This window comes from Agreia sp. PsM10, assembly GCF_030433855.1.
Classification (GTDB): Bacteria; Actinomycetota; Actinomycetes; order Actinomycetales; family Microbacteriaceae; genus Agreia.
This window is the reverse complement of record NZ_JARUXC010000002.1, coordinates 170,512-226,978: the sequence shown is the minus strand read 5'-3', so window position 1 is coordinate 226,978 and position 56,467 is coordinate 170,512. Positions and strand designations below refer to the sequence as shown.

The following is a 56,467-nucleotide window of genomic DNA, read 5'->3' as shown; positions in this document are numbered from 1 at the left end:
ATGTGGTCGTTGGCCGTGAGGGCGCCGAAGCGCTTCGTGATGCCGCGGAGTTCGAGCTTCATAGGGACAATCTACCCATCCGGTCGATGCGTGAAGAGGGGACTTAACGTGGTCGGGGGACCAGCCGTGGCTGGCCCCCCGATCTCACGCGGGTGGAACTGGGTGCGACTACTCGCTCAGGTACGAGGTGACGGTGATGTCGCCCGAGATGATCTTCGCCTTGATGTCGTCGATCTCGCCCTGGAGCGAGGAGTTGACCTTCGACTCGAAGTCGTGGAACGGCGCCATGCCGACTCCGTCGTTCTCGAGCGTTCCCACGTAGGGCTCGTTGCTGAAGCTGCCCGCGGCGGCGTCGGTGACGACCGCGTTGGTGGCCGTCTTGATGCCCTTGAGGATCGACGTCAGGTAGAGGTCCTTGTAGGTGGGGTCGCTCTCGTAGAGGTCGGAGTCGACGCCGACGAGTGCGATGTCCTTGCCGGACTCCTGGATGGCGACGCCGGCGCTCTGGTAGATCGGTCCGCCGACGGGGAGCAGGATGTCTGCGCCCTGGTCGATGAAGTTCTGAGCGGTCGTCTTCGCGACGTCGTTGGCCTCGAAGCCACCGGTGAAGGTCGCGGAGTCAGGGTTGTCGAGGTCGTAACCCAGAACCTTGACGTCTTTCGACTTCTGCTCGTTGTAGTACTTGACGCCCTGGGCGAAGCCGTCCATGAAGATGGTGACGGTGGGGAAGTTCATGCCGCCCCAGGTCGCGACGATGCCCGACTTGGAGTAGTCGGCGGCCGCGTAGCCCGCGAGGAATGCGGCGCCGGCGGTGTCGAACGTGATCGGCTTGACGTTCTCTGCATCGATGCTCGCGTCGTCGATGATGGCGAACTCGACGTCGCTGTTGGCCTCGGCCGCGGCGGAGGTCGCATCGGCGAGCGCGAAGCCGACCGTGACGATGAGGGAGCAGCCCTGGTCGACGAGGCTCGAGATGTTGGGGGCGAAGTCGGTCTCGGAGTTCGACTCGACCGTCACCGGCTCGACACCGAGCGACTTGGCGGCCTCGTTGAGACCCTCGAAGCCTGCCTGGTTGAACGACTTGTCGTCGAATCCACCGGCGTCGGAGACCATGCAGGGCAGGGCCTCGGCGCCCGAGGCGTCGGTCGAGTCGGTTTCGGCCGGCGCGGATGCGCAACCGGCGAGGAGTGCGGCGAAGCCGAGGGTGGCGATGCCACCCATGGCGGCACGGCGAATGGTCTTGCTCAAGGTGTCCTCCAAGGATTGCCCCACTTCAGATGCGGAGCGCAGGGGCTGTGTGGTCTCTCACGTTACCCAATGTGACGCGGGGCTTGCGGCCCGCGGACGGCATCGCGGCCCAGTCGTTACAAAGACGCGTTCGCGCCGAAACAACCCCGAAATGTTCACCGGAGAAAAGCCCCGAGAGACTACGGCGTGCTGGGGCTGGTGACCTCGAGTGCGCCCGACACGATGTCGTTCTCGAGCCCGTCGAGCTCGGCCTGCAGATCGGCCGATACCGCCGCAGCCTTGTCGTGATAGGGAGCCAGGGCCACTCCCCCGTTCTCGAGGGTTCCCACGAACGGGGTGTTGTCGAACGTGCCGTCGAGGTCGTCTCCCACGATCTGCACGACGGCGTCGCCGGTGTTCTTGAGCACGCTCGTCAGGATGATGGGCTTGTACGACGAGGGCAGTGTCTCGTAGCCGTCGTTGTCGACCCAGATGATCGACACGTTCGGGTTCTCGAGGGCGGCGGCCGCCGCACCCTCACCGACCTGGCCTGCGACCGGGAGGATGACGTCGGCACCCTGATCGATGAAGGCCTGCGTCGTGACCTTGCCCTTGTTGATGTCCTCGAAGTCGCCCGTGAACACGCCGTCCTGGGCGTCCTTGTTCCAGCCGAGGGCCTGGACCGCCGTGCCGTGCACCGCGTTGTATTTGGCGACGCCGTCGACGAATCCGTCCATGAACAGGGTCACGGGAGGCTGGTTGCCGCCGCCGAACGTGGCGACCTTGCCCGTCGCGCTCGTTCCCGCGGCCAGGTAGCCGGCGAGGAAGGCCGCCTGCGCCGTGTCGAAGACGATCGGCTTGATGTTCTCACCGTCGACCTGCTCGTCGACGATCGCGAAGTGCACGTCGGGGTTGGCCTTCGCCTCGGCCGAGGTCGCGTCGGCGAGCTCGTAGCCGACCGTGAGCACGAACTGGCATCCGCTGTCGACCGCCTGGGTCACGTTCGGGGCCAGGTCGGTCTCGTTCGTCGACACGATGACCTCGGCGTCGATCGAGAGATCGGTCTTGGCCTTCTCGAGACCCTCCCAGCTGGACTGGTTGAACGAGCGGTCCTCTAGACCGCCGGAGTTGGTGACCATGCGCGCGCAGTAGTGGCTGGCCGTCTCGGTCGTCTCGGGTGCCGGGGCGCATCCGGCCAGAACCAGGGCCGAGGCGGCCAGAACGACGACGGAGCGCAGGACGGTTGAGGTCGACATAGCCAAAAGACTAGTCGGTGGCCCGTTCCCTGAGCTTGTCGAAGGGGCCCTTCGACAAGCTCAGGGAACGATGGAATCAGAGAACGTCGCCCGAGCCGCCGAGGCGCAGGGCGTCGACGACCGACTTGACCCGCTGGGCATGCTCGCTGGTGGTGACGAGCAGCGCATCCGGTGTATCGACGACGACGATGTCCTTCACGCCGATGAGACTGATCACGCGGCCGCTCTGCGAGACCACCACGCCGCTCGACGAATCGGACAGCACGCGCGCGTTCTTGCCGAGGATCGCGAGCTCCGAGCCGCGACCGGTCGAGTGCAGCTTGGCGATGGAGGCGAAGTCGCCCACGTCGTCCCAGCTGAAGTCGCCGGGAACCACGGCGAGCGTGCCGTCGAGGGCTGCCGGCTCGGCCACGGTGTAGTCGATGGCGATCTTCTTGAGCTTGGGCCAGACCTGGTCGACGACGGCCCCGCGGCGCGGGGTGTCCCACGCCTCGGCCAGCTCGAGCAGACCGGCGAGCAGTTCGGGTTCGGCCTTGCCCAGCTGTTCGAGCAGCTTGTCGGCGCGAGCGATGAACATGCCGCCGTTCCAGAGGTACTTCTTGCTCTTCAGATACTTCTTGGCCGTCTCGAGGTCGGGCTTCTCGACGAAGCGCTGGGCGACCATCGCGGTCGGGGCGCCGGGCAGGTCGAGGGCGTCGCCCGTGAGGATGTAGCCGAATCCGACCGAGGGCTCCGTCGGCGTGATGCCGATGGTCACGATGTAGCCGGCGTCGGCCGCGTTCACCGCCTGCACCACGGTGTCGCGGAACGCCTCGGTCTGGGTGATCACGTGGTCGGCGGCGAAGGAGCCGATGATGACCCCCGGTTCGCGCTGCTGAAGGATGGCGGCGGCGAGGCCGATGGCCGCGGACGATTCGCGCGGCTCGCTCTCGAGAACCACATTCACGTCGGCGAGCTCGGGGATCTGCTTCTCGACGGCGGCACGGTGGGCGCGGCCGGTGACGACCATCACCCGCTGCTCGCCCGAGATGGGCGCGAGCCGCTCCCACGTGTCGCGCAGGAGGCTGCGACCCGAGCCGCTGAGGTCGTGCAGGAACTTCGGCGCGTCGGCGCGGGAGAGCGGCCAGAGTCTCGAGCCGATTCCTCCGGCAGGAATGACGCTGTAGAAACGGTCCATCGCAGAGTTCTCAGCCATGGCCCCACCCTACCCATCCCGGCGTCGCTCGCGATTGAACGAATGCTCACCTGGCCGCCACCCGTCATTAACCCGTCCGCCACACTCCGCTCGTAGCGTTCAGAACGTGCCCGGTGCATCCCCGGGCCGACGGGAGCAGTCCATGAGAGTCGCCGTCGTCACGGAGAGCTTTCTGCCCACGGTCAACGGCGTCACCAACAGCGTCTGCAAGGTGCTCGACTTCCTCGCCGACGCCGGGCACGAGGCCATCCTCATCGCCCCGGCCGCCCGGAACACGCCCTCGAGCTACCGGGGGTTCACGATCCACGCGGTGCCGGCGGTGGCCTACCGACAGTTCCCCGTCGGACTCCCCCATCCCCAGGTGCAGAAGGTGCTGAGCGCGTTCGCCCCGGATGTGCTGCATGCGGCGTCGCCGTTCCTCCTCGGCGCGCAGGCGATCGCCGCCGCGAACCGCATCGGCGTGCCGAGCGTCGCCATCTTCCAGACCGACGTCGCGGGCTACGCCAAGCGCAACCACCTCGGCAAGGCCGCCGCCCTGGCCTGGCGGTTCGTGCGGTGGATCCACGAGGCCGCCGACCTCACCCTCGTGCCCTCGTCGAGCTCAGAGCACGACCTCCTCGCCGCCGGCGTCACCCGACTGGCGCGGTGGGGCCGTGGCGTCGACACCGAGCGATACCACCCGCGGTTGCGCACGCATCCGGATGCCGTCGACCTGCACACCCGCCTGTCGCCGAACGGCGAGGTCGTCCTCGGCTACGTCGGCCGCGTGGCCCCCGAGAAGCAGCTCGAGCGCTTCGACCAGCTGCGCGGCATCGACGGCATCTCGCTGGCCATTGTCGGCGACGGCCCCTCGACGCCTTCGGTCGGGCGGCTGCTGCGCGGGATGCCCGTGACCTGGCTCGGCAGGAAAGGCGGGCACGACCTCGCCGTCGCGTACGCGAGTTTCGACGTCTTCGTGCACACAGGCACCGAGGAGACATTCGGCCAGACGATCCAGGAGGCGCACGCCGCCGGCCTGCCCGTGGTGGCGCCGCGCGCCGGCGGACCCGTCGACCTGGTGCACGACGGGAGCGACGGATACCTCTTCGATCCCGACGCGCGGTCGGGAGACACGAGCATGCGCACCCTCGTCGAGGACCTGGTGGTCTCGACCGACCTGCGCCTGCGCATGGGCGAGTCGGGGCGCCGCGCCGTGCGAGCAACGACGTGGAACTCCGTGTGCACCGAGCTGCTCGGCCACTACTCCTCGGTGATCGCTGCCCGACGGCCGGTTCCCGTCGGCGAGGCAGTGTAAGCGCCCGGCCGGCTTAGGGATACCTAACAAGCACGACCGGCGAGAACTTATAAACTGGAGACCATCTTCGCCTTCGCCCGATCCTGAACCACCTGTACGAGTCGACCGGCACGACCGCGACGAGCCATCTCCAGCACGGCTTACTCAACCAAGGAGGGTTGTTCGTGTCCAGAACCGAGACAGGAACCCATGCGCCAGGATCCCTGGCACCCACGGGCAAGAGGCCTCAGGGCACTCTGTACCGCGGGCGAGAGGGAATGTGGTCGTGGGTGCTTCACCGCATCACGGGCATCGCCATCTTCTTCTTCCTCCTCGTGCACATTCTCGACACCGCTCTGGTGCGCGTCGCGCCCGAGGCATACAACGCCGTGATGAGCACGTACAAGAACCCGATCATGGGCCTCGGCGAGACGGCGCTCGTCGGCGCCATCGCGTTCCACGCCTACAACGGCATCCGCATCATCCTCATCGACTTCTGGACCAAGGGCCCGAAGTACCAGAAGGTGATGTTCTACGTCGTCATCGGCCTCTGGGTCGTGACGATGGCCGGCTTCGTGCCGCGCCACCTGATCAACGTCTTCAGCGAGATGGGGCACTGATGGCCACCACGATCGAAGCTCCCCGCAGCCCGTACTCCCGTGCCCCGCGATCGCGCGGCATCAACTGGGAGAAGTGGGGCTGGATGTACATGCGCGCCTCGGGCCTCGTGCTCGTCGTGCTCATCTTCGGCCACCTCATCGTGAACCTCGTTCTCGGCGACGGCATCAAGGCCATCGACTTCGCCTTCGTCGGCGGAAAGTGGTCGAACCCCTTCTGGCAGGTCTGGGACTGCCTCATGCTCTGGCTCGCCATGATCCACGGCGCCAACGGCATGCGCACCCTCGTCAACGACTACGCATCGCACCGCACCACCCGGGGCATCCTCAAGGGCGCCCTGCTCTTCTCTGTCATCGTCCTCATAACGCTCGGAACTCTTGTGATCTTCACGTTCGACCCCTGCCCCGCCGGCGCACCCGCCGATCTCCTCGCCTCGTTCTGCTCGGCGAGCTGACGGCGACCGCTATGACCGAGTACGCAGACGGATCCGTCGTCGACGGAGTTCACTACCACCAGTTCGACATCGTCATCGTGGGTGCCGGCGGCGCCGGAATGCGGGCGGCCATCGAGGCCGGCCCCAAGGCGAAGACGGCAGTCATCTCCAAGCTCTACCCGACCCGCAGCCACACCGGCGCGGCGCAGGGCGGCATGGCCGCCGCCCTCGCGAACGTCGAGGAGGACAGCTGGGAATGGCACACCTTCGACACGGTGAAGGGCGGCGACTATCTCGTCGATCAGGATGCCGCGGAGATCCTCGCGAAGGAGGCCATCGACGCCGTCATCGACCTCGAAAACATGGGCCTGCCGTTCAACCGCACGCCCGAGGGCAAGATCGACCAGCGTCGTTTCGGCGGGCACACCCGCGACCACGGCAAGGCGCCCGTTCGCCGCGCCTGCTACGCGGCCGACCGCACCGGCCACATGATCCTTCAGACGCTGTACCAGAACTGCGTCAAGTTCGGCATCAACTTCTTCAACGAGTACTACGTGCTCGACCTCGTGATGGTCAGCGACGGCTTCGGCGGGCAGAAGCCGGCCGGCGTCGTCGCGTTCGAGCTCGCCACCGGCGAGATCCACGTCTTCCAGTCGAAGGCCGTGATCTTCGCGACCGGCGGTTTCGGCAAGATCTACAAGACGACCTCGAACGCCCACACCCTCACGGGCGACGGCGTCGGAATCATCTGGCGCAAGGGCCTCCCCCTCGAGGACATGGAGTTCTTCCAGTTCCACCCGACCGGCCTCGCCGGACTCGGCATCCTCCTCTCCGAGGCCGCCCGCGGCGAGGGTGCGATCCTGCGCAACAGCGAGGGCGAGCGGTTCATGGAGCGCTACGCCCCCACGATCAAAGACCTCGCGCCCCGCGACATCGTCGCCCGCTGCATGGCTCTCGAGATCCGCGAGGGCCGCGGCGCCGGTCCCCACAAGGACTACGTCTACCTCGACATCACCCACCTCGACCCCGCGGTCATCGACGCCAAGCTGCCCGACATCACCGAGTTCGCACGCACCTACCTGGGTGTCGAGCCGTACACCGAGCCCGTGCCCGTGCTCCCCACCGCGCACTACGCGATGGGCGGCATCCCCACCAATGTCCAGGCCGAGGTGCTCTCCGACAACACCACCGTCGTTCCCGGCCTCTACGCCGCCGGCGAGTGCGCGTGCGTCTCCGTGCACGGCTCGAACCGCCTGGGAACCAACTCGCTGCTCGACATCAACGTGTTCGGCAAGCGCGCCGGAAACGCCGCGGCGGAGTACGTGCAGACGGCCCCCTGGGTCGAGCTGCCCGACGACCCCGCGGCGGGCGTTCGCGAGCTCATCGAGAACGCGCGCAACTCCAACGGAACCGAGCGCATCGCGGTCATCCGCCGCGAGCTGCAGGAGTCGATGGACCGCAACGCCCAGGTCTTCAGAACCGAGGAGAGCCTCACCGAGGTGACCGAGGTCATCCACAACCTGCGCGAGCGCTACAAGAACATCCTCGTTCAGGACAAGGGCAAGCGGTTCAACACCGACCTGCTCGAGGCCGTCGAACTCGGCTTCCTGCTCGACCTGGCCGAGGTCGTCGTCTACTCGGCGCGCAACCGCAAGGAGAGCCGCGGAGCGCACATGCGCGAGGACTACCCGACCCGCGACGACGTGAACCACATGCAGCACACGATGGCCTACCTCTCGGGCGATCCCATGTCGGCCGACGCCGGCGACCACATCAGACTCGACTGGAAGCCGGTCGTCGTGACCCGCTACCAGCCCATGGAGAGGAAGTACTAAATGAGTACAGCAACCCTGGATTCTCCGCCGGCCCCCGCTGACGACGTCATCCCCACCTTCACGGTCACCCTGATCGTGCGTCGGTACAACCCCGACACCGACGACGAGCCCACGTGGCAGGACTTCGACGTCGAGATGTACCCCACCGACCGCGTTCTCGACGCGCTGCACAAGATCAAGTGGGAGCAGGACGGGTCGCTGACGTTCCGCCGCTCGTGCGCCCACGGCATCTGCGGTTCGGATGCGATGCGCATCAACGGCCGCAACCGCCTGGCCTGCAAGACGCTGATCAAAGACCTCGACATCACGAAGCCCATCTACGTGGAGGCCATCAAGGGCCTGCCGCTCGAGAAGGACCTCGTCGTCGACATGGAGCCGTTCTTCGCGTCGTTCCGCGAGGTGCAGCCGTTCCTGATCTCGTCGTCGAAGCCCGAGAAGGAGCGCCTGCAGTCGGCCACCGAGCGCGCACGCTTCGACGACACGACCAAGTGCATCCTCTGCGCCGCGTGCACGTCGAGCTGCCCGGTCTTCTGGACCGACGGGCAGTACTTCGGCCCCGCCGCCATCGTCAACGCCCACCGCTTCATCTTCGACAGCCGCGACGAGGGCGCCAACGTGCGCCTCGACATCCTCAACGACAAAGAGGGCGTGTGGCGCTGCCGCACCACCTTCAACTGCTCCGAGGCGTGCCCCCGCGGCATCCAGGTCACCCAGGCCATCGCCGAGGTCAAGCAGGCCATCATGCGAGGCAAGCCGTAGCGCCTGCCCCCGTTGCACCGATCGAGTGTGCCGGCGTCAAGCGGGAGCGCGGATGTGCTCGGGCTGAATAGGGTGGATTCGTGAGCGACAACAGCACCTCCACCGAGAAACCGGCCACCGGCATCCCTGCACTCGTGCAGAGGGTCATGAAGCTGAAGCCCGTGCGGGTGTTCCAGCACTACGCCTCGAACGGCGGACCGCTCATGGCCGCCGGCATGTCGTACCAGGCGCTGTTCGCTGTCTTCGCCGCGCTCTGGGCGGGGTTCTCGATCGCAGGGCTCGTGCTGGCGTCGAACCGCCCCCTGCTCGAAGAGCTGATAGCGATCATCGGCAACGCGGTGCCCGGCCTCATCGGAGACGGCGGAGCCGTCGATGCCGACGCCCTGCTCAACACCCCCGCGCTCAGCTGGTCGAGTGTCATCGCCCTGGTCGGACTCGTCTTCACGGCCCTCGGCTGGCTCGCGTCCGCGCGAGACGCCATCCGCCGCATCTTCTCGGTCGGCCCCGACACCACCTTCTTCCTCCTGCTCAAACTGAAGGATGCCGGGCTCGCGCTCGGCTTCGGCATCGTGCTGGTCGTGTCGGCCGGCATCAGCATCGGCAGCACGACCCTCATCGGGCTGGCATTCGACCTGATCGGCGTCGACAACACCTCCGGCTTCGCCGTGGTCGTGGCCCGCATCGTGGGCCTGCTGATCGCGTTCGCACTGGACACGCTCGTGCTGCTGGTCTTCTATCGAGTGCTGACGGGCATCCGCATCCCCTTCCGCCGCGTGATCAGCGGCGCACTCATCGGAGCGGCGGCGCTGGGCCTGCTGAAGGCGCTTGGAGGCCTGCTGCTCGGAGGGGCGAGCAACAACCCCCTCATCGCCTCGTTCGCCGTGATCGCCGGTCTGCTGATCTTCTTCAACCTGATCTGCCAGGTGATCCTCATCACCGCCGCGTGGATCTCCGTCGGAGTCGCCGACGTCGGCCTCGACGTTCGTGGTCTGTCGCCCGAACAGCTCGAGGCGGAGGCGGAACTGAAGCACGCCGAGGCGCGTGTGGTGGTGGCCGCCGCCGAGAGGCAGCGCCTCGAGGATGAGCTGCGAGAGGCCCATGGACTGCGACGTCGGGGCCTCTCGCGCAAGCTCAAGGCGGCGGTGCGCGAGGAGTCGAGACTGAAGGACGAGACCCCGACACCTCGCTAAACTGTTCGGATGTCTTCGTCGAAATCTGGCACCCCCCTCCGTATCGCGTCCGTCAACGTCAATGGCGTGCGCGCCGCATTCCGCAACGGCATGGGCGCGTGGCTCGACGACCGGGAGGTCGATATCCTCGCCCTGCAGGAGGTGCGCGCGGCCACGAGCGACCTCGAGAACCTGCTCGGCGACGAGTGGGACATCCTGCACGACGCCGCGACGGCCAAGGGGCGGGCCGGCGTCGCACTCGCGAGCCGCAACAAGGCATCCATCCACCGTGTGGCGCTCGGCGCCGACGACTTCGACAGCGCCGGGCGCTGGCTCGAGGCCGACTACGAGGTGGGCGACAAGGTCGTGACGGTCGTGTCGACCTACGTGCACTCCGGTGAGGCGGGAACGCCGAAGCAGGTGGAGAAGTACAAGTTCCTCGATGCGATGATCGAGCGGCTCCCGCTGCTGAAAGAGCACAACCCTCTCGCCGTCGTCGTGGGCGACCTGAACGTCGGCCACCGCACCCTCGACATCAAGAACTGGAAGGGCAACGTGAAGCGCGCCGGCTTCCTGCCCGAGGAGCGCGCGTACTTCGATCGTTTCCTCGGCGCCGAGGGCGACCCCGACTACAACGCGGGCGCCGGATTCGGCTTCGTCGACATCGGGCGTCGAGCCGCTGGCGAGGTCGAGGGCCCGTACACCTGGTGGTCGGCTCGCGGCCAGGCATTCGACAACAACACCGGCTGGCGTATCGACTACCAGCTCGCCACGCCCGACCTGGCGGCCATGGTCACGAACTACACGGTCGACCGCGCCGCAAGCTACGCCGAGCGCTGGAGCGATCACGCTCCGGTGGTCGTCGACTACGCACTCTAACTCCCCCCTCCCTTCGACAGGCTCAGGGAACGACACCAACTCAGGGAACGACATACCCATGACCGCCAAACCCCGCCTCCTCTCCGGTATGCAGCCCTCGGCCGCATCTCTCCACCTCGGCAACTACATCGGCGCGCTGATGAGCTGGAAAGCCCTGCAGGAGACCCACGACGCGTTCTTCTTCATCGCAGACCTGCACGCCATCACGGTTCCTCAAGACCCGGCGACGCTGCGTGAGAACACCCGTCTCACCGCCGCCCAGTACATCGCCGCCGGCATCGATCCGGCGAAGTCGACCCTCTTCGTGCAGTCGCAGGTTCCGGCGCACGCCCAGCTGGCCTGGGTGCTCAACACCCTCACCGGCTTCGGCGAGGCGAGCCGCATGACCCAGTTCAAGGACAAGGCGGCCAAGCAGGGCTCCGACGCGGCGTCGGTCGGCCTGTTCACCTATCCGATCCTGCAGGCCGGCGACATCCTGCTGTATCAGGCCGCCGAGGTTCCGGTCGGCGAAGACCAGCGTCAGCACATCGAACTGACCCGTGATCTCGCGACCCGGTTCAACGCGCGCTTCGGCGAGACCTTCCGCATCCCCGAGCCCTACATCCTCAAGGAGACGGCCAAGATCTTCGACCTGCAGAACCCGCAGTCGAAGATGTCGAAGTCCTCCGAGTCGCCGGCCGGCATCGTGTGGCTGCTCGACGACGCCAAGACCACGGCGAAGAAGATCATGCGGGCCGTGACGGATGCCGATGGCCGGGTCGTGTACGACCGCGAGGCCAAGCCCGGGGTCGCCAACCTGCTCACCATCTTCTCGGTGCTCGGCGACGTGCCCATCTCGTCGCTCGAGGAGGACTTCGCCGGTCGAGGCTACGGAGACCTGAAGAAGGCCCTGGTCGAGGTGGTCGAATCGACCCTCGGTCCGGTTCGCGAGCGCACCCTCGAGCTGCTGGCAGACCCGGCAGAGCTCGACCGCATCCTCGCCGCGAATGCCGACCGCGCGAACGAGGTGGCCTCGGCCACCCTCGCCGACGTCTATGACAAGGTCGGCTTCCTGCCGCGCTCCAGTTGAACCGTGAGGCGGAGCGTCAGGGCCTGACGCTCCGCCCCGCCTCCACGATCACCTCGTGCACGCGGCGCAGGTCTTCGATGAGCGAGCCGATCAGGATCCAGTGGGTCGGGCTCGGGGTGATCACCCGAAGCGGCGCCGTCAGGGCGGGCACCTCGCTCGTCAGAGGCTCGGGCTCGTCGCCGTCGAGATCCGAGTCCTGCATGACCAGACGAAGGTCGTGGGCCGCCCGGGTCATCTCGTCGGCCAGCCCCCTGACGGTGCTCTCGGTGTGCAGCGACTCGTCGTAGTTGTCGGCGAGGCCTCTGACCATGCCGGGCACCCTGCCGACGATGACCCCGAGCATGGCGAGCAGATCGTCGTCGAGTTCGAGAGCCTCGGAGTTCGTGCGGCGTCGCGGGTTGAAACGCAGGCTCTCCTCCGCACTCGTGACCGCCGCGCGGGCCTTCGCGAGCATCGGGGCGAGCAGGCGAACCTCGACGAGCGCCTGGTTGCGCTGCGCGGCGGTCGACGGCTCGACGAGCAGCTGTGCGAGGCCGTCGAGGCACGCGGCCGTCTCCTTGCCGAGCGCGGCCACCGCGTCGTGGGCGGGCTGGAGCCTGACGGGCGGCACCACGACGAGGTTCACGGCCACGGCGACCAGCGCTCCCAGAGCCGTCTCGATGATGCGTCCGCCCGCGTAGCCCGGGGTCTGCGCTCCGATCGTGAGCACGAGCATGGCGCTGATGGGCAACTGAACGGTTGTCGACTGGCTGAGTCGCAGCGCCCAGCCCGTGAGCAGGGCGAGCACGATCGACAGAAGCACGATCCAGGTCGACTGTCCGAACACCAGCCCGGCGAGGTAGGCGATCACGACTCCGACGATGACGCCGACCGTGCGCTCCAACGCCTTGGCGAACGATTGGTTCACGCTGGGCTGCACCACGATGATCGCGGCGATCGCGCCGAAGACGGGCAGCTGAGCGGGCAGGATCGCGAGGCAGACGACCCACGCGAGGGATGCCGCGACACCCGTCTTCACGATCTGCAGCAGCGGCGCCCTGTCGTCGGACTGCAGCACTCGGGCGTAGCGCGCCGGGGCCAGACCCGCCTCGACCATCCGTCTGGCGAACGCACCCCGTCTGGGGCTCTGGGCAGGCGGAGGCGTCACGCCCCCAGCCTATTCCTCGGCCAGTCCGTCGTTCGCGGGGCCGGATCCCGGACGCACCTCGATGCGCGTGACGTGGCCGGGATCGAGCTCCACAGTCGACGCCTCGCCCGGAACGCTCACCGCGCGCCGCTCGGCGCTCAGGTTGGCGATGATCAGCACCGTGCCGCCCCCGGCCCTCGACGTGGCCGCGACCACGGCGAGACCGGGAGCGCTTGCCTCGAGCAGGGTCGATCCTTCGAGCTGTGAGAGCCAGGTCAGCGCCTGAACAGCCTGCGGGTGGCTCGCCGCGCGCGGTCCCCACTCCTCGACGAAGCAGAGCGAGAGCACGGTCGGCGCAGACAGGGCCGCCACGCTCGCCACGAGCCAGGCAGCAAGCGACGCCGCGCCCGTTCGAGGATCGCTCGCGCCCTCGACCAGCGCTGCACCGTAGCCCACCGCGAGGTCGGGGCCGGGAGCCAGCGGCGCGGGAGTCGTCGCCACCGCATTGAAGCGGGCCCCGAGGGTGATCGGTCCGATGTGCAGCGGCCGACCGTCGGCGATCCGCTGAGCCTCCGCCGCCACCTGCCGCTGCATCGCCACCGACTCGACGAGCTGGTGGCCGGACGTGTCGTGCATGAACGGCGTGATGCTGAACGCGATCGGGCCCCGCCACGAATCGAGGCGATCGGTGCCGCGGTTCAGCTCGGTGAAGTGGGCGCGGGTTCCCGCGATGACCTGGATGTCGAGACCGTGGGCGTCGAGCGCCGCCACGAGTGCACGTGACGTGTCGGCGTCGGCCATGTGTCCCGCTCCCCCGAACAGCCCGATCCGCGCGAAGCTGCTCGATGGATGCTCGGCGAGGGCGTCGAGGACGGGCTCGGCCGCGCCGACATCGGCGGCCACGATCCGCACGTCGAGCGGGCGGGAGCCTGCGTCGCCGAGGGCCCGCTCGAGGGCCCCCGCCCAGTTCGGCGTGGCCGGGTCGAGCTCCACCAGAAGCTCCCGCGCCCAGGCGGACGGTCGGCCCTCCACGTTCAGCCCGGCAGCCGTCGAGGCCATCGTCGTGAGTCGAGGAACGGTCGTGCCCCGCAGGCGCCCGCCGATGGCGAGCGGTACGACACCCACGGCGTCGCTGGCACCCACGGTGTCGCTGGCACGCGCGTCGCTGGCGGCACCCGTTGCATCCGACCCCGCCCGGGCAGGCGAGCACGTGAGCGTGAGCGACTGCTCGACGACGTCGCCGGCACGAAGCTCGACAGGGAAGGGCAGCGACAGCGGGGTGGAGTACGTCTTGTACGACGCGTCCGTCCAGTTGCGCTGGTCCTCCATCTCGAAGACGTCGCCTGTCAGCTCGAGGCGGCACTCCACGTCGTCGCCGGAATCCCCTCCTGCCCACGACAGGGCACGGATGTCGAGGGCCGGCTGGTGCGGAGAGATCGCGATCGGAAACATCGTGCTCGTCGACCCTCCGTCGGGGTGCTCCACCGTCAGTTGCCGGCCGGCGAGATCGGGGGAGTGCAGAACGATCAGACCGAGCCTGTTGCGCAGGAACTCGGACTCCGCCTCGGCACGCAGAGCCACTACGAAGGTCTCGCCGTCGGCGTCGACCGTGAGTCGCCAGCGTACGAGGGCGTCGCCCTGTTGCGCGTGACCGTGGAGTACGAGCTGCCCGCCCCCGTCCACGCCCTCGATCCGCTCGACGCGCGATCGCAGGGTCTTCCAGTCGCGATCGCGCACGACGACCCGCACGCTGCGCAGCACCGGTCTGCCCGCGTGTCGGATGTCGTCGAGTTCGCCGGCGCGCAGCTCGGCCTGCCAGGGACCGCGCCGGATGCGCGTCGTGGACAGCTCGTCGGCGCGGAGCAGATCGGCGGGAGGAGAGATGAGCATCGTCGGCTGCGGATCTTCAGCGGCTCAGAGCGTCGTCATTCCGCCGTCGACGCGGAAGAGCGCGCCCGTGGCAAAGCTGGACTCGTCGCTGGCCAGGTAGATCATGATGCCCTCGACGTCGGACGCCTTGCCTGCGCGACCGATCGGAATACGGGACACGATCGCGGCCCTGGCCTCCTCATCGCCCGAGATGGCGGTGACCAGCGGCGTCTCCGTATATCCCGGCACGACCGTGTTGACCCGGATGCCGTCGGCCGCGTAGGCCGCCGCGACGGTGCGGCCGAGGCCGTGGATGCCCGCCTTCGACGAGCTGTAGGCGGTGAAGTCCTGGCCCTCGCCGTTGAGCCCGGTCGGGCTGCCGGTGAGGATGATCGATCCCCCGCGGCCGAGCATCGAGCGCACTGCGTGCTTGACGGTGAGGAAGGTGCCCGTGAGGTTGATGTCGATCGTGCGCTTCCACACGTCGAGGTCGAGGTCGGCGACCTTCGCGTCGTGACCGAAGAGCTGGACGCCGGCGTTCGCGACGACGACGTCGGGTGCCGAACCCGATGCATCCAGATCGGCGAACGCGGCGGCGACGCTTGCCTCGTCTGAGATGTCGAGCTCGACGGCGATGGCCGTGGGCCAGGCCGACGCGGCCGACTGGGCCGCGGCGAGGTCACGATCTGAGAACACGACCCGGGCGCCTTCACGCGCGAAACTCTCGGCCACACTCCGGCCGATCCCCGATCCGGCCCCCGTGACGAGTGCGGTCTTTCCCTCAAGCCGTGCGGTCATGATTGCCATCTCCTGTGAAAGCATGTGCGGTCGAACGGCCCCACCCTACACGGAATTGGTCAACCGGTGTGCCGCACTGCGAACGCGGGTCGCGGTCAGGAGGTCGGCGTGGCCCTGTCGGCCGCGACCGTCACGGGGGCCGTGACCGTGACCGTGTCGAGCGAGCGGTTGGCGTTGAACACCCAGAAGCGATAGAGCACGAACCGGAAGGCGGCGCCGAGCACGAGGCCGATCACGTTGCCCGACAGGTTGTCGGCGAACACGCTGCGGAAGCCGAGCACGTAGTGCGAGAACCAGAGGCACCCGAGGCCGATCATCATTCCCACGACGCTGACCGCGAAGAACTCGACGCTCTCGCGCAGGATGCGTGCCTGCCGCTTCGACCGGAAGGTCCAGTAGCGATTGCCGAGCCAGTTCACGACGATCGCGAGCAGCGTCGAGACGAGCATGGCGAAGATCGGACCGTTGTGCACCTCTGTGGGCGAGAAGACGGTGGCGCGGAGGACGTTGAACACCGAGACCTGCACGACGAAGCCGACGCCGCCGACCATGCCGAACTGCACGAGCTCGCGCACGATGCGACGGTAGCGGGATGGCACGAGGCCGAGCGGGTCGATCGATGCCATGGATGTTCCAAACGCGAAGTGAAGGTGGGGCGGATCAACGGCGCTGTCGAACTCTTCGAGGCTAGCAATCGCTCCGTCGCGGATACTGGGAGCGAGCTAAGGCTTGACTTGACGTTCACACAGAATCAACCTCCGAGCCATCTTTTCTCCCCGCCGCTGGAGAACACTCGACAGACCACCAGCGAACACCCAGCGATCCGGGCGGTGGCGCCCTCTAGAGTGACGACTGCTCCAGTCGAGACCGGCTGCCGTATCGTTCTCGTGAGAGAGGCACCCCATGTCATCCACCCTCGTCGTCATTCCGACGTACAACGAATTGCACGCCCTGTCCGACGCGGTCGAGCGCACCCTGCGCGCCGTGCCGACCACGCGCATCCTCGTCGTCGACGACAACAGCCCCGACGGCACCGGCCGTCTCGCCGACGAGATCGCCGCCCGCGACGACCGGGTGAGCGTGATGCACCGCACGGAGAAGAACGGGCTGGGTGCCGCGTACATCGCCGGGTTCCGGTGGGCGGAGGACCACGACGTCGATTTCATCATCGAGATGGATGCCGACGGCTCGCACCAGCCCGAGGAGCTGCCGCTCATGATCGCGCAGCTCGAGGACGGGGCCGACCTCTCGATCGGCGCCCGGTGGATCGCCGGCGGCAAGACCCGGAACTGGCCTCTGTACCGCCGCCTCATCTCCCGCGGAGGAACGGCCTACGCGCGCATCCTGCTGCGATCGAAACTGCACGACATCACCTCGGGATTCCGTGGTTTCCGCGTCGACACCCTCCGGCAGATCGACCTCGGAAGCGTCGCCAGCCAGGGCTACTGCTTCCAGATCGAGATGGCCTGGCTCATCGAGAAGACCGGCGGCGACGTGCGCGAGTTCCCCATCACCTTCGTCGAGCGGGTCGAGGGCAGCTCGAAGATGAGCTCGGCGATCGTGGTCGAGGCACTGCTCAAGGTCACCTCGTGGGGACTCGCCGATCGCTTCGGCTCGTCACGCGGCGACATGGAATATTCGCGGCGCCCCGGCGTTGGGGGTATAAGTAGTAAGTGACCTTCCTGCATAGGCGGGTCGCATAACAAGCACTACGTGCTCCGGGGTCGGTGGAATTCCGAACCGGCGGTGACAGTCTGCGAGCCGCGGTCGACGCGCTCTCTGCGAAGAGAGCGAATACTCTGCGGTTGACCTGGTGGAACTCCAGGACCGACGGTAACGAGGCGAGCTGGTGGCCTCCAAAGTCCGGATGAGAGGATGCACGCGTCACCCGAACGACCGCGCATGCGCGCGTGTGGATCGGGCGGCGAACTCGTCGATACACGACGGGGCCCCGGAATGCGTCGACCAGACGGAGACCGGATGACCAGGCAGCGACACGAAGCCGACGCGATGCGTCGTGCCATCGAGCTGTCGAGGCGCGGCCCTGCCAACGGGGCGAATCCCCGAGTCGGCTGCGTCATTCTGGATGCCTCGGGTCGCGTGATCGCCGAAGGCTGGCATCGCGGGCAGGGCACCGCGCACGCCGAGGTCGCCGCGCTCGACACACTCTCCGACCGCTCGCTCGCTCGGGGCGCGACCGCGGTGGTGACACTCGAGCCGTGCAACCACACGGGCACCACGGGCCCGTGCAGCGAGGCGCTCATCGCGGCCGGCGTCGGCCGGGTCGTCTACGCCGTCGACGATCCGGGCGTCTCATCGGCCGGGGGCGGCCAGCGCCTCCGCGGCGCCGGCATCGACGTCGAGGAGGGCCTTCTCCGCGCCGAGGCCACCGAGAACATCCTGCCCTGGCTCACCGCGATGCAACGCGGCACCCCGTTCGTGACCGTCAAATGGGCATCCAGTCTCGACGGTCGCGCGGCCGCTGCCGACGGCACCAGCCAGTGGATCACGGGACCCGCCGCCCGAGCAGATGTGCATCGGCGGCGCGCCGAGGCGGGCGCCATCGCGGTCGGCACCGGCACCGTGCTGGCCGACGATCCCGGCCTGACGGCGCGCGACGCCGAAGGCCTGGAGCTGCCCGAGCAGCCGATTCCCGTGATCGTCGGACGCCGCTCGGTGCCCCGCCACTCGCGCGTCCTCGCGCATCCGGCCGGTGTCATCGAGTACCCGCATCGAGACCTGCCGGGCCTGCTCGCCTCGCTCGCGGAGCGCGACGTGCGCCACGTGTTCGTCGAGGGCGGCCCGACCCTTGCGAGCGCCTTTCTCGCCGCAGGTCTTGCCGACGAGGTGCTCGTCTACCTCGCACCCGCGCTGCTGGGCGGGCCCGCGACCGCCGTGACCGACATCGGGGTGCGCACCATCTCCGAGCAGCACCGCATGAGATTCACCCACGTCGAGCGACTCGGCGACGATCTGCTGCTCGTCGCCCGCCCCGCGGTCTCTCCCGACACCGACTCGGCCGACACAGACTCCGCCCCACCGAAAGAAGACGACTGACATGTTCACCGGAATCATCGAAGAACGCGGAACGGTCACGGCGATCGCCCGATCGAGCGACGCGCTGCGCCTGACCGTTCGCGGCCCCCTGTCCGTCTCCGACGCCCGCCACGGGGACTCCATCTCGGTGAGCGGCGTCTGCCTGACGGTCGTCGATCGCGTGGAGGACACCTTCACCGCCGACGTGATGGCGCAGACGCTGGCCATGTCGACCATCGGCTCGCTCGTGGAGGGCTCCGAGGTGAACCTCGAACGCGCGGCCCTGGTGGGCGACAGGCTCGGCGGCCACATCGTGCAGGGGCACATCGACGGCACGGCGACCGTTCTGTCGGTCTCCCCCGGCGAGGCATGGAGCGTGCTCCGGTTCCGCCTTTCAGGCGAGAACGCCCGACTCGTCGTCGACAAGGGATCGATCGCGGTCTCGGGCGTCTCGCTGACCGTCTCGGCCATCGGGCGCGACGACGAGGGCGACTGGTTCGAGGTGTCCCTCATTCCCGAGACCCTGTCGGCCACGACCCTGGGAACTCTCTCGCCGGGCGACCTCGTCAACATCGAGACCGACATCCTCGCCCGCCACGTGGAACGCCTCCTGTCGTTCGGAGCCCGCTCATGACCGCCACGTCCTCGTCTCCGACTTCTCTCTCTCCGATGACCGAGGTCCTCGACGCCCTCCGCCAGGGTCGACCCGTCATCGTGGCCGACGCTGAGAACAGGGAGAACGAGGGCGACGCGATCCTGGCGGCAGAGCACGCGTCTCCCGAGTGGATCGCCTGGATGGTGCGGCACACCTCCGGGTTCCTGTGCGCGCCGATGACGGCCGAGACGAGCGACAGGCTCGGCCTCCCCCGCATGGTCGAACGCAACGAGGACTCGCTGCGCACCGACTACACGGTCACGGTCGACGCGTCGTCGGGCATCACGACGGGAATAAGCGCAACCGACAGGGCGGAGACGTTCCGTCGCCTCGCCGATCCCGCATCGACTCCGCAGAGCTTCATCCGGCCCGGTCACGTACTGCCGGTGCGCGCCGTCTCCGGCGGGGTGCGCGTGCGCCCGGGCCACACCGAGGCGACGGTCGACCTGCTGACCCTGGCCGGCCTCACCCCGGTGGGCGTGATCGGCGAGATCGTCGCCGACGACGGCGAGATGATGCGCCTGCCCGGCCTGCTCGAGCTCGGTGCGGAGTCCGGGCTGCCCGTCACCACGATCGCGGCCCTCATCGACTACCTCGACGGTGTGGATGCCGCGGCACGGCTCGCCGGAACGCCGCCCGAGGCCATCGTCACGGCTCCCGAGGTCGCAAGCGAGCCCCTTCGCGTGACCTTCGAGGTCGAGACCACGGTTCCCACCGTGCACGGCGACTTCAGGATCAGGGCGTACCACGACACCGTGACCGGCTACGAGCATCTGGCCCTCGTCTCGGGCGACCCCGCATCGGCCTCGGCCGTGGTGCGCGTGCACTCGGAGTGCCTCACCGGCGAGGCGTTCGGTTCGCTCAAGTGCGAATGCGGCCCCCAGTTGCAGGAGGCCCTCGACCAGGTTCACGCCACGGGCGGCGTGGTCATCTACCTCCGCGGCCACGAGGGGCGGGGCATCGGTCTGCTGAACAAGCTCCGGGCCTATCGGCTGCAGGAGGACGGCCTCGACACCCTCGACGCCAACCTCGCTCTCGGGCTTCCCGCCGACGCCCGCGACTACGGGGCCGCCGTCGCGATCCTGGCCGATCTCGGCATCCGATCGGTTCGGCTGCTCACGAACAACCCCGATAAGGTGAGCCAGCTCGAACAGCACGGCGTGACCGTCGCCGAACGGGTGCCCCTGATCGTCGGCGTCGACGCCGCGAACGCCGGGTACCTCACCGCGAAGGCGTCGCGGATGGGCCATGTCATTCCCGAGTGGGTCACTCGCGACCAGCTCTCTCCCACATCCACCGACGAAAGGCCCTCATCATGAGCGGTGCAGGATCCCCCACTCTGAACACCGACGGCACCGGCCTGAAGATCACGATCGTCGCCGGCCTCTGGCACGAGACCATCACGAACGGCCTCCTCGCCGGCGCGCACCGGGTGCTCGACGCGTCGGGCGCCGAGGTCAGCGAGGTGCGGGTGCCCGGCAGCTTCGAACTGCCCGTGGTCGCGAAAGCCGCCCTCGAGGCGGGAGCCGACGCCGTCGTGGCGCTCGGCGTGATCATCCGCGGCGGCACGCCGCACTTCGAGTACGTGTCGGATGCCGCGACCTCCGGCCTCACGCACGTGAGCATCCAGACGGGCAAGCCGATCGGATTCGGCGTTCTCACGCTCGACGACGAGAAGCAGGGACTCGACCGCGCAGGGCTGCCCGACTCGACCGAAGACAAGGGGGCCGAGGCTGCCGAGGCCGCCCTCGCGACCGCCCAGGCGATCCGCAAGATCATGCTGGAGCGCCGCTGAGCTGTCAGTCGGGCTGCGCGCCGACCCACTCGACGGCGCGACCCGCCGCGTCGCTCGCGGCCTGCATGGCGGCGCGCGCATCCAGGCCGGCCGCGAGGCCCGCGGCGAGCGTTCCGCAGTAGCTGTCGCCCGCGCCCGTGGTGTCGACCACGTGATCGACCCGGGCGGCGGCGACCTCGATGGAGCCCCAGCGCGACCCCGCCGAGCCGAGCGTGACCAGCAGCGACTCGGGCGACACCCCGGAGCGCTCGAGCTGCTGCGCCTCGTGCTCGTTGACGACCACCGGGTCGGCGAGCGCGAGGACCTCGGCGGGGATCTCCGCGAACGGAGCGAGATTGAGCACCACCCTGGCGCCACGCGAGTGCGCCATGCGCGCCGCCTCGGCGATCACCTCGAGGTCGGACTCCAGGGGCGCGAGAAGCACGTCGCCCGGTTCGACGGATTCGAGCGGACCCAGGTCGGCCGTGGTGAGACGGGCGTTGGCGCCCGGCGACACGATGATGGTGTTCTCAGCCTGCGCATCCAGCGCGATCATCGCGTGCCCCGTGGTCGAGCCCTGTGTCACCGTGACCCCGCTCGCGTCGATTCCGCGGGCGTTGAGCCGTGCGATGTAGTCGTGCCCGCCCGCGTCGTCGCCGACACGACCGATGAACAGCACCTGTGCGCCCGCCGCCGCGGCAGCGACGGCCTGATTCGCACCCTTTCCCCCGAAGAAGGTGGCCACGTCGCCGCCCATCAGTGTCTCGCCCGGTCGTGGGTGCCTCTCGACCTCGACGACCGAGTCGATATTGAGGGAACCGACGACGAAGACGCGGGGCATGACTGTCCATCCTGAACGGCCACCGTCGGACGCGTTCGGCACAATTGTAAGGGAGCCGTACTCGTATGCCGCGGCGGGAATGACCCTCTGCGGGGGCATGCCGCGCCCGATTCGCGCGTAAGGTTGTCGGGGCGCAGAACCGGCGCCGACACTTTTCGCATCGATGACGCTCGTGGGGCCGACGAACAACGTCGCTGCTCCCGGCGCCAGCCCGGTGCGCTCTCGTCATCGCGTCTCGACGCACTCACCGAAAGCCCGCTCATGTCATCCGCAGCCCCGGCCGCAACAGCGCCCGCGCCCAAGACCAATCCCCGCTCGCGCGTCATCCTCGCCAGCCTCATCGGCACGTCGATCGAGTTCTACGACTTCTACGTCTACGCCACAGCAGCGGTGCTCGTCTTCCCGAAGCTCTTCTTTCCGAACGCCGACGACACCACCGCACTGCTGAGCTCGTTCGCCGCCTTCGGCGCCGCGTTCGTGGCGCGACCCATCGGCTCGATCATCTTCGGCCACTTCGGCGACAGGATCGGTCGCAAGGGAACGCTCGTGGCCTCGCTGCTCACGATGGGTATCGCGACGGTGCTGATCGGATGCCTGCCCACCGCGAGCGCGGACGGATGGATCGTGCTCGCCCCGACGTTCCTCGTCATCCTCCGCTTCTGCCAGGGCCTCGGCCTCGGCGGCGAGTGGAGCGGTGCAGCGCTGCTCGCGACCGAGAACGCCCCGAAGGGCAAGCGCGCCATCTACGGCACGTTCCCGCAGCTGGGTGCGCCCATCGGGTTCATCGTCGCCAACGGCGTGTTCCTCTGGCTCTCCCTCGGACTCAGCGCCGAGGACTTCGCGGCCTGGGGCTGGCGCATCCCGTTCCTCGGCAGCGCGGTGCTGGTCGCAGTGGGCCTGTACGTGCGCTTCAAGCTCATCGAGACGCCCGCGTTCCAGAAGGTCGTCGAGAAGGGCGAGGTCGCGAAGCTCCCCCTCGCGCGCGTCTTCAAGACGAGCTGGCGCCCGCTCATCCTCGGCACGTTCATCATGCTGGCCACCTACGTGCTGTTCTACCTGATGACCACCTTCACCCTGACCTTCGGAACGACCCCGGCAACCGTCGAGGCCGGGCAGGCCGCCGCGGAGAAGGCGGGCAAGCCGTTCTCGGCCGACGCGTTCGTCGCGGGCCTCGGCTACCCCCGCAACGACTTCCTGGTGATGCTGATCATCGGTGTCGTGTTCTTCGGCATCTTCACGCTGGTCGCCGGCCCCCTCGCCGAGAAGTTCGGTCGCCGCAAGACGCTCATCTGGGTCACGATCGGCATCATCGTATTCGGCCTGCTCTTCGTTCCGCTCTTCGGCGGCGGCTTCGTGGGCGTCATGGCACTGCTCATCATCGGCTTCACGCTCATGGGGCTCACCTTCGGCCCCATGGGATCGATCCTGCCGGAGCTGTTCCCGACCAACGTGCGCTACACCGGCTCGGCGATCAGCTACAACGTCGCCAGCATCCTCGGTGCCGCTGTCGCCCCGTTCATCGCCGTCTACCTGTGGACCCTCGCCGACGGCAGCACGTGGCTGGTCGGCCTGTACCTGAGTGCCGCGGCCGTGATCACTCTGGTCGCCCTCATCCTGAGCAAGGAGACCAAAGACGTGGACTACGAGTCGAACGTCTCCTGACCCGCGTCACCGCACGCATCCCCGAGCCTGCGAGCCGCCGCCAGTGTCCTGCACTGTGCGGCAGTTCGCAGGCTCGCGGCATAAGGTGAGCCCATGTCGATTCATGCGGGCACGCCGTGGCGTCACGCCGGCTCCTGGCGCGGCGACGAGCCCCAACGGGCGATCCGCGCCTGGCTTCTCGCATCCGGTCTCGGCGGCCTGATGCTGGCGGCCCTTCTGCTCGCTCCTCCGGTCTCGCCCACCTCGTCGTCGATCGACAGCCCGGCCGCCGTCGTCACCACCCGGTGACCCGCACCGCGCACACGCGGTGCACAATGGAGAGGGGCCCGCGCACTCGGCTCGACCGACGGTACGGCGCATCGCACTCCCCTCTTCCCGCAGCAGAAAGATCCGCATGAGCACCAGCACGCAGCCACGACGCCGACTGGGCCGGGCGCCGAAGCCCGAAGACGGCCCCCGCGCCCGGTTCAGCCAGCTGCTGCCCTATCTCTCCGAGCACCGTCCGATCCTCGGCGTGGTCATCGTGCTCAGCATCCTGGGAGCCGGGGCCAGCCTGGCCCAGCCCCTGCTGGTGAGCCAGGTGATAACCGTGGTGCAAGCCGGCGATCCGCTGGGAACCCTCGTGGCCGCGCTGGTGGCCCTCGTGGTCGTCTCCGGGCTCATCAGTGGATTCCAGCACTACCTGCTGCAGCGCACGGGCACGGCGGTCGTACTGTCGGCCCGGCGCCAGCTGGTGCGCCGAATGATGCGTCTGCCGATTCGCGAGTTCGACGTGCGCAGAACCGGCGACCTCGTCAGCCGCGTCGGCAGCGACACCACGCTCCTCTACGCCGTCATCACCCAGGGACTCGTCGACGCGATCGGCGGCTCGCTCGTGTTCTTCGGCGCCCTGATCGCCATGCTCATCATCGATCCCGTGCTGCTCGGTCTCACGGTCGCGGTCATCGCCGTCTCCGTCGTCACGGTCGTCCTCATCTCCGGTCGCGTGCGCACGGCCAGCCGCAAGCAGCAGGAGAAGGTCGGCGACCTCGCGGCATCGGTCGAGCGCTCGCTCGGCGCCATCCGTACGGTGCGCGCATCCAATGCCACCGACCGCGAGATCGCGGCCATCGAGACGGATGCGCGGGGCGCGTTCGACATGGGCGTGCAGGTCGCGAAGATCTCGGCCCTCGTCGTGCCCATCGCCGGAATCGCCCTGCAGGTGTCGCTGCTGGTCGTGCTCGGCGTGGGCGGCTTCCGCGTCGCGGACGGCTCGATCACCATCGCCAACCTGATCTCGTTCATCCTCTTCCTGTTCATGATGATCATGCCTCTCGGCCAGGCGTTCGGTGCGCTCAACTCCGTGAACCAGGCGCTCGGAGCCCTCGGCCGCATCCAGGAGATCATCGACCTGCCCGTCGAGACCCAGTTCGACGCCGAGATCGCGCGCACCTCGGCGCCTCCCATCGCATCCGACGGCGTCGCTCTCGAGTTCGACGACGTGCACTTCGCGTATGCCGGCGCGCCCGTCGACGACGACGACGTACCTGCGGGCGGGCCCATGGCATCCGGCGTTCTGCACGGCGTGAGCTTCGCGGCCCGCCAGGGCCAGCGAACGGCGCTGGTCGGCCCGTCAGGAGCGGGCAAGAGCACCATGCTGGCCCTCATCGAACGCTTCTACGATCCGACCTCGGGCACCGTGCGTCTCGGCGGAATCGACCTCAAGGCCATCGATCGCGAGACGCTTCGGTCGCAGATCGGCTACGTCGAGCAGGATGCGCCCGTGCTCGCCGGAACGATCCGTCAGAACCTGCTGCTGGCCTCCCCCGACGCGACCGATGAGCAGTGCATCGAGGTGCTGCACGCGGTGAATCTCGGCGAGGTGCTCGACCGCAACGACAACGGGCTCGACGCCGCGGTCGGCGAAGACGGCGTCATGCTCTCCGGCGGCGAACGCCAGCGGCTGGCCATCGCCCGTGCCCTGCTCGCGGCCCCGCCCATCCTGCTGCTCGACGAATCGACGTCGAGCCTCGACGGCCTGAACGAACAGATGCTGCGCGAGGCGATCGACGCGGTCGCGGAGAACCGCACGCTCATCGTGATCGCGCACCGGCTGTCGACGGTCGTCGACTCCGACCAGATCGTGGTGCTCGAGCACGGCCGCGTGGTCGGCGTGGGAACGCATTCCGAGCTCGTCGTGTCGACCCCGCTGTACAAAGACCTGGCGAAGCACCAGCTACTGGTGTGACGGCGGTCTCGCTACGAGCTAGCGGAGCACAAATCGGACGACACGCTGCCACTCGAGCTCGGTCTGCGGCATGTTGCTCCGCATGTGCGTCCTTAGCCCGCCGGAGCGCGGTGTGGTCGGCGAGGCCGATGGCCAGCTGAGGACAAAGTCATTCTTTCTCGGATCAAGGCCCGGATATCCGGGGATGAATTGCCCGAACCGTTGTTCCCCAGCAGTCTGTCCTCACATAGCGCCCGTCTGCGCACCTTCGTATGTGCGAACGGGAGGAACGATGCGCATCGGACGCACATAGTGCGTCGATTTGATAAATCTCCTCCCGTTATGGAGACAGATGGGCGTAACCAGGCGTGGGAGGTGCCCTTCGACAAGCTCAGGAAACGGTTTCCTACGCGGGAGGCGCCCTTCGACGAGCTCAGGGAATGGGAATCTACGAGTTCGGGATGAGCGTGTACTTCGTCGACAGGTACTCGTGGATGCCCTCCAGCCCGCCCTCGCGGCCCAGTCCCGACTGCTTGACGCCGCCGAAGGGGGCCGCCGCGTTCGATACGACGCCCACGTTGAGGCCCATCATGCCGGTCTCGAGGCGCTCGATCATGCGCTGACCCCGGGCCAGGTCGGAGGTGAAGACGTAGCTCACGAGACCGTACTGGGTGTCGTTGGCGAGCCGCACGCCCTCGTCCTCGTCGTCGAACGTCACGATCGACACGACGGGTCCGAAGATCTCCTCGCGCAGGATGTCACTGCCGGCGGCGACCCCGGACACGACGGTGGGCTCGTAGAAGCTTCCCGGGCCGTCGACGCGCTTGCCGCCGGTGACCAGCTCGGCGCCCCGTGAGACGGCGTCCTGCACCAGGGAGTCGGCCTTGTCGACCGCCTTGTCGTTGATGAGCGGGCCGATGTCGACTCCCTGCTCGGTGCCGCGGCCGATCGAGAGGGCCTTCACCCGGTCGGCGATGCGCCGGGCGAACTCGTCGGCGACCGCGGAGTGCACGATGAAGCGGTTGGCCGCCGTGCATGCCTGACCGATGTTGCGGAACTTCGCGAGCATGGCCCCGTCGACCGCCTTGTCGAGATCGGCGTCGTCGAAGACGACGAAGGGGGCGTTGCCGCCGAGCTCCATCGAGGTGCGCAGCACGTTGGCGGCCGACTGGGCGATGAGTTTCTGACCGACGCCCGTGGACCCCGTGAAGCTGAGCTTGCGCAGCCGAGGATCTCTGATGATGGGTTCCGAGACCTCACCCGATGTGGACGTGGTGATCACGTTGAGCACGCCCGCGGGCAGGCCCGCGTCTTCGAGCAGCTTCGCGAAGAAGAGCGTGGTGAGGGGCGTGAGCTCGGCCGGCTTGACGACGACCGTGCAGCCTGCCGCGAGGGCCGGCGCGATCTTGCGCGTGGCCATGGCGAGCGGGAAGTTCCAGGGGGTGATCAGGAAGCAGGGGCCGACGGGTCGCTGCGACACGACCATCGTTCCTGTGCCCTCGGGGTTCTGCCCGTAGCGACCCGAGATGCGCACCGCCTCTTCGCTGAACCAGCGCAGGAACTCTCCCCCGTAGGCCACCTCACCGGCGGCCTCCGCCAGCGGCTTGCCCATCTCGAGGGTCATCAGCAGGGCGAACTCCGCCTTGCGCTCCTGCAGCATGTCGAACGCCCGGCGCAGGATCTCACCGCGCACCCGCGGAGCCGTGGCCGCCCACTCGGCCTGGGCGGCGACCGCGGCGTCGAGGGCTCGGATGCCGTCGGCCGGGCCGGCATCGGCGATCGTGCGGATCGTCGCGCCCGTCGCCGGGTCGTCGACATCGATGGTGCGACCGCCCTCAGCGTCGACCCACTGCCCACCGATGTAGAGCTGGTTGGGCACCGATGCGAGAAGCGAGGATTCGGACGTCGTTGTCATGATTCTCCGTACTGCTGAGCGCTAGCGAGATGGTGTGTCGACGCCCTGAGGCGCCTTCGCCAGCTTACTCGGCCACCAGATGACACGACCCAGGTCGTAGGCCAGCGCGGGCACCAGCAGCGACCTCACTAGCAGCGTGTCGAGCAGCACGCCGAAGGCCACGATGAAGGCGATCTGGGCGAGGAAGAGCACGGGAATGACCCCGAGCGCCGAGAACGTCGCGGCCAGAACGATTCCGGCCGAGGTGATGACCCCTCCGGTCACCGTCAGCCCCCGCAGGATGCCGGCGCGCGTTCCGTGCGCGATCGACTCCTCCCGCACGCGGGTCATGAGGAAGATGTTGTAGTCGATGCCCAGGGCCACGAGGAACACGAAGCCGTAGAGGGGAACCGACGGGTCGGCGCCGGGGAACCCGAAGACCTGATTGAAGACGAGCGCGGAGACGCCGAGCGCGGCGGCGAACGAGACGACCACGCTGAGCACCAGCAGCACCGGCGCCAGGATCGACCTCAGCAGCAGCATCAGGATGAGCAGGATGACCACGAGCACGATCGGGATGATGGTGTTGCGGTCGTGCACGCTGGCCGTGTCCGAGTCGATGGCGGTCGCCGTGACTCCGCCGACGAGTGCGCCGGACGTCGTGTCGGCCAGCGCCGACCGCAGCTCGCGCACCGTGTCCTTCGCGGCATCCGAATCTGCGGCATCGGAGAGCGTCGCCTGCAGCAGCACGTCGCCGTCGACGACCGTCGGCGCCACGGCGATGAGCGTCTGCGCGCCTCCGGGCGCCGAGAGCGACCCGTCGCTGTCGACGACGGCAGAGCCCGAGGGCGAATTCGCGCTGGTGACCGTGAGCGAGGTCACTCCGTCGGCCCCGAGAACGGTGGATGCGACGTCGGCCAGGTCGGCCTCGGGCGCGACGATCAGCGCCGGGCTTCCCGAACCGCCAGGGAAGTGCTCGCCGAGGGCCTCCTGGCCATCGCGCGCCTCCGACGAGCCGAGGATGAGGTCGCTCTGCGGAACGCCGCTGGCCTGCAACTGCAGCACTCCTGTGCCGGCCGCGAGCAGCACGACCGTGGTGACGATCCAGATCGTTCGGGGCCGCCAGGCGATGAACGCCTCGAGCCGCGCCCAGAAGCCCTTGGGTGCGCCGTGGGCGGCCTCGTGCGGGCCGAAACCGTGGCGGGCGTGCTCTGCCGCTGCGCGGGTCGCCGCCCCATCCGGCGCCGCGTATTTCGGCCGCAGCGGCCAGAACGACGCCCGGCCGCAGGCCAGCAGCAGCGCCGGAAGCAGCGTGAGCGATGCGAGCACGCTGAAGGCGACGCCGACGGCCGAGACGGGGCCGAGCGCCTTGTTCGAATTGAGGTCGGAGAAGAGCAGGCAGAGCAGGCCGGCGATGACCGTTCCACCCGACGCGAGGATCGGCTCGAGCGACACGCGCAGGGCCGCCCACGTCGCATCCCAGCGCTTCTCGTGCGTGCGCAGCGCCTCCCTGTACCGCGACACGTACAGCAGCGAATAGTCGGTGGCGGCACCGATCACGAGGATGAAGAGGATGCCCTGCACCTGCCCGTTCAGCGTGAAGACGCCGGCCTTGGCGAGCCACCAGACGGTGAGCAGGCTCGTGGTGAGCGCGAACAACGACGTTCCGAGCACCAGGAACGGCAGCAGGGGCGATCGATAGACGACGAAGAGGATGAGGAAGACGGCGGCGAGGGCCGTCACGAGCAGGATGCCGTCGATTCCCGCGAACGCGTCGCCGATGTCGGCGGTGAAGCCCGCCGGGCCGGTGACGAACGCCGTCACTCCCTCGATCGAACCCTCGCGCAGCAGGTAGGAGCGCATCGAGTCGACGGTGTCGCGCACCTCGCCCGAGGCATCGATCGGCACGAAGACCTCGACCGCCTGACCGTCTTCCGACGGAATCGCCGGCGAGATGTCGTCGGCGACCCCCGGTACTGTCGCGATCCCGTCGATCTGGTTCTGGATGCCCGTGCGCTGCTCGTCGGTGAGCTCGGCTCCATCGTCGGTGCGGAACACGATGATCGCGGGGATGGCGTCGGAGTCGGTGAACTGCTTCTGCAGCGCGCTCACCTTGGTCGCGTCGGCGCTGGCGGGCAGGTAGGTGGTCTGGTCGTTGCTCGACACCTCGTCGATGCGGCCGAAGTACGGGCCTCCGATCGATGCGGCGGTCAGCCACACGAGGATCAGGGCGGCGGGGAGGAGGATCCTCAGCCACCGGGGAACGCGCACGTCTAGCTTTCGACCTGGGCGGCGAGCACGAGGTCGGCGCCGGCGCGGGTCATCTCCGCCAGGGCCTCGCGGCTCGACTCGGGCGCGACGCCGGCCACGAGGTCGGTGATGATGCGCACGTCGCGTCCATGCTGCAGCGCGTCGAGCGCGGAGGCGCGAACGCAGTAGTCGGTCGCGAGACCGGCGATGTCGATCTGGGTGATGCCGTGGGTGTCGAGCAGCTCGACGACCGAGCCGCCCTCTTCCGCGGTTCCCTCGAAGATCGAGTAGGCAGGCTTTCCCTGGCCCTTGCGGATGTGGAAGTCGATCGAGTTGGTCGTGAGGTCGTCGTGGTACTCGGCACCGAACGTTCCGGCGACGCAGTGCACGGGCCAGCTGTCGACGAAGTCGGGGGCCTCGTCGGTCGCGAAATGGCCGCCGTTGTCGTTGTCTGCGTCGTGCCAGTCGCGCGAGGCGAAGATCATGTCGTAGGCATCACGGTGCTCCGCCAGCAGGGCCGAGACCCCGGCCGCCACAGCTTCGCCGCCTTCGACGCCCAGGGCGCCGCCCTCGGTGAAGTCGTTCTGCACGTCGATGATGAACAGTGCGCGGGCCATGCCGTCTCACTCTCTGTCTCACAGGCTACCGGTCGAGTCCGGTCGAATTAGTCAGCCGGCTTACCAATTGAGTCTAGAGCACACGCGGGTCACTGATTCGACAGGTTGTTCCCGCAACGATAGGCCGCGGCCGTCACCGTGTCGAGCGCCTGCTTCGAGCTGTCCGACACGTCGTCGAGCGCGAAGAAGGCGAAGGTCAGGATCGACCCGTCTGCCGCGGTGATGATGCCCGACAGGGTGTAGCCGGTGTCTATCCACCCGGTCTTCGCGATCACGCGACCCGCGGCATCCGAATTCGACCCGGTGAAGCGGCCGGCGAGGGTGCCGCTCTCGCCCGCCACAGGCAGGCCGTCGGCGATGATGCCGAGGTTGCCCTCCCGGGCCGCGATCTTGGCGAACAGCGCGGTGAGGAAGTTGGGCGAGACCCCGTTGTCGTCGGAGAGACCGGAGCCGTCGACGATGACGAGCCCGGCGGTGTCGAGGCCGTAGCTCGCGAGCGCGGCGGGGGTGGATGCGGCGAGCGAGGAGAAGGAGCTGCCCGAGCCCTGCGCGATCGCCGTGAGGCGGGCCAGCATCTCGGCCTCGGTGTTGTCGGATCGCAGGAGCGCATCCTGCACCATCGTCGACACCGGCGCCGACTGCACCTGGCCGAGCGTCGCCGTGCCCGCCGGCGCCACACCCTGGCTGATCGAGGCGCCCGTCGCCCCGAGGGCGCTCGCGAACGCCGCGCCCGCGCGCCCGATCGGGTCTTCGCTGCGGGTCGACTGGCTGCTCGACGGGTTCGCCCGGTCGCCGTCGACCTGCAGCGCGGTCACCTCGCTGGACCAGCCGTCGAAGAGTTCCTTCCGGTTCCAGGAAGGCTGCCATGCGTCGCCCGAGAACGCCGAGGAATCGAGCACGATCGAGGTGACGGGTGCGCCCCCCAGCGACGCGTTCACCTGCGCCGCGAGGTCGAGCATGCTGGCCGAGCCGGGGTAGATGTTCGACGAACCGCTGGCGAGGGTGATGTCTCCGCCGCCGACCAGCACGACCTGGCCGGGCTCCGTTCCGGCGACGACGGTGGTGCTCGCGCGATAGTCGGGGCCGAGCACGGCCAGGGCGGCCGCGCTGGTGAGCACCTTCATGACGCTGGCCGTGCGCGAGTAGGTGCCGCCCGCGTGGTCGTAGAGGATCTCGCCGGTGGTCGCGTTGCGCACGCTGCCCGAGAAGGTGCCGAGGCGCTCATCGGATGCCGCCTCCGCGATCGAGCAGGTGCGCACCGGTTGGGCGGCGGGCACGGCGGCGGGCACAGGGCGCGCCGTGGGGGTCGGGGTGGGCGTCGGCGTCGCGGAGGCGGGACCGGACGGGCTGGCGCTGGGAAGCGTCGCAACACGGGCCGCCGCATCGGCGTCGGGCGCACCGACGGCCGCCCCGGCCAGGAGCCCGCCGCCGCCGAGCACGATGAGTGCGACTGCTGCGGCGGTGATCGCGAAGGCCCTCGGATGCCGACGGGCGCGCCCCACGAGTCCGCTCAGCAAAGTGACGCGCGGCGTCGTTGCGGGAGTCTCGGACATCGTTCCATGCTAACCCGGGCCGGATGAGCACGGCCGGGCGGCGCTGGTCTGGAGGCGCTGGCCGGGAGGCGCTACTCCCCCGGGTAGACGACGCCGACCTGTCGGCGCGCTTCGTCGAGAACGCCCATGACCGCGACGCTCTCGTCGAGCGGGAGCAACTCGCTCTCGCCGCGCCCTTCCGCCACCACGCGCTCGAGCTCCCACGCCTGGAACTGCATGCCGCGCGAGACGACGGTCTCGTCGTAGCGCTCGACGACCTCGCTGCCCTTGCCCGCGTAGACGGTGAAGCCCGTCTGCTCGTACCAGACCGAGTCGATCTCGATGCGCCCCTCGGTTCCGACGACCGTGGCCGTGTTGGCGCCCTGCGTATCGAGCGCGGTGTGCAGCACGGAGATCGCCCCGCCGTCGTGCTCGAGGATCAGCGCCACCTGGCGGTCGACTCCGGTGGCCGTCTTGTCGCCCTTCGCGGTGACAGCAGTCGGCGCGCCGAAGAGGTCGACCGCGAACGAGACCGGGTACACGCCCAGGTCGAGCAGGGCGCCGCCGCCCAGGTCGGGGTTGTTGATGCGGTGCTCCGGGTCGGAGGGCAGCAGCTGGTCGTGGTCGGCGATGAGCGTGCGCACCTCGCCCAGCGTTCCGGCGGCGATGATCTCGCGGATGCGCACCATCGATGGCAGGAACCTGGTCCACATGGCCTCGAGCACGACCACTCCGGCTCGGCGCGCGGCCTCGGCGACCTCGGCCGCTTCAGCCGCGTTGAGGGTGAACGGCTTCTCGACCAGCACGTGCTTGCCGGCCGCGATCGCGAGCAGTGCGTTGGCCGCGTGCATCGGATGCGGCGTCGCGACGTAGACGGCGTCGACCTCCGGGTCGGCGACCAGGGCCTCATAACTCGCGTGACGCGAGGCGATGTCGAAGCGCGAGCCGAACGCATCCGCCGATTGCCGGCTGCGCGAACCCACGGCCGTGACCTCGATGCCCGTGGCCCGCAGGTCGGTGACGAACATCTCGGCGATCCAGCCGGTGCCGAGGATTCCCCAGCGGAATGGAGTGGACACGATTCTCCTTCGAAGTCGGGCTCTTAACGCGAGAAGACCCGGAGGTTCCGGGCCTTCTCAGTATGGGGCCGCCTATCAGAATCGAACTGATGACCTATTCATTACGAGTGAATCGCTCTACCGACTGAGCTAAGGCGGCCTGGCCATCGCATTTCACAGCGAATGGCACAGCAACAAATCCTAGCCGATGTTCGCGGTGTTTGCCGACACGGTTCAGACCACCCGTCGCAGCAGCGAGAACGACTCGCTGAGCTTCTCCGAGAGAGACTCGTCGTCGGCCCCCTCCGCCCACGAGGCGACGGCGTGTCTCAGGGCGGCGATGGCGACCAGGGCCGTGAGCCGGGCCTGCGCGAGGCGCGGGCCGATCGCATCCTGGCCCGCGCTCTCGGCATCGAGGCGTCGCTCGACGGCCTCGGCCAGTACGGTCTCGAAGCTGTGCATGCCGGCGACCTTGATGATGAAGAGCTCGGGGTAGCTGCGCAGAACCTGCCGACGCAGCTGGTGAAGCTCCCGGTCTCCCGTTGCGATCAACGCGATGTGCTGCATGAGGTCGAGCAGGCCGTCGATGAGGTCTGCCCCGGCGGAGCCGTCGACGAACGAATCGATCAGGCCCGGCGGCAGCTCGAGCGGGTTGTCTCCGACCATCGCCGCCTCTTTCGAGGGGAAATAGTTGAAGAAGGTGCGGGGCGAGACGTTCGCGACGCGACTGATCTCCTCGACCGTCACCTGATCGAGACCGCGCTCCACCGCCAGTTCGAGAACGGCGAACTGGATGGTGCGGCTCGTGGCCCGCCTCTTGCGTTCGCGAAGCCCCACGCCCTCGGCCAGGGCTGTCTCGGTCATCGTCAGCTCGTGCACCGTGGATCGGACGCCGGCACGGTGCCGCTGATGAAGTACGCGTCGACGACCCCCTTCACGCAGCTCGACGAGCCGTAGGCCGTGTGCCCCTCGCCGACGAACGTGACCAGCTGCCCGCTCGACAGCTGGCCGGCGAGGCCCTCTGCCCAGGCATACGGTGTGGCCGGGTCGCCGGTCGTGCCCACGACGATGATCGGTGCCGCGCCCTGCGCCGTCACGGCGTGAGGGGTGCGGGTCGACTTGTCGGGCCAGACGTCGCACGAGATGTCGCCGTAGCTCCACCAGGGTCCGATGGTGGGAGCGGCAGCGACGAGGTCGGCATTCTGCTTCTGCACCACGGCGGGATCGTTCGTGTACTGGTAGTCGAGGCAGTTGATGGCCGTGAACGCCTCGGTCGAGTTGTCGGAATACGTTCCGTCGGGGTTGCGCCCGTTGTAGCCGTCGGCGAACTGCATGGCGTAGTCGGCGCTGCCCGCCATGACATCGGAGAACATGTCGCTCAGGAAGTCCCAGGCCGTGGCATCGTACAGCGGGTAGATGATGGCGGTGAGCAGGCTCGACGATCCGAGCTGCCGCCCGTCGCCGGCACGGATCGGACTGGCGTCGACCTGCGCCAGCAGCTCGCCGATCGTCGCCATGCCGTCGTCGACGGATCCGTCGAACGGGCAGGAGGACTTCGTGAGGCAGTCGGCCATGTAGGCCTTCATCGCGTTCTCGAAACCGACGGCCTGCCCCACGCTCACATCGAAGTTGCTCGACGTCGGATCGAGGGCGCCGTCGAGCACGAGCCTGCCGACCTTCTGCGGGTAGAGATCGGCATAGGTCGAGCCGAGGAACGTTCCGTAGGAGTACCCGAGGTAGTTGAGTTTGCTGTCGCCGAGGGTGGCGCGGAGAAGGTCGAGGTCGCGGGCAGCGCTGACAGTGTCGACGTGCCCCAGCAGTTCAGGGCTGTTCTTCTCGCACGAGGCCGCGAACTGGGTGGACGAGGCGGTGTAGGCGTCGAGCCACTGCTGCGAGCCCCGCTCGCCGGGCAGCACGTCGTAGAGGTACGAGTCCATCTCGGAGCCGGTGAGGCAGCTGATGGCCGAGGAGCGCCCGACGCCGCGAGGATCGAATCCGACCACGTCGTACTGAGCCTGCAGGGTGTCGCTCACCGCGAAGCTGAGGCTGTCCTTCACGAAGTCGTAGCCGGAGCCGCCCGGGCCGCCGGGGTTCACGAGCAGTGAGCCGAGTCGCTCTCCCGGCCCGCTGGCCGGGTGCTTGACCAGCGCCAGCTTGATTTCGGAGGTGGACGGGCTCTGCCAGTCGAGCGGGGCGGTGGCCTCTGCGCACTGGAACCCGCCTCCGCAGTCGGTCCAGCTGAGGACCTGGTCGTAGAACGGCCGGAGGTCGGCATCGACGTCTTCAGCGGCGGGAGTCGACTCGGCGACCGGCCTCTCGCTGCCACCCGACGACGAGCGATCGACGAACCAGGTCGAGCACCCGGAGACGAGAACGGCCACCGCGAGCGCGGCCACGGCGAGAGAGACGGACCGTCGCCTGCGGCGCGGAGTGTGGGCTGTCACGGGGTTGTCCTTCGTTGGCGGGTTGTGGTGATGAGGGCTGCCTCGAGAGCGAGCGCGGGGGCCACGTTCGCGGAGATGCGGCGGCGCGCCACGGCGAACGCGTCGAGCACCGCGAGGGTGTCGGCGGGATCGCTGGCGGCCGCGACCTCGTCGAGACGGGACTGGATGGCGGAGTTGATGGTGGGCAGCTCGGACTGCAGCTGAACGAGCAGGATGTCGCGGTACAGCGACATGAGGTCGACGAGAATACGGTCGAGCCCGTCGCGCAGGCTGCGGGTCGCCCGCCGCTTCTGGTCGTCTTCGAGCGTCTTGATCTGCGAGCGCAGGGCGGGGGGAACGGCCTGGCCCGCCTCGACCCCCATCGACCTCAGGGTGCTCTCGCGTTCTTCGGCGTCGCGTTCGAGCGTGATCGCCTTGGCGTCGTCGCCGGCGATCTCCATGAGTCGGGCCGCGGCAACGACGGCCTGCGGCACGTTCTGGATGCCGAGCGCCAGACTCAGGGTCTCGTCGCGCCGGGCGCGCGCCTCGTCGTTCGTGGCCAGACGGTGCGCCATGCCGATGTGGCTCTGCGCCTCTCGTGCGGCGCGCTCTGCGGTGTGCGCGTCGACCCCGTCGCGTTTCTGGATGAGGGCGGCGACCTCGTCGACCCTCGGAACGCGCAGGCGAACCGAGCGGACCCTCGACCGGATGGTGGGAATGAGGTCGGCCTCGCTCGGCGCGCAGAGGATCCACACCGTTCGCTCGGGCGGCTCCTCGAGAGCCTTCAGCAGCACGTTGCTCGTCCGTTCGACCATTCGGTCGGCGTCTTCGATGACCATGACCCTGTATCGACCGACCGAGGGCGAGAACTGCGAGCTCGAGACCAGTTTGCGCACCTCGTCGATCGAGATGATGACGCGCTCGGTCGTGAGCACGGCCAGGTCGGGATGCGTGCGCGCATCGACCTGGCGGGTGGTGGCCGGGTCACCGTCGGCGCCGTGCCGGCTGAGCAGCGCGGCGGCGAACGCGTAGGCGAGGTTCGAGCGACCCGATCCGGGAGGGCCGGTGATGAGCCAGGAGTGCGTCATGGCGTCGCCCGAGTTCGCGGGATCGGCGGCGGCCCGGAAGATGGCGATCGCATCGTCCTGGCCTGTCAAGTCGTCCCACACGGTCATACCGACAACCTACCTGCCGCCGGCGACACAGCCCTCAGGATGCGTCCGTTCCCGCAGGATGCAGGGACAGCAGCGGCTCGACGGCGCCGCGGATGCGGGCGGCGAGAGTCTCGGCGGGCAGCGACGCGTCGAGCACGAGGAACCGATCGGGCTCCTCGGCCGCGAGGGCCAGGAACGCCGCCCGCACCCTGGCGTGGAACTCGCTCTTCTCGTTCTCGAGTCGATCGAATCGGGTGCGTGCCCCGTCGAGTCGGCGGCGCGCCTCGGTCTCGTCGAGGTCGAGCAGAATCGTGAGGTCGGGAAGCAGACCCTCGGCCGCCCAGAGCGACAGGCGCCTGATCTCGTCGGCGTCGAGCACACGTCCCGCACCCTGGTAGGCGACCGACGAGTCGAGGTACCTGTCCTGGATGACGACGTCGCCGCGTTCGAGTGCCGGTCGCACCTTGGTGCTGATGTGGTGCGCACGATCGGCCGCATAGAGGAGCGCTTCGGCCCGGGGACTGATGTCGCCGCGGCTGTGCAGCACGATCTCGCGCACCTCGGTGCCGAAATCGGTGCCGCCCGGCTCGCGGGTTCGCACCACCGTGCGGTGCTCTGCCACGAGCCACGCCTCGAGGAGCGCCGCCTGCGTGGATTTTCCCGAGCCGTCGCCGCCCTCGAGAGTGATGAAGAGTCCGGGCGAGGTCACGTCGTCGGCGCGGCCTTCTTCACCGGGGCCTTCTTCGCGGGAGCCTTGCGCACGACCGGCGTGGCGGCCGTCGTCGATTCCGCGGTCTGGCCGGCGACCTTCGACGCAGCGGCCTTCTTCACCGGAGCCTTCTTGGCCACGGTCTTCTTCACCGGAGCCTTCTTGGCGGGCGCCTTCTTCGCGGCCGTCTTGCGCGGGGCCGCCGGCCCCTTGGCACGCTTGTCCGCCAGCAGCTGCACAGCCCGTTCGAAGTCGACCTCCTCGACGGTCTCGCCCTTCGGGATGGTCGCATTCGTGACGCCGTCGGTCACGTACGCGCCGAAGCGGCCGTCCTTGATGCGGATCGGCTTGCCGCTCTCGGGGTCGGCCTCGAACTCCTTGAGCGCCGACGAGGCGCGGCGGGCGCCGTACTTCGGCTGCGCGAACAGCTCGAGGGCGCCCGGCAGGTCGATCTCGAAGATCATGTCTTCGCTGGTGATGGAGCGGGTGTCCGCACCCTTCTTCAGGTAGGGGCCGAACTTGCCGTTCTGGGCGGTGATCGGCTCGCCCGACTGCGGGTCGTCGCCGACGACGCGGGGCAGGTCGAGCAGGCGCAGTGCCGTCTCGATGTCGATCGTCGCCAGGTCCATCGACTTGAACAGCGAGGCGGTGCGCGGCTTGGGCGCCGTGCTCTTCTTGGCCGCGGGCTTGCGGGCGGGAGCCTTCTTCGCCGTTCCGTCGGCGGTCGCCACGGGCGCCGGCTCCGCGGCTGCGGCGACCTCGACGGGCGGCTCCGGCTCGGGGTCGACCTCGGTCACGTAGGGGCCGAACCGTCCGTCTTTCGCCACGACGTTCTTGCCGGTCTCGGGGTTGACGCCGATGACGCGGTCGACGACCACGGGGGCGTCGATGAGTTCGCGGGCCTTGGCCTCGGTCAGCTCGTCGGGGGCGAGCTCGGCGGGGATGTTGACCCGGCGGGGCACCGCGTCTTCTGCGGCTCCCTCTTCGCGCACTTCGAGGTAAGGGCCGTACTTGCCGATGCGCAGGGTGATGTCGGGCGCGATGACGACCGAGTTGACCGTGCGCGCATCGATGTCGCCGAGGTTGTCGATGACGTTGCGCAGGCCGCGGTGGCCCTCGTTGCCGAAGTAGAAGCCGTTGAGCCAGTCGACCCTGTCCTCCTCTCCACCGGCGATGCGGTCGAGGTCGTTCTCGAGCGTCGCCGTGAAGTCGTAGTTCACGAGGTCGCCGAAGTAGTCCTCGAGCAGGCGCACGACGGAGAACGCGATCCAGCTCGGCACGAGTGCCTGGCCCCGTGGCGTGACGTAGCCCCGGTCGATGATGGTCGAGATGATCGACGCATAGGTCGAGGGGCGTCCGATGCCGAGTTCGTCGAGCGTCTTCACCAGGCTCGCCTCGGTGTACCGCGGGGGCGGCGAGGTCTCGTGGCCTGCGGCGTCGACCGACACGGCCCGCAGCAGCTGGCCCTCCTTCAACGGCGGCAGCTTGGCCTCGGCAGGTTCCGCCGGACCGTTGCGGTCCTCGTCCTGGCCTTCTTCGTAGGCGTGCAGGAAGCCGCGGAAGGTGATGACCGTTCCGCTGGCCGTGAACTCCGCGAGCGCGGGTTCGGTCATGCCCTCGACGGCGGTCGGGCCCGCGGCGATGGTGACGGATGCCGTCACACCTTTCGCATCGGCCATCTGGGATGCGACGGTGCGCTTCCAGATGAGGTCGTAGAGCTTGAAGTCGTTGCCGCGCAGCGTCGACGACAACTGGGTGGGTGTGCGGAACGTCTCGCCGGCGGGCCGGATCGCCTCGTGGGCTTCCTGGGCGTTCTTGCCCTTGCCCGCGTAGAGGCGCGGCTTGTCGGGAACGGTCTCTGCGCCGTACAGCGACTTGGCCTGCGAGCGTGCGGCGTTCAGCGCCTGCTGCGACAACGACGGAGAGTCGGTTCGCATATAGGTGATGTACCCGTTCTCGTAGAGGGACTGGGCGACGCTCATGGTCTGCCGGGCCGAGAAGCGGAGCTTGCGCGACGCCTCCTGCTGCAGCGTGGAGGTGGTGAAGGGCGCGGCGGGCCGGCGCGTGTAGGGCTTCGAATCGACCGACGCGACGGTGATGTTGACCCCGGGCTCGGCCAGTGCTGCGGCGAGCGACTTGGCGCCCGCCTCGTCGAGGGCGACGGCCTTCGACTTGAGCTTGCCGTTCTCGTCGAAGTCTCGACCCGACGCGATGCGTTCCCCGTTGACGCGGGCCAGCCGCGACTCGAAGCCCTCCGACGCCGACAACTGCTCGAGTTCGGGCGAGAGCTGGGCGGTGAGGTCCCAGTATCCGGCGGCCGTGAAGGCCAGGCGCTCGCGCTCGCGCTCGACGACGAGGCGGGTTGCCGCGGACTGCACACGGCCGGCCGAGAGGCCCGGGCCGATCTTGCGCCAGAGCACAGGCGAGACCTCGTAGCCGTAGAGACGGTCGAGGATACGGCGGGTCTCCTGAGCGTCGACGAGCGCGCCGTCGATCTGTCGGGTGTTGTCTCGCGCCTTCTCGATCGCCTCGCGGGTGATCTCGTGGAACACCATGCGGTGCACGGGAACCTTGGGCTTCAGCACCTCGAGGAGGTGCCACGCGATGGCCTCGCCCTCGCGGTCCTCATCAGTTGCGAGGTAGAGCTCGCTGGCACCGGCCAGGGCTTTCTTCAGCTCGGCGACGGTCTTCTTCTTGGCGTCGCTGACCACGTAGTAGGGCGCGAAGCCCTTCTCGACGTCGACGGAGAACTTGCCGAGCGAGCCGGTCTTGAGCTCGGCCGGCAGGTTCTTGGGCTCGATGAGGTCGCGGATGTGACCGACGGACGCCTGCACCTCGAAGCCGTCGCCGAGATACTGGGCGATGGACTTGACCTTGGTCGGGGACTCGACGATCACGAGCTTTTTCGGGCCTGGCACGGTGCTCCTCAGCAGGAAATAGAGATTCGAACCACTCGCGACAATCTCGGGTAAGCGTCTTCGGCGGGATTCGTCGGGCACTGCAGGCCCGTCTGCCACACCATACACACCTCTTTACCCTGATTGCCTAATTGTGCGGCTGCTCGGGAAGCGGCGGGGAGCCCTTGCGGATATCGCTCGGGCGAGGAAGATGGAAGCCGACCCTCAAAGGAGAGGATGCACCATGGCATCGACAGAATACGGAAGCTACACCGCGAAACTCATGGACGGGCCCCTCGAGGGGCGCACCGTGCGCACGGAGTTCACCGACGCGGGCGAGCCGCTCGCCCGTCTCGAGATTCCCGCCGGCAGCGCCAAGCGCTACCTCTATATGCGGGGCAGCGGAGTGGAGTACAACGGGGAGGGTCACAACGCCGCCCTGCCTTCTGCTGTGGACTATCGGTTCATCGAGGCCCGGCTGGGCTGACCACGAGCGCGTCACCCCGTGTAGTCCCAGTGCCACGGCTCGTCGGGATCGGTGAGCGGCTCGAATCCGAACTGCGATGCGTTGGCAGCCAGCCAGCCATGCGGCTGCGATCCTCGGACGACGGGCGGATTCACGAAGTCGACCGCCGTGCCCGCACCGTGGTTCGACGTGCCCGGGATGGCGGCACGTGGCCACCCGTACTGGTCGAACACCCTCTGCTGTTCGGCGAGGTCTCTGTACCCCTCGTCGACCGGCAGGTAGTCGCCCGTCTCGGCGTGATAGGCCTCGAGCAGCTGCACCAGGGCGGCGGCGACATCGGATCTCAGACTCACGGGCGGGTTCTCGCGCACCCCCGGGTAGACGAGCTGCACGAGCTCGTCGGTCGGCATCGCGCCGTTCGCAGCCGTCGGCTTCGCCCGCGGCACGGCGGCACGGGCGGTGACAGAGAAGGTCGTCGTGAGGATCTGCCGCCCGACCGCGACCGTCGCCTCGGAGCCGCTCACGTCGCACCTCAGGAGCGTCGTGCCGTTGAGGGATGCGGCCTCCGCCGCGATCGCGCATGACCGCTCCGCCGTCGAGTGCGAGGCGGACTCGGCCGCGGCGATGGCGGCCGAGTCGGCGGCCGCGTGAACGGCCGCCTTCGAGGGCAGCACCGAGAAGAGGGTCAGCGCCAGCAGCGAGAAGGCGAGCACACCCGCGGCCACCGCGAGCGCGAGCACTCCTCCCGCTCCCCCGTCGTCGGCGAGCCGTCGACGGAGACGCGTCTGGTGAGGAGTCGCCGAGGGAGTCACTGGCCGCCTCCGAGCGCGCATGTCGTCGCCGCGACCGGGATCGCGCCGATCACCGATGGACCGGCGCCGGCCGACGTCGTGACGGTCGCGCAGACGAAGCGCCCGTCGACGCGCGACGAGAGCTCGGCCTGCCCTCCGAGAAGTTTCGACACCGTGTCGGCGGCGCCGGCGTCGTCGCCCCTGCCGAGCAGCCGGGCCGCCGACGACGCGGCGTCGGCGACCCTCATCTGCTGCACGATGAGCTGGAAGCCCCCGAGCAGGGCGGCCACGATGACGAGCACGGCTGGCAGCACCGTGACGAACTCCACGGTCACGCTGCCGTCGTCTCCGCGAGAGCCGCGGAACATGTGACGGAGACTCTGCTGCATCGCGCCTACCCCCCTCAGCCCGCGACGCTCAAAGCCGTGCTCACGAGATCCATGAGGATCTGCTTCACGGCATCGCCGCGAAGGATCGTGACGAGGAGGCCTGCCAGACCCACGGCCGCCATGGTGGCGATGACGTATTCCGCCGTCGCGGCCCCCTCGTCGTCTGCGACCAACCGCGCGGCCTGCCGGGTGCGCCCGACCCGCACCGCCGGTCGAGCATTTCGAGGGGAGATCTGTGTCTTGTCGCTCATCGCTGTTCTCTCTTTCGGTCTCGGCACGAGCTGCTGAATGCGCCCAGCCTCGTCGATGCGGGAGGGCCGCATCGACGAGCGGACGGGATCTGTGGCCGCTCACGAGAGTTCGACCATGGTGGAGGAGAAGACCGCGATCATGAGCGGGGCGACGCCCAGGAGCATGAACGCGGGCAGCACGCACACCCCGAGCGGAATCATGAGGGTGGTCGAGAGGGCCGCAGCCGTGGCCTGCGCTCGGCTCGTCGCCTCGCGTCTGATCTGCAGTGCCTCGCTCTGCAGCAGTTCGGCCGCCGGCACGCCGGCGACCCGTGAGAGCTCGAGCACCCGATCGATGCGATCCGCATCGTCGGGTTCTCCGAGCGCGTTCACCCGATGGGCCTCGGCCGCCAGCTCGCGGGCACGGAGGAGGGATCCGCCTCCGGCCAGGGCGACGGCCACCAGCTGGGCGGTGAGGCCCGGCGACGATTCAGGCGGCCTGGCCCGCGCAACGAGACGGGAGGTCCACCGTGCAGCGGCGACCGACAACGCGACGCCGACGACCAGGCAGGCGAACCCCGCCGCTGTGCCGAAGAGAACGCCGATCGTGTCGAAGCCCAGGACCGCTCCGAACACCAGACCGAGCAGGGGCATCACGCCGACGAAGCGGGCCGTCGACCGGGGCCCCGCGAGGGCGGCGTCGACGTCGCGGTGCAGCTGTCCGAGTTGGCGCAGGGAATCGGCGATCTCCCTAAGGGTGGCCGCGAGCGGAGCCCCGCTCTCGCTCGCGACGAACCACGCGGCCGCGACGGCCCTCCAGGCGGAGCCCGTTCTCTGGCCGCTCTGGCCGGTCGCCGCCGCCGAGATCGCAGCGGGGATCGACGCGCCCGTCGCGATCGAGGCCGTGACGGCATCGACGACCGGCGACCCGTCGACGTCTCTCAGATAGCGCCACGCATTCGCGGGCGCCACGCCCGCGCCGAGCATCACAGCCAGCCGCTGCACGACCGATGCGACGGCCTCGACCGCGCGCGCATCGTCGGCCATCAGCCGACCGGCTCGACCCGAAGGCGGCCCGCGGCATCGAGACCGAAGCGGCCCACGGCATCCAGACGCCTCGTCGCACCGCGGCGCTCGAGATGGAGCACCAGACCGATCGCGCTCACGGCCTGCCTGGCCACCGTCTCCGGGCTCATCGCGGCGAGGGAGCCGAGGGCCTCGAGCCGTGCAGGCACATCGTCGAGGGAGTTCGCGTGCAACGTTCCGGCGCCACCGTCGTGGCCTGTGTTGAGCGCCGCCAGCAGTTCGCGAAGCTCGCCGCCTCGGCACTCGCCCAGAACGAGCCGGTCGGGCCGCATGCGCAGGGCCTCGCGCAGCAGGCGGTCGAGGCCGACACCGCCGGCACCCTCGAGGTTCGGCTGTCGGGTCTCGAGGGCGATGAAGTGGGGGTGCTCGACGCGGAGCTCGGCGACGTCTTCGACCGCGATGATGCGGTCGCCCGGGTCTGCGGAGGCCAGGAGAGCGGAGAGGAACGTCGTCTTTCCGCTGCCGCCCGCGCCCGTGATCAGCAGGTTCGCGCGGTTCGTGACCGCAGCGTCGATGAAGGCGCGGGCACTGTCGGCCTCGGCGCCCTCGCCGAAGAGGCCGGATGCCGCCAGCGTGTCGAGCCGCGGCCTGTCGAGCGGCGGAATGCGGATCGACAGCAGCGTTCCCCTCGGAGCGATCGGCGGAAGCGCCGCGTGCACCCGGATGCCGTCATGCAGCCTCACGTCGGCGCACGGTGTGGCCTCGTCGATGTGGCGACCGCCCCGGGCGACGATCGCCACCGCGAGCTCGCGCAGCCTGGCCTCGTCGGGGCACGACCAGTCGGCCTGCCGCACCAGGCCGGCTCCCCTGTCGATCCACAGGTCGTCGGGGCCGTTGACGAAGACGTCGGTCACCGCGGGATCGCGCACGTAGCGGGCGAGCGGCCCGAAGTCGGATGCGCCGGCTCGGCCGGGCGGGCCGGGATCGAAGCCCGTGCCCGCACCGGGGGGATGCGATGCGGACACGGGTCGAGGCGCGCTCAGCACGGGTGCCGCAACGAAGGGTTCGCGCGTCGGCGCTGCCTCGTCTGGGTCGATGTCCGTGGTCTGTCTGCGTGCCATGGAACCGACCGTATGAGCCTCGGAAGGAAGGCTCCGACGACGACGGCGACGATGTGGATGGATCGAGCGCAGCCCGCCTGTGCAGGACAGGATGAACGGTGCATGGAAAACGGTGCGTTAAAGAAGAAGGGGCGGCACCTAATGGGGGGAAAAGGTGCCGCCGTAGCAACGCTGGATTGGGGGAATCCGTTAGTGCGTTGCATCTGGAAACGAGGTCCAGTGGAATTGAGTTTACTCGCCCGAAACACAACCGCAACTTCCCTCAGCTTTTTCTCAGCGCACCGCGGAAACACAGGCATGTGACACGGGCAACACGATGCAACCCGGCGGCATCTCGCGCAGGGCCGAGGGCTGACTAAGCTGGCAGAAGCCGTCGCAAAGGAGCGAACCGAACCCCATGAGCAACCGCATCGACAACCTCCTCCACGAGGCCCGCCGCTTTCCCCCCACCGCGCAGTTCGCCGCGAACGCGGTCGCCGGCGCCGACCTCTACGAGGCCGCCGACAACGACCGATTGCAGTTCTGGGCCGACCGTGCGCGCGAGCTGCTGCACTGGCACACGCCTTTCACCCGCACCCTCGACTGGAGCAACCCTCCCTTCGCGACATGGTTCGACGACGGGGCCCTCAACGTGGCGTACAACTGCCTCGATCGCCACGTGCTCGCCGGCAATGGCGATCGCGTCGCGCTGCACTGGGAGGGCGAGCCCGGAGACTCGCGCAGCTACACCTACGCCGAACTCACCAGCGAGGTGAAGCGCGCCGCCAATCTGCTGACCAGCCTCGGCATCCGCCAGGGCGACCGCGTGGCCATCTACCTGCCGATGATTCCCGAGGCGGTCATCTCCATGCTCGCCGTCGCGCGCATCGGAGCGGTGCACTCCGTGGTGTTCGGCGGCTTCAGCGCCGAGAGCCTGCGCAGCCGCATCGACGATGCGAGCGCAAAGCTGGTCATCACCGCCGACGGCGGCTACCGCAAGGGCTCGGTGTTCCCGCTCAAGAACGCGGTGGATGCCGCACTGGCGGCAGACGGCGCGAGCACCGTCTCGCACGTGCTCGTCGTGAAACGCGGCGGCAACGACGTGGACTGGACCGAGGGACGCGACCTCTGGTGGCACGACGAGATGGTGGCCGTCGACGACGAGCACGTGGCCAAGGGCTTCCCCGCCGAGAACCCCCTCTTCATCCTCTACACCTCGGGAACGACGGGCAGGCCGAAGGGCATCCTGCACACCTCGGGCGGCTATCTCACCCAGGCGGCGTTCACGCACAAGGCCGTGTTCGACCTGCACGCCGAGTCCGACGTCTACTGGTGCACCGCCGACGTCGGCTGGATCACGGGCCACAGCTACGTCGTCTACGGCCCCCTCGCCAACGGCGCCACCCAGGTGCTCTACGAGGGAACTCCCGACTCTCCCCACCCCGGCCGGTGGTGGGACATCATCCAGAAGTACGGCGTGAGCATCTTCTACACCGCGCCCACGGCCATCCGGTCGTTCATGAAGGCGGGCAGGCAGATACCCCAACAGTTCGACCTGACGAGCCTGCGCCTGCTCGGCTCGGTGGGCGAGCCCATCAACCCCGAGGCGTGGATCTGGTATCGCGACGTGATCGGCGGCGGCGAGACCCCGATCGTCGACACGTGGTGGCAGACGGAGACCGGGGCCATCATGGTCTCGGCCCTGCCCGGGGTGACCACCCTCAAACCGGGCTCGGCGCAGGTCGCGATCCCCGGCATCCGCATCGAGGTTCTCGACGACGATGGCCACGACGTCGGGCTCGACTCGGGCGGCCTGCTCGTGGTGAGCGAGCCCTGGCCGTCGATGCTGCGCGGAATCTGGGGAGACCCGGAGCGCTACAAGGAGACCTACTGGGACAAGTTCGGCGACAAATACTTCGCCGGAGACGGCGCACGCCGGGATCGGGACGGCGACCTCTGGCTGCTCGGCCGCGTCGACGATGTGATGAACGTGTCGGGCCACCGTCTCTCGACGGCGGAGATCGAGTCCGCGCTGGTGTCGCATCCGATGGTCGCCGAGGCCGCGGTGGTCGGAGCCGAGGACGAGGCGACGGGCCAGGCCGTCGTGGCGTTCGTCATCGTGCGCACGAGCCAGGCCGACGTGGCCACGGCGGAGGAGGCATCCGCCCTGCTTCGCGCCCATGTCGCCGAGCAGATCGGCGCGATCGCCAAACCGCGCACCGTCTTCCTCGTCGCCGAGCTGCCCAAGACACGCTCGGGCAAGATCATGAGACGCCTGCTCAGAGACGTGGCCGAGGGTCGTGAAGTCGGAGACACCACGACCCTCGCGGACACGCAGGTGATGCAGATCATCACCGACAGGCTGACGTAGTCGAGAACGCCTAGGCGAACTCGACGATCACCTCGATCTCGACGGGAGCGTCGAGGGGAAGGGCGGCGACGCCCACGGCCGAGCGGGCGTGGATGCCCCGGTCTCCGAACAGGTCGACCAAAAACTCCGATGCGCCGTTGATCACGCCGGGCTGGCCCGTGAAAGACGGGTCGGATGCGACGAATCCGGTCACCTTGACGACCCGCGTCACGCGGTCGAGCGACCCGATCACGTTCTCGACCGCGGCGAGCGCGTTGAGAATGGATGTCTGCGCGAGCGACTTGGCGATCGACGGCGAGACGAGCTCGTGGCCGTCGCCGACCTTGCCCGTGTACTCGAGCTTGCCGTCGACGAACGGAAGCTGGCCCGCGGTGAAGACGAGGTTGCCCGAGATCACGGCGGGGATGTAGGCCGCGACCGGGGGAACCACTGTGGGGATGGTGATGCCGAGCTCGGTGAGGCGGGCGGCGATGACACTCATCAGGCGGCCCCTCCCTCGGTCGCGATCGGTCGCTTGAGGTAGGCGACGAGGCCGCCCTCAGGACCGGTGACGATCTGCACGAGCTCCCAGCCCTTGGAGCCCCAGGTGTTGAGGATCCCGGTGGTGTTGTGGATCATGAGCGGTGTTGTGACGTACTCCCAGGTGGGCATCCGCGTTCCTTTCTGGCGGTTTGCCAGCATTGTCGATTAGTCTCGAGCATATGTCTGCCCCAAAAGCTAAGGCTAGCGGCGTAGTTGGAGCCATCCTCGGCATCGTGGGCATGAGTGCTATTGCAGGCATTCTCGTCACGGCCATGGTTGCTCCCGCGCTCGCGGTCACAGGAATCGCCACGAACAACTCCATCGGCATGTTCGAGAACCTTCCCTCGAACATCCGCCCCGATGTGCTCGCGCAGAAGTCCGAGATCTACGCGACCGGCAGCGACGGCAACCCCGTCCTGCTGGCGTCGGTCTTCGACCAGAACCGCGAAGAGGTCTCCTGGGACCAGATCTCCCCCTTCGTGAAAGACGCCGTGGTCTCGGTCGAGGACCCGCGTTTCTACACGCACGGCGGAGTCGACATCATCTCGGCGGCCCGCGCCGCCGCCCAGAGCGCGGCCGGCGGCGACGGCCCCGGCGCATCCACCATCTCGATGCAGTACGTGCGCAACATCCTCATCCAGAAGACCGAGGAGATCCAGGACGAGGCGGAGCGCGACAAGGCGTTCGAAGACGCCACGAAGACCACGGTCGACCGCAAGCTCAAAGAGATGAAGCTGGCCATCGGACTCGAGAAGGAGTTCACGAAGGACCAGATCCTCCTCGGCTACCTGAACATCTCGAACTTCGGTGGAACGGTGTACGGCATCGAGGCCGCCGCCCAGTACTACTACGGAGTGTCTGCGAAGGACGTGTCGCTGGCTCAGGCGGCCAGCCTCGTGGCCATGGTCAACGAGCCCAACGGGCTGCGCATCGACCAGCCCGACGCCCCGGAGAAGATCACCGAGAACCAGGCCCGACGAGACGTCAACATCCTCCCGGCCATGCTCAAAGAGCACAAGATCACACAGGCCCAGTTCGACGAGGCCATCGCCACCCCCGTCACGCCGAACATCGTGCAGCCCTCCACCGGCTGCAAGACGGCCAACCCCAACTACGGGGCGGGCTACTTCTGCGACTACGTGTCGTACATCGTGAAGAACGACCCCGCGTTCGGCGACAGCGCCGAGGCGCGGTGGCAGAAGTTCCGCACCGGCGGCTACCAGATCTACACGACGCTCGACCTCGACCTGCAGACGGCCGCGATCAACTCGATGCTGTCGAACGTTCCGCAGGTCACCGACCAGCTGGACCTCGGTTCGGCCATGGTCACCGTGCAGCCGGGAACCGGCAAGGTGCTGGCGATGGTGCAGAACAAGACCTTCAACGACGACCCCGAGACAACGATGCCGAACGAGACGTCGGTGAACTTCAGCACCGACTACGCCTACGGCGGCTCCACCGGCTTCCCCTCGGGATCGACCTACAAGGTGTTCACTCTGGCCGACTGGCTCAAGACAGGGCACTCGCTCAACGAGCAGGTCAACGGAAGCGTGCGCACCTTCAACCTCTCCACCTTCAAGAACCGATGCGAGGGCTCCGGCGGCGGAACCTACAAGTCGGCCAACGACGGCGGGTCGAACCCCGGTTCGATGAGCGTGACCGCGGCAACCGCGGCGTCGGTCAACAATGCGTACATCGGCATGGCTCAGAAGCTCGACATGTGCGACATCACCGAGACAGCCGAGTCGTTCGGCATGCACCGGGCCGACGGCACTCCGATGCAGCAGAACGTCTCGAGCGTTCTCGGCACCAACGAGGTGGCTCCCCTCACCGTCGCGGCCGCCTACGCGGGCATCGCCGCCAACGGCCTGTACTGCCAGCCGAAGGCCATCGACCGCATCCTCGACGCAACGGGTGCAGATGTCCCGATCCCCGAGACCACCTGCACCCAGGCGGTCGACCCGAACGTCGCGGCCGCGATGGACGTGGCCATGGCCGCCGTGGTCAACGGAGGCACGGGTGGGGCGGCACGCCCCGGTGACGGCATCCCTCTGATCGGAAAGACGGGTACCACCGACGGCGAGAAGCACGTCTGGTTCGCCGGAGCCTCGACCACGCTCGCCACCGCCATCTGGGTCGGCAACATCGTCGGAGACGCCTCGGTGCGATACACCAGCGTGCCCGACTACGGAAACGTCGCAGACATGCGGTTCAGCACCTGGCGCGAATACATGGCCCAGGCGAACGGCAAGTTCCCCGGCGGAGCGTTCCCGACGGCCAGCGGCAATCTCACCGCCACGCCGCAGGCCGCGGTGCCCGCCGTGCAGGGCAAGACCATCGCCGAGGCGCAGTCGCTCGTCGAGGCCGCAGGCTTCACGTTCCAAGACGGAGGAGCCACCGACAACGAGGCCCCCGCCGGCACCGCCGCGGGATCCGTCCCGGCCGGCGGAGAGAACGCCACCAAGGGCTCCACGGTCACCGTCTACACCAGCAACGGGGCGCTGAAAAGCATCCCCGACGTGGTCTCGGGCTCGAACAGCCTCGGCGACGCGGCGAACAAGCTGGGCCAGGCCGGCTGGAAGTTCGCGGGCACCAAGTACCAGGTGACAGGCGACGGCTGCGACGAGAAGAAGCCGATCGGCACCGAACCCGCCGTCGGGTCGTACGCGAACCCCGCAACCACCGGCGTATACGTCATCGGTTGCAAGAAGAAATAACGCCACCGGTGGCCCCGTCCCGCACCGCCACGGCCGCCGCGACAGCCCTCGGGCTGACCGCGGCGGCCGGTGCCGCGGCCTTCGCCTGGGGTTCGCTCGTCGAACGCCGGCTCTTCACCCTTCGCCGCGTCTCGGCTCCCGTGCTTCCTGCCGGATCGGCGGACATCCGGGTTCTGCACATCTCAGACCTGCACATGGCCCCCTGGCAGCGCGACAAGCAGGAATGGGTGAGGCGGCTCGCCCTGCTTCAGCCCGACCTGATCGTCGACACCGGCGACAACCTGGGACACACCGATTCCTACGACGCCATCAGCTACGCCCTCGAACCGCTCCGCGGCATCCCCGGCGTCTTCGTCAACGGATCGAACGACTACTTCGCCCCCACGTTCAAGAGCCCCCTGCGCTACTTCATGGGCCCATCGAAGATGCACCGCGATCCGACCCGTCTCGATACGAAGCAGCTCGAGAGCACCTTCGCCGACCTGGGCTGGCAGAACCTCAACAACCGGGCCACGAATCTGGTCGTGAACGGCACCCGCATCGAGTTCTTCGGCGTCGACGACCCGCACCGCCACTACGACCGGCTCGACCGTATTCCGGGCGCGCTCGACGAGCTGCGCGAGAACGAGGACGACGACTACACGGCCGACCTCACGATCGGAGTGGCGCACGCTCCGTACCAGCGCGTGCTCAACTCCTTCGTGACGCACGGGGCCGATGTGATCTTCGCCGGGCACACCCACGGCGGCCAGGTCTGCGTTCCCGGCTTCGGGGCGCTCATCACGAACTGCGACATTCCGAGAGACCAGGTCAAGGGTCTCAGCGTGTGGCGGCACGGTCTGCGAGCGGCCTACCTCAACGTCTCGGCCGGACTCGGCACATCGATCTACGCGCCCTTCCGCTTCTCCTGCCTGCCTGAGGCCACGTTGCTGACGCTCACCTCCACGCACTGACCCGTGCACGCGGCCCCCGCCGAAATCGGCTAGGATGATTGAGGCCTTCGGGCTGATCGGGGTATGGCGCAGCTTGGTAGCGCGCGTCGTTCGGGACGACGAGGTCGCAGGTTCAAATCCTGTTACCCCGACCACAACAGGCTCCCTCTCATTCGAGAGGGAGCCTGTCTGTTTCAGCCCTGCGATCGGGTCGGCGGCGCATCGATCGGGTCAGACGCTCGAGCCGAGCACCCCGCCGCTCTCCTCGAGGTAACAGACGCCGCACAGCGATTCGTAGGTGACGTGTTCGCCATCGATCGCCACCTGTGCTCCGTCGAACACGAACACGTCGTCGATCTTGCGCGAGTTGAAGATCGCCTTGCGTCCGCAGCGGCAGATGGTCTTCAGCTCTTCGAGACTGTGGGCGATCTCCATGAGCCGCGCGCTGCCCGGGAAGGCCGAGGTCTGGAAGTCGGTGCGGATTCCGTAGGCGAGAACGGGCACGTCGTCGAGGATGGCGATGCGCAGCGCGTCATCGACCTGCTCGGGCGTCAGGAACTGCGCCTCGTCGATGAGCAGGCACGAGATGGGGCCGGCGCCATCGGCGATGGACCGGTCGCGGCGCTCGAGGAAATCGGCCCTGAGCTTCGACTCCGGCGTCACCAGAAAGTCGACGGCACGCGTGACGCCGAGTCTCGACACGATGCGGGTGTCGCCCTTGGTGTCGACCGACGGCTTCGCGATGAGCACATTCTGGTCGCGCTCCTCGTAGTTGTAGGCGGCCTGGAGCATCGCCGTGCTCTTGCCGCTGTTCATCGCCCCGAACCGGAAGTAGAGTTTCGCCACCGCTCTAGGGTAGTTGCTCGCACGCCGGGCCGACCCCGGCCCACGGCCCGCGTCAGAACAGGGTCGGCTGGCCTTGGTCGATCTCCTCGGGAATGATCGCGCCCGAGGAGACTGTCGGCCTGCGTGCCGGGCCCGGCCCGCTGAACCCGATGGCTTTGCTGCGGATGCCGCCGGACGCCGGGTCTTCGATGCCTCGCTGCAGTCCGTGCGCACGGATCAACGGCTGGATGCGCGCGGCCAGCCACTTTCTGTAATCTTTCGGCGCATAGCTGTTCGTGCCGTAGTACATGCGCCCATACTGCTCGACCAGCTCTGGATGGGCGTTCTGCAGCCACTGGAAGAACCACGGCTTGACCCCCGGGCGCAGGTGCAGCGCGGTGTAGAGCACCGTGGTCGCCCCCGCCGCCTTGATCTGCCCGAGGGCATGATCGAGGTGGGCCTTCGTGTCGGTGAGATAGGGAAGGATCGGCATGAGGAACACGCTGCAGTCGAGCCCCGCGTCTCGCACGGCCGTGACCGTGGCCAGGCGGGCCTTGGTGGAGGGGGTGCCCGGCTCGATCGACTGCTGCAACTCGTCGTCGTAGACGGCGATCGACATGGCGAGGTCGACCGGAACGCGAGTGTTCGCCTCGACCAGGAGCGGAAGATCTCGGCGCAGCAGCGTGCCCTTGGTGAGGATGGAGAACGGCGTGCCCGAGTCGGCGAGGGCCGCGATGATGCCCGGCATCAACCGGTAGCGACCCTCGGCCCGCTGATACGGGTCTGTGTTCGTGCCGAGCGCGACGGGATGCCTCTGCCACGACGGGCGTCGCAGTTCTTTCTCGAGCACCTCGGCGACGTTGAGCTTGACGATGAGCTGCGCGTCGAAGTCCGCTCCCGCATCGAGGTCGAGATAGGTGTGCGTCGGACGGGCGAAGCAGTACACGCAGGCGTGGCTGCAGCCCCGGTACGGGTTGATGGTCCACCCGAAGGGCACGGCCGCCGTCTGCCCCGGGATCTTGTTCAGGGCCGACTTCGCGAGGATCTCGTGAAAGGTGACGCCCGCGAACTCGGGGGTCTGCACCGAACGGACGAGATTGTTGAGCCGGGCGAGCCCGGGCAGCGCCGCGGGCTCGGTCGTCGCTATCGCCTGACCACTCCATCGCATCGAGCCATTCGAACATGTATTCGAATGTCTGTCAAGCGACTAGGAACCGGGCGCGGTTCCGTCTCTGCGCCGATCGATGTCGGCGACGGTGTAGCTGGCAAGCGGGTTGCGTCCGAGCTTCTGCCGCGCCGCCGCGACCACGAGATGGCGCAGATGACTTGCCCGCCCGGCTCGCAGCACACGCGCGCGGAAGCTGTAAGCATCCATGTACGCCATGCGGGGCGCCCACACGGGCTGGGGGCGACGCGCGGCAACACCCCTGGTGAGGTGCAGGAACGCCTGCGCCGACGCGATCGACGACAGCAGGTCGATGCCGATGGCCAGCGACGGCAGCGAGACGGATGCGCCGGCTCCGTCGATCTGCCGAACCGCCGAGAGCGCCCGCAGGTCGGAATAGGGCGGCACGTACGGGAGGCTCCGGGCGAGGTCCATGCTGTGCCCCGCGATCTCGTCGAGCGGCATCCGCTCATCGAGGCCCATGAACCGCTCGAACGTCCAGGGCCCCGTTGGGGCGAACGAGGTCACCTGGGCGGCGAAGCCCACGTTCATGGCCATCAGATCCGGTATTCCCCGTGCTCGGGCGGCTCGCGCGATCAGAACGCCGATCTCCGGCTGGGTGGACTCGGACTCGTCGATGACGAGATCCGCCCCGGCCACGAACTCGTCGATCGAGTCGGGTGTCACCCCCGAGGTGAGCACGGTCACCCGCGCCTCGGGATTGATGTCGAGCACCCGGTCGCGGAAGACCTCGGCCTTGTTGCGGCCATAGGTGGATGAGCCGGCGCCCTCGACCCTGTTCGCGTTCTGAGGCTCGAACACCTCCGGGTCTGCGACGGTGAAGCCCGAGACGCCCATCCGAGCGAGTTTCAGCCCGAACTGGAACCCACCGCCGCCCGCGCCGCCGATCGCGACACTGGAGGCGATCAGAGCCTTCTGTTCGTCTTCACTCCAGAACCCGTAGTTGCGCGAGAATTCCGGAGATCGGAACGACCGGGTCATTACGCCGCACTCGTCGCGGCGCTGGACACCCGTCCGACGAACACGAGCCGGGGCTCCGCGGCCAGCAGACGCTCGACGAGGTCGCTGGTGCGGGCGGTCACCGTGGCGGTGGAGGCCTCGACATCGATCTCGATGGGCACGTTGTAGTCGAGATAGTGCTCGATGAACCTCACGTCGCCGACGCGGTCGATCGTGATGATGCTCTTCAGGTGCCGCTCGAACCACGGCTCGATGATGGCGAAGGCCCGACCGAGGCCGTGGTTCGTGACGTAGGCCAGCATCAGGGCGAACAGGTGCCACTGGATCGAATCCTGCACGACGGCCTTCTCGTGCCTCGCGATGACGCGGGAGACCTCGACGGCGTTCCACGGCAGCGGACCGTCGACGAAGGCGTCGGGGCAGAAGTCCTCGACGGGCAGCGGGGCGCCGTGCAGCGAGTCGCCCGCCCTTGCCTGCCCTCGCACGATCAGTCTCGAGACACCGACGACCCTCGTGCCGCTCGGGTGGTTCTCGAGGACGCAGAACGTCACGGAACGCGAGTCGTCCGCATCGCGATCCGTACCGTCGGGCAGAAGATCCTTCTCGGAGAGCTGCCCGGTCTGGTCGACATAGACTCGACGCCTCAGCTGGAAGTGGGCGAGGTACTCGGCCTCCAGGCCGGGAACGGCGACACCGTCGACGGCCAGAACTCCCAATGCGAGTCGGGAACTCGGCGACGAGTCGAAGACGGTGGACGAGACGACAGGGATGACTGCATCGTTCGTGACGGTCTGATCAACGTGTGACATACCGCCCCTGCATCGTAAGTTCCGTGGCACATATGGAGCTTGCGGACAACTGCGCCCCCTCACCTGTCCCGTTCTTGTTCGATCATATGGCAGGCGCGACGTCGTTTGAGGCCGGACAGGTCGCGGCACGCCATCTCCAGCCGCGTCAGAGGCCCCAAAGTTGCTAGTCTGGGCTTCGATACGATCGTGACCGAGGGGACCCCATGCCAGCTGGAGATGCACAGGCCTTCTCGCTCGCGCGCTCGAGCGGACCGCACTCCGAGGAGCGCACGCGCATCCTTTCCATCGCGACCCGTCGCGTGGGTGCGTCCGGCCTCGACGTGGGGTTCGAGCAGTCGACGCTCGACGACATCGTGCGCGAGGCGCAGGTCTCGTCACGGGTGGCCACCCGTATATGGCCCAGCCACGATGACTTTGTTTACGACCTGTTCACTGAGATCGCGCAGCAGACCCGACGCGACCTCACCGACACGGAGACCCTGGTCGCCACGTGGGGATTCCTGAGCTCGCGTCTCAACGACCTGCGTACTCCCGAGGGCCGTCGAAGCATCATGCTCGACGTCGTGCGAACGGCCGCGGAGCAGAATCTCGAAGAGGTCGCGACGTCCGCCGCCTGGAGGAGCTACGCGAGCCTGTCCCTCACGATCCTCTCCCGCCCCGAGAGCCCCGGCCGCGCCGCCGTGCTCGAGGCCCTGCGCAACAGCGAACTCGCCTTCATCGACACGATGGAGATGTTCTACCGCAACATCATGGCCACCGTCGGCTATCGCCTCAAAGAAGAGTTCCACAACGACTACCACCCCTTCGTGGTCGCCACCGCGGCCGTCGTCGAGGGGCTGGGCATCTCGCGCACGACCGTGCCCGAGATCGTCGACTCGCACTTCTCTCGCGCGGGCGAGAGCGAAGGCAACTCCTGGTCGCTCGTGTCGCTCGCCTTCGTCGGTGTGATCGAGGCCTTCGTCGAGTTCGACCCCGACTACGAGCCCGAAGAGGCGATCTCCCGTCTCAGCGGCGGCGTCGACGTCACGCCGTCTCCCGCCGAGAACCCGCAGGGCTACTAGGCTCCTCAGTCGGATTCGGCGAGGTAGCCGTCCTCCGCTGCGCGTCTCAGCAGTTCGTCACGGGTGTCCACACGGCGGCCCTGGGATTCGTAGGTCGCCCGGATCGCCTTCAGCGCCGTGCGCACGCGCTCGAACCGCACGCCTTCGATGAGGGCGATGTCGACCGTGCTCTCGCCGCGTGAATACAGTCGCAGCACACGCAGGTGCCAGTCGTCGAACGGCGGATGCTGCCCCTCCGGGTCGTCGACGACCGTGTCGGCCTGCGGCTGGTCGCGACCGAGCACACGGCGCGCAGCCACGAGCACGGCCTCGGCGGGCCGCGACTTGGGAACGAACGCGTCGGCGCCGGCCGCCAAGGTGTCGTCCTCCGCTTCGAGCCCCGCCTCCGTGCTCATGACCACGACGCGCACGCCGGCTTCGGCGCACACTCGGATCCGCTCCTCCAGCGGCGCGGGCGAATCGATCGTGCGCGCCATCACGACGACGTCGGGGGGAAAGGCATCGTCCGCGATCAGCTCCTCCCAGCTTCCGACGGCGGCGACCACGTGGAAGTCGGGCGCGTTCACGCTGATCCAGTGCGCGAGGCCGTCGACGATCAGGACATGGTCGTCGAGAAGGGCGATCGTATTGATTCGGGCGGCATCGTTCACGAGATCACCGCCGTCGTGCCGTGAGATCGGATGCGGTCCATCGTCTGCCTGAACGACTGCGGCCGGCCGAAGTAGTAGCCCTGCGCGCTCCGCACACCCAGCGCGACCATCACGTCGACCATGTCGGGGCTCTCGATGCCCTCGACGATCATCGTGTAGTCGAGGTTGTCGCCGAACCCCTGCAGCGCCTTGATGACCTCGCGCTGCCTCACATCGCC

53 protein-coding genes, 2 tRNA genes and 1 riboswitch (2 of these 56 running past the window's edge) are annotated in these 56,467 nt (G+C 68.2%); of the genes, 22 read left to right on the top strand and 33 right to left on the bottom strand.

Annotated features, from left to right (window positions below; all coding sequences use genetic code 11):
* The 4 genes from QCD70_RS03160 to QCD70_RS03145 form a co-directional block, all read right to left on the bottom strand.
* Window positions 1-62, bottom strand: the 5' portion of a protein-coding gene (locus QCD70_RS03160) for an ABC transporter ATP-binding protein (RefSeq protein ID WP_301213702.1). The gene continues 1,474 nt to the left of window position 1, outside the view; 62 of the gene's 1,536 nt are visible here — the first part of the coding sequence; it begins with the start codon at window positions 60-62; its stop codon lies beyond the left edge, outside the window.
* Between the two features lie 106 nt (window positions 63-168).
* Window positions 169-1,248, bottom strand: coding sequence for a BMP family lipoprotein (locus QCD70_RS03155; protein ID WP_301213701.1), 1,080 nt, complete (start codon window positions 1,246-1,248; stop codon window positions 169-171).
* Between the two features lie 179 nt (window positions 1,249-1,427).
* Window positions 1,428-2,483, bottom strand: coding sequence for a BMP family lipoprotein (locus tag QCD70_RS03150; RefSeq protein WP_301213699.1), 1,056 nt, complete (start codon window positions 2,481-2,483; stop codon window positions 1,428-1,430).
* Window positions 2,484-2,559: 76 nt separating this feature from the next.
* The gene (locus QCD70_RS03145; RefSeq protein ID WP_301213698.1) at window positions 2,560-3,678 is read right to left on the bottom strand and encodes a mannose-1-phosphate guanylyltransferase; all 1,119 of its coding nucleotides are present in this window, start codon (window positions 3,676-3,678) and stop codon (window positions 2,560-2,562) included.
* Between the two features lie 142 nt (window positions 3,679-3,820).
* Here QCD70_RS03145 and QCD70_RS03140 point away from each other — a divergent pair, with 142 nt between their 5' ends.
* The 8 genes from QCD70_RS03140 (at window position 3,821) to trpS (ending at window position 11,713) form a co-directional block, all read left to right on the top strand.
* Window positions 3,821-4,972 carry a glycosyltransferase family 4 protein gene (locus QCD70_RS03140; RefSeq protein ID WP_301213893.1) on the top strand — a complete coding sequence of 384 codons (1,152 nt, stop codon included), beginning with the start codon at window positions 3,821-3,823 and terminating at the stop codon, window positions 4,970-4,972.
* A gap of 164 nt (window positions 4,973-5,136) precedes the next feature.
* Window positions 5,137-5,571 carry a succinate dehydrogenase, cytochrome b556 subunit gene (gene sdhC, locus QCD70_RS03135; RefSeq protein ID WP_078714258.1) on the top strand — a complete coding sequence of 145 codons (435 nt, stop codon included), beginning with the start codon at window positions 5,137-5,139 and terminating at the stop codon, window positions 5,569-5,571.
* Complete coding sequence (locus QCD70_RS03130) at window positions 5,571-6,023, top strand: succinate dehydrogenase hydrophobic membrane anchor subunit (protein ID WP_055775601.1); 453 nt, start codon at window positions 5,571-5,573, stop codon at window positions 6,021-6,023. Before sdhC ends, QCD70_RS03130 begins: the two co-directional genes overlap by 1 nt.
* Window positions 6,024-6,034: 11 nt before the next feature.
* Window positions 6,035-7,837 carry a succinate dehydrogenase flavoprotein subunit gene (sdhA, locus tag QCD70_RS03125; protein ID WP_301213697.1) on the top strand — a complete coding sequence of 601 codons (1,803 nt, stop codon included), beginning with the start codon at window positions 6,035-6,037 and terminating at the stop codon, window positions 7,835-7,837.
* Window positions 7,838-8,596 carry a succinate dehydrogenase iron-sulfur subunit gene (locus QCD70_RS03120; protein WP_301213696.1) on the top strand — a complete coding sequence of 253 codons (759 nt, stop codon included), beginning with the start codon at window positions 7,838-7,840 and terminating at the stop codon, window positions 8,594-8,596.
* Window positions 8,597-8,676: 80 nt separating this feature from the next.
* Window positions 8,677-9,786, top strand: a complete 1,110-nt coding sequence (locus tag QCD70_RS03115; protein WP_301213695.1) for a YihY/virulence factor BrkB family protein — start codon at window positions 8,677-8,679, stop codon at window positions 9,784-9,786.
* A 9-nt stretch (window positions 9,787-9,795) separates the two neighbouring features.
* Window positions 9,796-10,644, top strand: a complete 849-nt coding sequence (locus QCD70_RS03110; RefSeq protein ID WP_301213694.1) for an exodeoxyribonuclease III — start codon at window positions 9,796-9,798, stop codon at window positions 10,642-10,644.
* Window positions 10,645-10,702: 58 nt separating this feature from the next.
* Window positions 10,703-11,713, top strand: a complete 1,011-nt coding sequence (trpS, locus tag QCD70_RS03105) for a tryptophan--tRNA ligase (protein WP_301213693.1) — start codon at window positions 10,703-10,705, stop codon at window positions 11,711-11,713.
* Between the two features lie 16 nt (window positions 11,714-11,729).
* Here trpS and QCD70_RS03100 read toward each other — a convergent pair whose 3' ends face one another.
* The 4 genes from QCD70_RS03100 to QCD70_RS03085 form a co-directional block, all read right to left on the bottom strand.
* Window positions 11,730-12,860: an FUSC family protein gene (locus QCD70_RS03100; protein ID WP_301213692.1), complete on the bottom strand. Its 1,131-nt coding sequence runs from the start codon at window positions 12,858-12,860 to the stop codon at window positions 11,730-11,732.
* 9 nt (window positions 12,861-12,869) lie between these two features.
* Window positions 12,870-14,729 carry a hypothetical protein gene (locus QCD70_RS03095; RefSeq protein WP_301213691.1) on the bottom strand — a complete coding sequence of 620 codons (1,860 nt, stop codon included), beginning with the start codon at window positions 14,727-14,729 and terminating at the stop codon, window positions 12,870-12,872.
* Between the two features lie 24 nt (window positions 14,730-14,753).
* The gene (locus QCD70_RS03090; protein WP_301213689.1) at window positions 14,754-15,506 is read right to left on the bottom strand and encodes an SDR family NAD(P)-dependent oxidoreductase; all 753 of its coding nucleotides are present in this window, start codon (window positions 15,504-15,506) and stop codon (window positions 14,754-14,756) included.
* A gap of 95 nt (window positions 15,507-15,601) precedes the next feature.
* A complete protein-coding gene (locus tag QCD70_RS03085; protein ID WP_301213687.1) occupies window positions 15,602-16,132 on the bottom strand; it encodes a GtrA family protein in 531 nt (176 codons plus the stop codon).
* 277 nt (window positions 16,133-16,409) lie between these two features.
* Here QCD70_RS03085 and QCD70_RS03080 point away from each other — a divergent pair, with 277 nt between their 5' ends.
* From QCD70_RS03080 to ribH, 5 genes are all read left to right on the top strand, one after another.
* Complete coding sequence (locus QCD70_RS03080; RefSeq protein WP_301213685.1) at window positions 16,410-17,183, top strand: polyprenol monophosphomannose synthase; 774 nt, start codon at window positions 16,410-16,412, stop codon at window positions 17,181-17,183.
* Between the two features lie 33 nt (window positions 17,184-17,216).
* Window positions 17,217-17,390: riboswitch (FMN riboswitch) on the top strand.
* Window positions 17,391-17,486: 96 nt separating this feature from the next.
* A complete protein-coding gene (gene ribD / locus QCD70_RS03075) occupies window positions 17,487-18,563 on the top strand; it encodes a bifunctional diaminohydroxyphosphoribosylaminopyrimidine deaminase/5-amino-6-(5-phosphoribosylamino)uracil reductase RibD (protein ID WP_301213683.1) in 1,077 nt (358 codons plus the stop codon).
* 1 nt (window position 18,564) lies between these two features.
* The gene (locus tag QCD70_RS03070; protein WP_301213682.1) at window positions 18,565-19,176 is read left to right on the top strand and encodes a riboflavin synthase; all 612 of its coding nucleotides are present in this window, start codon (window positions 18,565-18,567) and stop codon (window positions 19,174-19,176) included.
* Window positions 19,173-20,516 carry a GTP cyclohydrolase II gene (ribA, locus tag QCD70_RS03065; protein WP_301213680.1) on the top strand — a complete coding sequence of 448 codons (1,344 nt, stop codon included), beginning with the start codon at window positions 19,173-19,175 and terminating at the stop codon, window positions 20,514-20,516. The genes QCD70_RS03070 and ribA overlap by 4 nt, the downstream gene beginning before the upstream one ends.
* Window positions 20,513-20,992 (top strand): 6,7-dimethyl-8-ribityllumazine synthase, encoded by a 480-nt coding sequence (gene ribH / locus QCD70_RS03060; protein WP_301213678.1) that lies wholly within the window; start codon window positions 20,513-20,515, stop codon window positions 20,990-20,992. The genes ribA and ribH overlap by 4 nt, the downstream gene beginning before the upstream one ends.
* Window positions 20,993-20,996: 4 nt before the next feature.
* On the opposite strand, the gene QCD70_RS03055 is transcribed toward ribH, so the two are convergent.
* Window positions 20,997-21,812, bottom strand: coding sequence for a ribokinase (locus QCD70_RS03055; RefSeq protein WP_301213677.1), 816 nt, complete (start codon window positions 21,810-21,812; stop codon window positions 20,997-20,999).
* A gap of 261 nt (window positions 21,813-22,073) precedes the next feature.
* Here QCD70_RS03055 and QCD70_RS03050 point away from each other — a divergent pair, with 261 nt between their 5' ends.
* The 3 genes from QCD70_RS03050 (at window position 22,074) to QCD70_RS03040 (ending at window position 25,701) form a co-directional block, all read left to right on the top strand.
* On the top strand, window positions 22,074-23,474 hold the full coding sequence (locus tag QCD70_RS03050) for an MFS transporter (RefSeq protein WP_301213676.1): 1,401 nt from the start codon (window positions 22,074-22,076) through the stop codon (window positions 23,472-23,474).
* Window positions 23,475-23,567: 93 nt separating this feature from the next.
* Window positions 23,568-23,762 carry a hypothetical protein gene (locus QCD70_RS03045; RefSeq protein ID WP_301213675.1) on the top strand — a complete coding sequence of 65 codons (195 nt, stop codon included), beginning with the start codon at window positions 23,568-23,570 and terminating at the stop codon, window positions 23,760-23,762.
* A gap of 106 nt (window positions 23,763-23,868) precedes the next feature.
* A complete protein-coding gene (locus QCD70_RS03040) occupies window positions 23,869-25,701 on the top strand; it encodes an ABC transporter ATP-binding protein (RefSeq protein WP_301213674.1) in 1,833 nt (610 codons plus the stop codon).
* A 427-nt stretch (window positions 25,702-26,128) separates the two neighbouring features.
* Here the strand turns inward: QCD70_RS03040 and QCD70_RS03035 are convergent, their stop codons facing one another.
* From QCD70_RS03035 to topA, 11 genes are all read right to left on the bottom strand, one after another.
* A complete protein-coding gene (locus QCD70_RS03035) occupies window positions 26,129-27,595 on the bottom strand; it encodes an NAD-dependent succinate-semialdehyde dehydrogenase (RefSeq protein ID WP_301213673.1) in 1,467 nt (488 codons plus the stop codon).
* Between the two features lie 21 nt (window positions 27,596-27,616).
* Complete coding sequence (locus tag QCD70_RS03030; RefSeq protein WP_301213672.1) at window positions 27,617-29,845, bottom strand: MMPL family transporter; 2,229 nt, start codon at window positions 29,843-29,845, stop codon at window positions 27,617-27,619.
* Between the two features lie 2 nt (window positions 29,846-29,847).
* The gene (locus QCD70_RS03025) at window positions 29,848-30,441 is read right to left on the bottom strand and encodes an isochorismatase family protein (RefSeq protein WP_301213671.1); all 594 of its coding nucleotides are present in this window, start codon (window positions 30,439-30,441) and stop codon (window positions 29,848-29,850) included.
* A gap of 89 nt (window positions 30,442-30,530) precedes the next feature.
* Window positions 30,531-31,994, bottom strand: a complete 1,464-nt coding sequence (dacB, locus tag QCD70_RS03020) for a D-alanyl-D-alanine carboxypeptidase/D-alanyl-D-alanine endopeptidase (RefSeq protein WP_301213668.1) — start codon at window positions 31,992-31,994, stop codon at window positions 30,531-30,533.
* 71 nt (window positions 31,995-32,065) lie between these two features.
* Window positions 32,066-33,052, bottom strand: coding sequence for a Gfo/Idh/MocA family protein (locus QCD70_RS03015; protein WP_301213666.1), 987 nt, complete (start codon window positions 33,050-33,052; stop codon window positions 32,066-32,068).
* Window positions 33,053-33,115: 63 nt separating this feature from the next.
* A tRNA-Thr gene (locus tag QCD70_RS03010) sits at window positions 33,116-33,191 on the bottom strand.
* A gap of 74 nt (window positions 33,192-33,265) precedes the next feature.
* A complete protein-coding gene (locus tag QCD70_RS03005; RefSeq protein WP_301213665.1) occupies window positions 33,266-33,895 on the bottom strand; it encodes a TetR family transcriptional regulator in 630 nt (209 codons plus the stop codon).
* A gap of 2 nt (window positions 33,896-33,897) precedes the next feature.
* Window positions 33,898-35,475 carry an alpha/beta hydrolase gene (locus QCD70_RS03000; RefSeq protein WP_301213664.1) on the bottom strand — a complete coding sequence of 526 codons (1,578 nt, stop codon included), beginning with the start codon at window positions 35,473-35,475 and terminating at the stop codon, window positions 33,898-33,900.
* A complete protein-coding gene (locus QCD70_RS02995) occupies window positions 35,472-36,629 on the bottom strand; it encodes a DNA polymerase III subunit delta' (protein ID WP_301213662.1) in 1,158 nt (385 codons plus the stop codon). Before QCD70_RS02995 ends, QCD70_RS03000 begins: the two co-directional genes overlap by 4 nt.
* 34 nt (window positions 36,630-36,663) lie before the next feature.
* Window positions 36,664-37,317, bottom strand: coding sequence for a dTMP kinase (gene tmk, locus QCD70_RS02990; protein WP_301213661.1), 654 nt, complete (start codon window positions 37,315-37,317; stop codon window positions 36,664-36,666).
* Complete coding sequence (topA, locus tag QCD70_RS02985; protein ID WP_301213659.1) at window positions 37,314-40,235, bottom strand: type I DNA topoisomerase; 2,922 nt, start codon at window positions 40,233-40,235, stop codon at window positions 37,314-37,316. The genes tmk and topA overlap by 4 nt, the downstream gene beginning before the upstream one ends.
* A gap of 223 nt (window positions 40,236-40,458) precedes the next feature.
* Here topA and QCD70_RS02980 point away from each other — a divergent pair, with 223 nt between their 5' ends.
* Window positions 40,459-40,701 (top strand): hypothetical protein, encoded by a 243-nt coding sequence (locus QCD70_RS02980; protein WP_301213658.1) that lies wholly within the window; start codon window positions 40,459-40,461, stop codon window positions 40,699-40,701.
* Between the two features lie 11 nt (window positions 40,702-40,712).
* On the opposite strand, the gene QCD70_RS02975 is transcribed toward QCD70_RS02980, so the two are convergent.
* The 5 genes from QCD70_RS02975 to QCD70_RS02955 form a co-directional block, all read right to left on the bottom strand.
* Window positions 40,713-41,492 (bottom strand): Rv3654c family TadE-like protein, encoded by a 780-nt coding sequence (locus QCD70_RS02975; protein WP_301213657.1) that lies wholly within the window; start codon window positions 41,490-41,492, stop codon window positions 40,713-40,715.
* The gene (locus QCD70_RS02970; RefSeq protein ID WP_301213655.1) at window positions 41,489-41,860 is read right to left on the bottom strand and encodes a TadE family protein; all 372 of its coding nucleotides are present in this window, start codon (window positions 41,858-41,860) and stop codon (window positions 41,489-41,491) included. The genes QCD70_RS02975 and QCD70_RS02970 overlap by 4 nt, the downstream gene beginning before the upstream one ends.
* A 14-nt stretch (window positions 41,861-41,874) precedes the next feature.
* A complete protein-coding gene (locus QCD70_RS02965; RefSeq protein ID WP_301213654.1) occupies window positions 41,875-42,111 on the bottom strand; it encodes a DUF4244 domain-containing protein in 237 nt (78 codons plus the stop codon).
* Between the two features lie 99 nt (window positions 42,112-42,210).
* Window positions 42,211-43,137 (bottom strand): type II secretion system F family protein, encoded by a 927-nt coding sequence (locus QCD70_RS02960; RefSeq protein WP_301213653.1) that lies wholly within the window; start codon window positions 43,135-43,137, stop codon window positions 42,211-42,213.
* Complete coding sequence (locus tag QCD70_RS02955; protein ID WP_301213652.1) at window positions 43,137-44,237, bottom strand: TadA family conjugal transfer-associated ATPase; 1,101 nt, start codon at window positions 44,235-44,237, stop codon at window positions 43,137-43,139. The genes QCD70_RS02960 and QCD70_RS02955 overlap by 1 nt, the downstream gene beginning before the upstream one ends.
* Before the next feature lie 397 nt (window positions 44,238-44,634).
* Here QCD70_RS02955 and acs point away from each other — a divergent pair, with 397 nt between their 5' ends.
* Window positions 44,635-46,587, top strand: coding sequence for an acetate--CoA ligase (gene acs / locus QCD70_RS02950; RefSeq protein WP_301213651.1), 1,953 nt, complete (start codon window positions 44,635-44,637; stop codon window positions 46,585-46,587).
* Between the two features lie 10 nt (window positions 46,588-46,597).
* On the opposite strand, the gene QCD70_RS02945 is transcribed toward acs, so the two are convergent.
* Together QCD70_RS02945 and QCD70_RS02940 are read right to left on the bottom strand one after the other, a co-directional pair.
* Complete coding sequence (locus tag QCD70_RS02945; protein WP_301213650.1) at window positions 46,598-47,068, bottom strand: RidA family protein; 471 nt, start codon at window positions 47,066-47,068, stop codon at window positions 46,598-46,600.
* Window positions 47,068-47,238, bottom strand: a complete 171-nt coding sequence (locus QCD70_RS02940; RefSeq protein ID WP_301213649.1) for a hypothetical protein — start codon at window positions 47,236-47,238, stop codon at window positions 47,068-47,070. Before QCD70_RS02940 ends, QCD70_RS02945 begins: the two co-directional genes overlap by 1 nt.
* A gap of 110 nt (window positions 47,239-47,348) precedes the next feature.
* Here QCD70_RS02940 and QCD70_RS02935 point away from each other — a divergent pair, with 110 nt between their 5' ends.
* From QCD70_RS02935 to QCD70_RS02925, 3 genes are all read left to right on the top strand, one after another.
* Window positions 47,349-49,826 carry a transglycosylase domain-containing protein gene (locus QCD70_RS02935; protein WP_301213648.1) on the top strand — a complete coding sequence of 826 codons (2,478 nt, stop codon included), beginning with the start codon at window positions 47,349-47,351 and terminating at the stop codon, window positions 49,824-49,826.
* Window positions 49,827-49,834: 8 nt separating this feature from the next.
* On the top strand, window positions 49,835-50,779 hold the full coding sequence (locus tag QCD70_RS02930) for a metallophosphoesterase (protein WP_301213647.1): 945 nt from the start codon (window positions 49,835-49,837) through the stop codon (window positions 50,777-50,779).
* Window positions 50,780-50,836: 57 nt separating this feature from the next.
* Window positions 50,837-50,913 (top strand) — tRNA-Pro (locus QCD70_RS02925).
* Window positions 50,914-50,989: 76 nt separating this feature from the next.
* On the opposite strand, the gene QCD70_RS02920 is transcribed toward QCD70_RS02925, so the two are convergent.
* From QCD70_RS02920 to QCD70_RS02905, 4 genes are read right to left on the bottom strand one after another with little or no spacing between them, the layout of a single operon-like run.
* Entirely contained in the window at window positions 50,990-51,604 is a 615-nt protein-coding gene (locus QCD70_RS02920; RefSeq protein WP_301213646.1) for a thymidine kinase, read from the bottom strand.
* A 52-nt stretch (window positions 51,605-51,656) separates the two neighbouring features.
* Complete coding sequence (locus QCD70_RS02915; protein WP_301213645.1) at window positions 51,657-52,751, bottom strand: Rv2578c family radical SAM protein; 1,095 nt, start codon at window positions 52,749-52,751, stop codon at window positions 51,657-51,659.
* 39 nt (window positions 52,752-52,790) lie between these two features.
* Complete coding sequence (locus QCD70_RS02910; protein WP_301213644.1) at window positions 52,791-53,750, bottom strand: ThiF family adenylyltransferase; 960 nt, start codon at window positions 53,748-53,750, stop codon at window positions 52,791-52,793.
* On the bottom strand, window positions 53,750-54,538 hold the full coding sequence (locus tag QCD70_RS02905) for a GNAT family N-acyltransferase (protein ID WP_301213643.1): 789 nt from the start codon (window positions 54,536-54,538) through the stop codon (window positions 53,750-53,752). Before QCD70_RS02905 ends, QCD70_RS02910 begins: the two co-directional genes overlap by 1 nt.
* 203 nt (window positions 54,539-54,741) lie before the next feature.
* Here QCD70_RS02905 and QCD70_RS02900 point away from each other — a divergent pair, with 203 nt between their 5' ends.
* Window positions 54,742-55,599: a hypothetical protein gene (locus QCD70_RS02900; protein WP_082479429.1), complete on the top strand. Its 858-nt coding sequence runs from the start codon at window positions 54,742-54,744 to the stop codon at window positions 55,597-55,599.
* Between the two features lie 5 nt (window positions 55,600-55,604).
* Here the strand turns inward: QCD70_RS02900 and QCD70_RS02895 are convergent, their stop codons facing one another.
* Together QCD70_RS02895 and QCD70_RS02890 are read right to left on the bottom strand one after the other, a co-directional pair.
* Window positions 55,605-56,249: a DNA-binding response regulator gene (locus QCD70_RS02895; RefSeq protein WP_301213642.1), complete on the bottom strand. Its 645-nt coding sequence runs from the start codon at window positions 56,247-56,249 to the stop codon at window positions 55,605-55,607.
* On the bottom strand, window positions 56,246-56,467 hold the final stretch of the coding sequence (locus QCD70_RS02890) for a putative bifunctional diguanylate cyclase/phosphodiesterase (protein ID WP_301213641.1). 2,106 nt of this gene lie beyond the right edge of the window; 222 of the gene's 2,328 nt are visible here — the last part of the coding sequence; its start codon lies beyond the right edge, outside the window; the stop codon is at window positions 56,246-56,248. Before QCD70_RS02890 ends, QCD70_RS02895 begins: the two co-directional genes overlap by 4 nt.

What these genes read in the sequence shown, in the direction of transcription:
- QCD70_RS02955 (WP_301213652.1), bottom strand. Translation starts at nt 44,237, where the DNA reads ATGGCACGCAGACAGACCACGGACATCGACCCAGACGAGGCAGCGCCG.
- QCD70_RS02905 (WP_301213643.1), bottom strand. Translation starts at nt 54,538, where the DNA reads ATGTCACACGTTGATCAGACCGTCACGAACGATGCAGTCATCCCTGTC.
- QCD70_RS02960 (WP_301213653.1), bottom strand. Translation starts at nt 43,137, where the DNA reads ATGGCCGACGATGCGCGCGCGGTCGAGGCCGTCGCATCGGTCGTGCAG.
- QCD70_RS03150 (WP_301213699.1), bottom strand. Translation starts at nt 2,483, where the DNA reads ATGTCGACCTCAACCGTCCTGCGCTCCGTCGTCGTTCTGGCCGCCTCG.
- QCD70_RS03070 (WP_301213682.1), top strand. Translation starts at nt 18,565, where the DNA reads ATGTTCACCGGAATCATCGAAGAACGCGGAACGGTCACGGCGATCGCC.
- QCD70_RS03040 (WP_301213674.1), top strand. Translation starts at nt 23,869, where the DNA reads ATGAGCACCAGCACGCAGCCACGACGCCGACTGGGCCGGGCGCCGAAG.
- QCD70_RS03140 (WP_301213893.1), top strand. Translation starts at nt 3,821, where the DNA reads ATGAGAGTCGCCGTCGTCACGGAGAGCTTTCTGCCCACGGTCAACGGC.
- QCD70_RS03025 (WP_301213671.1), bottom strand. Translation starts at nt 30,441, where the DNA reads ATGGCCCGCGCACTGTTCATCATCGACGTGCAGAACGACTTCACCGAG.
- QCD70_RS03090 (WP_301213689.1), bottom strand. Translation starts at nt 15,506, where the DNA reads ATGACCGCACGGCTTGAGGGAAAGACCGCACTCGTCACGGGGGCCGGA.
- QCD70_RS02965 (WP_301213654.1), bottom strand. Translation starts at nt 42,111, where the DNA reads ATGAGCGACAAGACACAGATCTCCCCTCGAAATGCTCGACCGGCGGTG.
- QCD70_RS02940 (WP_301213649.1), bottom strand. Translation starts at nt 47,238, where the DNA reads ATGCCCACCTGGGAGTACGTCACAACACCGCTCATGATCCACAACACC.
- QCD70_RS03005 (WP_301213665.1), bottom strand. Translation starts at nt 33,895, where the DNA reads ATGACCGAGACAGCCCTGGCCGAGGGCGTGGGGCTTCGCGAACGCAAG.
- QCD70_RS02900 (WP_082479429.1), top strand. Translation starts at nt 54,742, where the DNA reads ATGCCAGCTGGAGATGCACAGGCCTTCTCGCTCGCGCGCTCGAGCGGA.
- QCD70_RS03035 (WP_301213673.1), bottom strand. Translation starts at nt 27,595, where the DNA reads ATGACAACGACGTCCGAATCCTCGCTTCTCGCATCGGTGCCCAACCAG.
- trpS (WP_301213693.1), top strand. Translation starts at nt 10,703, where the DNA reads ATGACCGCCAAACCCCGCCTCCTCTCCGGTATGCAGCCCTCGGCCGCA.
- QCD70_RS03095 (WP_301213691.1), bottom strand. Translation starts at nt 14,729, where the DNA reads ATGCTCATCTCTCCTCCCGCCGATCTGCTCCGCGCCGACGAGCTGTCC.
- dacB (WP_301213668.1), bottom strand. Translation starts at nt 31,994, where the DNA reads ATGTCCGAGACTCCCGCAACGACGCCGCGCGTCACTTTGCTGAGCGGA.
- QCD70_RS02935 (WP_301213648.1), top strand. Translation starts at nt 47,349, where the DNA reads ATGAGTGCTATTGCAGGCATTCTCGTCACGGCCATGGTTGCTCCCGCG.
- QCD70_RS03085 (WP_301213687.1), bottom strand. Translation starts at nt 16,132, where the DNA reads ATGGCATCGATCGACCCGCTCGGCCTCGTGCCATCCCGCTACCGTCGC.
- acs (WP_301213651.1), top strand. Translation starts at nt 44,635, where the DNA reads ATGAGCAACCGCATCGACAACCTCCTCCACGAGGCCCGCCGCTTTCCC.
- QCD70_RS02970 (WP_301213655.1), bottom strand. Translation starts at nt 41,860, where the DNA reads ATGCAGCAGAGTCTCCGTCACATGTTCCGCGGCTCTCGCGGAGACGAC.
- ribH (WP_301213678.1), top strand. Translation starts at nt 20,513, where the DNA reads ATGAGCGGTGCAGGATCCCCCACTCTGAACACCGACGGCACCGGCCTG.
- QCD70_RS03055 (WP_301213677.1), bottom strand. Translation starts at nt 21,812, where the DNA reads ATGCCCCGCGTCTTCGTCGTCGGTTCCCTCAATATCGACTCGGTCGTC.
- ribD (WP_301213683.1), top strand. Translation starts at nt 17,487, where the DNA reads ATGACCAGGCAGCGACACGAAGCCGACGCGATGCGTCGTGCCATCGAG.
- QCD70_RS03080 (WP_301213685.1), top strand. Translation starts at nt 16,410, where the DNA reads ATGTCATCCACCCTCGTCGTCATTCCGACGTACAACGAATTGCACGCC.
- sdhA (WP_301213697.1), top strand. Translation starts at nt 6,035, where the DNA reads ATGACCGAGTACGCAGACGGATCCGTCGTCGACGGAGTTCACTACCAC.
- QCD70_RS02915 (WP_301213645.1), bottom strand. Translation starts at nt 52,751, where the DNA reads ATGCGATGGAGTGGTCAGGCGATAGCGACGACCGAGCCCGCGGCGCTG.
- ribA (WP_301213680.1), top strand. Translation starts at nt 19,173, where the DNA reads ATGACCGCCACGTCCTCGTCTCCGACTTCTCTCTCTCCGATGACCGAG.
- QCD70_RS03130 (WP_055775601.1), top strand. Translation starts at nt 5,571, where the DNA reads ATGGCCACCACGATCGAAGCTCCCCGCAGCCCGTACTCCCGTGCCCCG.
- QCD70_RS03120 (WP_301213696.1), top strand. Translation starts at nt 7,838, where the DNA reads ATGAGTACAGCAACCCTGGATTCTCCGCCGGCCCCCGCTGACGACGTC.
- QCD70_RS02945 (WP_301213650.1), bottom strand. Translation starts at nt 47,068, where the DNA reads ATGAGTGTCATCGCCGCCCGCCTCACCGAGCTCGGCATCACCATCCCC.
- QCD70_RS03110 (WP_301213694.1), top strand. Translation starts at nt 9,796, where the DNA reads ATGTCTTCGTCGAAATCTGGCACCCCCCTCCGTATCGCGTCCGTCAAC.
- QCD70_RS02910 (WP_301213644.1), bottom strand. Translation starts at nt 53,750, where the DNA reads ATGACCCGGTCGTTCCGATCTCCGGAATTCTCGCGCAACTACGGGTTC.
- QCD70_RS03045 (WP_301213675.1), top strand. Translation starts at nt 23,568, where the DNA reads ATGTCGATTCATGCGGGCACGCCGTGGCGTCACGCCGGCTCCTGGCGC.
- QCD70_RS02995 (WP_301213662.1), bottom strand. Translation starts at nt 36,629, where the DNA reads ATGACCGTGTGGGACGACTTGACAGGCCAGGACGATGCGATCGCCATC.
- QCD70_RS02980 (WP_301213658.1), top strand. Translation starts at nt 40,459, where the DNA reads ATGGCATCGACAGAATACGGAAGCTACACCGCGAAACTCATGGACGGG.
- QCD70_RS03050 (WP_301213676.1), top strand. Translation starts at nt 22,074, where the DNA reads ATGTCATCCGCAGCCCCGGCCGCAACAGCGCCCGCGCCCAAGACCAAT.
- QCD70_RS03145 (WP_301213698.1), bottom strand. Translation starts at nt 3,678, where the DNA reads ATGGCTGAGAACTCTGCGATGGACCGTTTCTACAGCGTCATTCCTGCC.